Here is a 57,671-nt window from a genome sequence, read left to right as displayed (position 1 = left end):
ACGGAACAACGTGAAAAAATCATTCATGGAACGCTCTTAAAACGCTCTGGCGAACCGGAAGACATCGCAAAAACAGTGCAGTTCCTGATTGACGATGCGCCGTATATCACAGGTCAGATAATCGCCGTGGATGGTGGACGCAGCATTCACTTGTAACTGATCGCAGCCGTTTGGCCTATGATTCACCAAACGCATTTCTGATCCAATTGATGACCGGATTGCGAGCGCCTGTAATCAGTACCACATCGAAACGACAGGCAGGTTCGGTGTCGAGCCGGGAAGACAGGTAATGCCGTGCCGCGCGTAATAGCCTGTTCTTTTTGGTGAATGTTATACTGCCGGCAGCACCGCCAAAAGCCTCGCTGGTTCTCATCCTGACTTCGACGAATACCAGTCGTCCCGCATCTGACATTATCAGGTCGATCTCCCCGAAACGACACCGGTAGTTTCGTTCTCTCAGCACAAGACCCTGACGCATCAGATAGTCTGCCGCCATTTGTTCAGCATCACGGCCTTTCATTTGCAGTGATTACTGCCTTTTTTCCAGCACTCGAACTTTGCCCTGATCAAATTGGGCCGCAACCGGTTCACGAATAAAATGAGCCGGCGGGACAAAACGGATATCGCCGGTAACGCCATCAAATGCGATACTATACGGCGAATGCGCTTGCAACATATGACGCATTAAACGAAATGCATCAATACCCAGCGCAAAGAGACGCTCTTTATCCTTGTCTCTGCTATTATCTGAATCCCGATACGCCATAACGGCAGGATGATCGGGCTGCAACATCCAGGGCATATCCATAAATCGAACACCGTTCAGATCATGCTTGAATAATGGATCCTGATTTGTGATAAAAACCTGCGAAGTTGCAAACACCGGTGTTTGCGGATCGAGATATGGCCTGACGCGGCGTACTTCGTCGGCATCCAGTGTCAGAAAAACAAGGTTCTGTTCACCAGCGGTATATTTTCTCAGTTGTGAAAAAAAACCCTGATGATCATCATAGTCTATCGACTCCGCCGTATGACCGTATTCCGCAAGCCAGCGATCGGCGAACGCCTGTTGCAAACGCTGCGACAGTCCGCTTCTGTCCTTGATAATAATGGCATGGTTTTTTTCTGTAGACAGCGCCATTTCGGCTATATGTGCAGCTTCGGATTCCGATTGCAGGCCAAACAGGAACAAGTTCGCTGGCAGCATCATGTCCTGGTCCGTTGCATTCAGCGCCAGTGTGGGTACCATAACCACATGACTGGATGCCAGCGCGGTAACACCATTGCGGGTAAGCGGGCCGACTATGAATACTGCGCCGGCATCCAGCGCCCGATGATAGGTTATCAAAATATCCAGCGGATCTTCCGTTGTCGAATAAATGCGCACCACCAGTGGCAGCGCCGCTTCGCGTTCAGCCGCGATAGCAAAGCCCTGTTTAACCATCTCCGCAGCCGGGCCGAATGACCGCGATTGCAACGGCAATATCAGCGCAACATGCGGCACAATGGCCTGTTCCGGCATGTGCCTCGGCGCGGCAGCCTCAGGAAAATACCCATCCGGGTGAGTAGCAAAAACATGCTGGCTGCCGTATAGTGTCACGCATGTCAGCCAGACAACCAGACAGAAACGAACGATGATAAAACGTCGCATTGTATTCAATTATGTCAGTCAAAAGTGCATTATATGTGGTAGCAACCCCAATAGGAAACCTAAACGACATCAGTCTGCGCGCAATACAGATACTGGGTCATGTTGATGTTATCGCTGCAGAACATGTTCAAAATTCCATGCACCTGTTGTCACATCATGGAATCACTGTAAAAAACACCCAACTGATTGCACTGCACCAGCACAATGAAAAAAATGCCGCTGACAAAATCATCACTTTTCTGACGGCAGGAAAATCCGTTGCATTGCTCTCTGATGCCGGCACGCCGGCAATCTCGGACCCAGGCGCCCTGCTGGTGCAACGGGTTCTTGAGCATAATTTTACAGTTATTCCGATCCCTGGACCCAATGCGGCCGTCTGTGCGCTGTCTGCCGCGGGTATAGCAAACCCGCACTTTCTGTTTTATGGATTTCTGCCGGCAAAATCCGGCCTGCGCCGACGTGCATTGACCGAACTTGCTGCATTTCCCTATACACTGATTTTTTATGAAGCGCCGCATCGCATCGTAGAATGTCTCGCAGACATGGTTGTCATTTTTGGTCCACAGCGAAAGCTGGTCATCGCTCGTGAATTGACAAAACTGTTTGAAACAATTCATACATGCACACTCGAAGAGGCAACCATATGGATCGACGCTGACAGTCACCACCAAAAAGGAGAATTTGTTCTGCTGGTGCACGGCACGCAAATCGAAAAAAAATCCCGCATCAGTGAGCAAACCCAAAATACGCTCAATGTGCTGCTAAACGAGCTGCCACTGAAACAGGCGGTCAAGCTGACAGCAGAAATTTCAGGAGAAAACAGGAATGCGCTCTATCAGCTCGCATTGTCAATAAAAACTGATCTGCCAACTCAATAAAAAAAGTACACTTTGTATACCATGACCACTTTGATAACATACTGAAACCATATTGCCGAACATGCTCCATACACTGAATATCACCCGACCTGATGATTTTCACCTGCATCTGCGAGACGGAGCGCAAATGCAGGCGGTACTTCCTTTTTCCGCCAGGCAATTCGGACGCGCCATCATTATGCCCAATCTGAAGCCACCGATTGTGACGACCGAGCTGGCATTGGCTTATCGGCAGCGGATTCTGGCAGCACTAACTGATGAGCAAAAAAAGACTTTCGAACCGCTGATGACGCTCTACTTGACCGACAATACCAGTCCCGAAGAAATTACACGCGCAAAAGACAGCGGTTTTATTCACGGCATCAAGCTTTATCCCGCCGGCGCCACAACCCATTCCGACGCAGGCGTTACTGACATTACACGCTGTTATGCCACGCTGGAAGCAATGCAGAAAAACAACATGCCTCTTTTGATTCACGGTGAGGTAACCGATCCGGAAATTGATATTTTTGACAGAGAAAAAGTTTTTATTGACTGCATACTGTCACCGCTAATACACCAATTTCCCGAGCTTCGTATTGTTCTGGAACACATTACAACCCAGGATGCAGTTGCGTTCATATCCGCTGCGCCCGACAATATTGCCGCCACGATAACCGCACACCATCTGCGCTATAATCGCAACGAAATTTTCCGTGGCGGTGTGCGTCCACATTATTACTGCCTGCCGATATTGAAGCGCGAGAACCATCGACAGGCTCTGATCAGAGCGGCAACGGGCGGGTGCAAAAAGTTTTTTCTGGGTACCGACAGTGCTCCACACACACGCTTGCTGAAAGAAAACAATTGCGGATGCGCGGGAATATTTACCGCGCACGCTGCAATCGAACTTTACGCAGCAGTGTTTGATCAGGCTGGCGCACTGGACAAACTGGAAGCGTTTGCGAGTTTCCATGGCGCGGATTTTTATCAATTGCCGCGTAACACATCGTCAATTACGCTCCAAAAAGCCGACTGGCAGGTTCCTGAAACAATACCGTTTGCTTCCGATACACTGATTCCGCTTTGCGCGGGTGAACAGCTCCATTGGAAAATGGCTGCATCGACTAGTGCTCTATCAATATGATATTGCCGGGTTAGAAGAAGTCGATTGTTCCAGCTTTATCGTGCTCTACCAGGTATCCGCGTCTGATAAGATCCTCGTAAAAATGAATCTGGTTTTTGCCATTCTTTTTGGCAAAGTATAGCGCTTTGTCCGCTCTGCCTATTATTGTGGTCGCAAACAGATGATTCTTTTTAATCATTGTAGCGCCAACGCTGACCGTAACCGTTCTGACTCTCGGGAAGCGGTAGTCGGCAGTAACTCTTCGAAAACGGTCGAGCACTGTATGCGCGTTCTGTTCGTTCTCAACACGGCAGATCACAACAAACTCTTCTCCACCGAAACGAAATAGCAGATCCCTGGTGCGAAAATTCTGTTTCATGATATACGATATTAACAGCAGCACTTCGTCGCCGATAATATGTCCGAAACGATCATTGATCTGCTTGAAATCATCAATATCCATAATCGCAAGACAATAACCCAATCCATCAAGCGCCTTCCTTCTGTTTTCGCTGTTCCACTGCTGGCCGCAGCAATGCCCGGCATTAAGCGACAGTTCCTGAATTTTGAGAATACTCTCCTCAAAGGTGTGCCGGTTTAGCAAACCGGTTAACTTGTCTCTCTGGTTCTCATCCAGCAGAATACGAAAATTGTGTGCAATACCGAGCAGATTGGCTAAAACCTGAATTTGTTTTTCATTCAAGGCATGTGAAAGCTCGAAGGATAACAGGCTGTTAACCTGGTTGTCCTCAAATACCGGATAAATGATCGAATATCGTTGGCCCTGTTTATCACTGATATACGGCTCACCGGTGGTTTTTATCCGCTTCAACGCAGTTTCAATATCAGGTGGCAGATTGATTTCACTTGTGTAGTCTTCGTGGGATTGGAATGAGTATGTTTCAGGATCTTTTTCTGGACTGACTGCGGATGAGTAAACCATCAAAGTGCATTTTGAACTCGCCCCCCTCACTTTATACATTGAAATCTCTTTGATTTCCAATAGCTCGGCCATCGTTTTCAACAGACTGAACTCAAACTGCTCGATATTTCGTATCGTCGTTAATGAGGCCAGTTTGTCCAACAGAGAAGGCTCTTTTTCAGCATTCTGAATATTCGGCTCTGAAGAATGTTCAGTCACATAATCACCTGATATTATGAAAAATTAGTTTGTATTCATGCTCAGCACCTCATCAATATCAGTTACATGAAACAGATTGAGACATTTAACTATCGAATAACTGCAAGATACGCATTGTTTATTCAGATAGATCTGCGAAACTTTAAATACAGGGTATCAAAAAATTTCATGTAAAAACTGGGCAATTGATTGATAAGCACGAATCGCTGCCGTTTCGTTATAGACTGTACCGAAACCCGGATTATTCGCCACAGGATTGGTAAATGCATGCATAGTGCCGCCATACACATGCACCTGCCAGTCAACACTGGCATCAGTCATTTCGCGTTCAAAATCCAGCACCTGCTCAGGCGGCACCATTGGGTCGTCATGTCCGTGCAGACACAGGACCTTGGCGGTAATCTTCTCATTCACCTCATTCCCGGGCGCGAAGATTCCATGAATACTGATGACGCCTTTGACATCGGCGCCCGATCGCGCCAGTTCCAGTACGCACATGCCCCCAAAACAATACCCCATGGCCGCCACTCGCGAGCGATCGACCTGCGGCAAATTCTGCACAGCCTGTAAAGCTGCATTGATTCGACGCCGGAGCAATGCCCGATCGCTGGCGAAGGGGCTCATCAACGCACCATTACCTTCAATATCTCCATCCTTGCCATAAACGCCCTTTCCATACATATCCAATGCAAAACCGACATAACCCATCGCAGCTACTTTTTCTGCAGCCTTGCAGGCAAATTCGCGCCGTCCACTCCAGTCATGCGCCACAAGTACGGCCGGTTTCGGTGCATCCGTTTCAGCATTGTCGGCAAGATAACCCTCAAGCAGAGTATCGCCGTCATGATAATCGATCGTTTGTGTTTTCATCGTGTCATTGCCCTCACAATTCATTCATTTTTGCCAATTGTTCATCACGTTTAGCTGCTCTGAAAAACGCTCTTGTGATTCAAGCGCGGCCGACGTTATGAACTAGGGTATTCATTAGTTCTGGACTTGCCAAGCGTAAAAACAATTTTTTTGCATACGGCCGACGCGATACCCAATAGGGATATCCAAAATTAATGCAAGTACAATCTGACTCCAGTACAATTCATATCATGGGAAAATTATACACAAATAAATGCACGACCGATTGACTATGAAAATGGAGTCCGCGATTTTTCCATCATCTAAACCAGCGTTGCAATAAACAGAGATATTCAATTAACAGGAGTCACGCAATGAATTATTTAAAAATCAGGTTTCCTTTAATTCTAGCCTTCATGAGTGTTTTTGGTGTCATCAATATCGCATGGGCCGAGCAGGTGGTCATCAAACGCGACCTTATCTTTATTGCCGATCGCGGTTTGACCGTCAAAGATCTGCATACCGGTGCGCTGAATCATTGCGCGGCACCGCCATTGTTAGATCCCGCCGGCAACGATGTTACCGGATTGCTGGCTACCGCGACCGACGTAGCGATTAAACATGACTATGCGGTTGTCACGATACACCCGCTGGACAGTGAGGGTAATCCGTATGTCGACACTGTCACGGTCGATATATCGCACTGTTTCGAAGTTAAAACTGTCACCGTGGACAAATGCATTTCAACAGTAGATATCCAGCATGGACTGCTTATTATTCCGTGTGTTGAATATAATGGATCATACCTGACCGTTCACATGGATCGCCGTGGTAATTCTGATAACTGGGAAGTCACTTTTTTTGGGAACAATCACGATCTGAAACATTATCGTCGATACGATGATGACCATTACCATCACTATCATGACTACGATGACGATGATGATGACGATGATGACGATGATTAATTTTCTGCCGGTAGTGCGTGCCGCATGACCTTTTGAATATAGTCAATACTGATCGCGCAGTTTGCTGTCAGTCAAGCGTTCGAACTGCGCGATCAATAATTGTCTTGTCTGTTACCGTCGTGCCTGAGATCACGAATCGATATTCCGGAACGCTGGCCCCTCAGTTCATTAATGTTTGCTTATTCGTTTGAAAGATAATAGTTCATCCGCGCCGGACTCATTGACGAGCTGCACCAATTCCAGAAGATTCGCAACGCCTGATTTACGCATGATATTTTTTCGATGAATTTCAACGGTTCTATGGCTGATATCCAATAGTGCGGCTATTTCCTTGTTTGGCAGCCCCTGCACAACCAGAGCCACGACTTCCTTTTCGCGTTCAGTCAGCTTTGATAAAAATGATTTCGCTTTATGGTTATGCTTGCTCGCCCGCATTTGCTTTTCACATTCCGAGAATGCTGAGCGAATACTCGCAACCAGTTTGGTACGGGCAATCGGTTTAGTCAGAAAATCAAGGGCACCGGCCTTCATGGCCTTCACGCTCTGCGGTATCGTGCCAAAACCCGTGAGAAAAATTATCGGCAGTGTGCACTGATGGTTTCGCAGTATCTCCTGAAGACGCAAACCATCCATGCCTGGCATATGGATATCAACAATGATGCAACCCTTGTCATACAGGCTATATTCATCAAGAAAAGCTTCAGCGCTGTCGAAAACCCGTACAGGTATGCCTTCCTGTTCGACCATCAGCATCAGCGAATGACGAACAGCGGCATCGTCATCGATAATGAAAGCAGTATATGTGTCTGTCATGATGCATAAGGCAACGTGAAATGGAACTGCGCTCCCTCCCGAAAATCGGGGTCAATCCAGAGCTGTCCGCCGTTGGCTTCGATCAGGGCGCGACTGATTGACAGTCCCACACCAAACCCTGTGGGTTTGGTGGTAAAAAAAGGATCAAATATATGGCTGATCGTTTTCTCGTCTATACCGGGACCGTTGTCCCTGATTGTCACGATGGCCATATTCTCGCCCGGCAATGTTTTCAGAATAATGGCAATCTCTGAATGATCAATATTCTCAATCCGCATCGCCTGCACTGAATTTTTGATCAAGTTCACCAGCACTTTCTGGACTTGAATCTTGTTCGCCCTGATCAGGGGTAGATCCGGCTCCAAATCCAGTGTCAGATGAAATGACCCGTATCCGTCACTGTGCAACTGTAGCAGCGCATCCTCTATGATTCGATTCAAACTCAGTTCTTCAGTTTGAATTTCACGTTTTTGTAGAAATTCGATCAGCTCATGCAGTTTTCTTCCAGCCTGCAGCGCCTGTTGTATACACCCTTCAAGCGCTTCCTGTGCTTTAACTTTTTCAATCGGCCGATAACTCAACGCCCGATGCGCTACATCACTGTAGGCGGCGACAGCCGTCAACGGTGAGTTGATCTCATGTGCAATCGCAGATGCGGTAATAACGGCAACCTGTTGACTAAACAGCGTTTCTATTTCGCTTCGCTGCTGCTGAAGCGCCTTTTCCAGCAATTTCCGTTCGGTAATATCACGTGCAATACCAACAATGCGCTTTGTCCTACCGTTTTCAAACTGCGCCTGTCCCAATGTCGCGATCCAGCGCTCCCTGTGATCCGGTTGCTGCATAACCCGAAACTCTCCCCGACAGGTATTGCCCGCCGACATGTTTACCACATCATCAAAGATTACCCGGAATCTGACGCGATCATCAGGGTGAATTGCGGCAAAGAATTTCTCCAGCGCCATGATCTCTTCGGTTCCGTTATTCAGTAACTCGCACATGCGTCTATCACAATAAACACGATTATTCGCGCAATCGATATCGAATACGCCCGCATCCGCAGCCTGCTGTATCAATCGAAAGCGTTCCTCACTCGCCTGCAATGTCCGTTCCGCTTCATCACGCCGATTTAGCGTGCTGATGGTCACCAGAATACAGGTTTCTGTCTCGACATTGATTGGGCTCAGGCTTGCGCGCATCGCCATCTCCTGCCCATCATGCTTCAAAAGCATCAGTTCGCGAGTGCTGCCCATCGATCGCTGATAAGGTTCAGCCAGATATAGCTTGCGGTACTTCCGATGGTGTTCCCGGTAACGTTCCGGTACAAGCGCTTCTATCTCCAGGCCGAGCATTTCATCCAGTGTATATTCAAATACACGCTGCGCGGCGCAGTTCGCCATCACGATATGGCCCGCCGCATCCACAAGTACCATGGCCTCGACGGCAGCATCAAATAATTCCCGAAAGCTGATTTTGTCAAGGAAATCATCGTGCGGCGAAACTTTGGGGTCTAATGAATGATTTGCCATAAACAGCCCGTAAAAAAACCAGCTACCTGAGGTGTAAACAAACGACGCACTGCCACGTTGCCAAGCCTGAACCAGTAATCATGTTCCTAGTACTCTATCAATATGATATTGCTAGAGTACTAGTTTAATTGAACGATATAAGGGTTAACCCTTACGTGTCAATACGTATTTTCTTTTATTTCCATTTTGCTAGACTACCTGTCAGGAAAGCAAAAAAATAAAAACAATCCAGCTTGTTTTCTTTTTATCAATTATTAAGATACAGGAGGACTGGATGAAAACATCAGAAACGAAGCCTCAGCAACGTAGCCGGGCGACATCCAAAACAATCGGCGAACGCGTCAAGGCGGCCAAAACCCAACCCACTGAAAACCTGGAACTGCATTCCCAAATTAGAGAGGCAGCTTATTACAGAGCACTCGAACGCGGTCTCGCGCCCGGGCACGAACTGGATGACTGGCTGACAGCCGAGAAGGAGTTTAACCAATGAACATGATATCGGAAAATATAGCAGAACTGTACGATAGTCGCCTGCAGCCGCGTAGTAAAACGACACCGGTGACTTTGATATTAACCGAGAATGGCACGATCGTTGAATCCAATGAGAAAAGTGAAAAATTGCTGGGTCTTACCCTTGGTAAAACAGGGAGCAATCATATCTCAAGCCTGATACCGCTGCTGACCGAAATCGATCTTCTGGAAAAAGGTAACGAGCGCGTCAATCCCTATTTGCGCTTCCTGTCACGCATCGGTCACCATTTTAAAGTAACCGGTGCAGAAGGCAGGGAACTATCATGCCAGCTATATTTCAGTGACATCGAGTATAACAATCAGCATTTGATCATGATCATGATTCATCCCGCATGACATGAGTGTTGAGACTGACTGGTACAACGGACGGAATCCGGTAAAGAGACATAAACACTTTCACTCGATCAGCTCGTACCTAGTCCTCTTTCAATATGATGAAAACGGTTCTGTCTGCTGTTTGAGCTGACAACCGGCTTCAGGCAAAAAACAGTTCCAGCGCATGCCTGAATTGCTGCCGCAGGAGAGTGGTTTTGTCGGAATTAAACGGAACATCTCCATCTTCTTCCCGGCAACCGGCTTCAAGATAGAGCGCACGGTTCATTTCGATCTGGATGCACGGCAGCGGATTGTGACCGTACTGTCGAGTAATATAACCACCTGCGAATGGCTGATCTATCGCAACCTGGTTTTCTTTGAGGCCAAAAGCACGGCGCATCGCTGCTGCCAGCCGGCTCACGGTCGCATGACTGCAGCTGTTGCCGTGCCGACTTCCCAGACACAGCGCCGGGCGTGCGGCACCATGATCAGGACCGATGACGGGACCGACTGCTTCCATCGAATGGCAGTCCAGCATTAGAACCAGATCCTGACGGCTGTGAAGAACGGCCTGTATTTTCCGGTGGTAAGGATAGTAATATTTTTCCAGCAGGGTGCTGACCAGCATCTGATCGTTCCATACCTCATCACGATAAATTTGCACGCCATGACAGCTGAGCCGCTTGATCACGCCATCGGGATTGGCTGGGGGCAAATCAGCTGGGGCGCGATTCAAGTCTACAAAAACACGTGCTATCGGCGTATCGAGCACAACAGCGGCTTCATCTTCAAGACTGTATATTTCACGCGTGAAAATATCGCTGTCAGCCAGCATGGCATGCCTGGAAATCACGACACGCCCAACCAGTTCAGGTGGCGTTTGATCGCCGCCGTGTGGAATGGAAATCAGAACAGGAAATGACATTAAACTGACCCATAAAGATTTGACACACCGGCTGCACTGCCGTCCCTGCGTATCTCAGCGACACCCTGAAATAACGTGCTGGTCTGGCATTTGAGCGCAGCGTGCACTGCGCCAAGATAAAAGGAATATGGTTCGCGCAAATCCATTTTGTAGCCTGCAGACTGCAGGTAATCGAGTACTTCCGGCGGAAAACGGTCGGCTTCGATACTCAGCGTTCCGCCAACAGAACAGTGAAATCTGGGATAGGTCATAGCCTGGCTGATCGGCATGCCGCCGTCGACAATATGAAACAGGAACTGGCTCATGGTTGAAAATATCCGTTCACTGCCCGGACTACCTGCAACCAGCCAAAGTTTATCCTTGTAAAAACAGATAATCGGCGCTACAGAACTCCAGGGTATTGCATTCGGGCGCAGATAATACGGATGCGACGGATCGTTAAATTCAAGCGAGCTCATATAGTTGTTATACAAAAAGCCGAGGCCTGTTGCTGCCGTTTTGGAACCATACACCAGTTCTATCGATTGGGTGATGCCGATTGCATTGCCCTGATTGTCCATCACCGACAGATGCGTAGTATCGTATTGACTGGGATAGATATCCTGCGACGGCAACGAGGCGTCGATCACGTCGCAAATTGATGCAGACAGCCTTCTGGCATAATCACTACTCAACAGTTTCTTGTCATCCGGCAATTGTGGATAAACGTTAGGATCAAACGGCCGCTCTTTGTGATTCAGCAGCGCTTTTCTAAATGCTTCAGCGATAAAGTGAAATGATTTCGGATCGCGTTCCAGCAGTAAATGCGGCGGCAGATACTTAAGAATCTGCAACATCAGCAATAGCGTTCTGCCGGCCGAGGGCGGCGGACAGGTAAATACTTTTATACTGCGATAATTTCTGCGCAGCGGCTTTCGTTCCACCGGCCATGGAATATGAGCCAGGTCCTCTGCCCTGAGAAATCCGCCATGTTGACGCATATCCTGATCTATCTGCTCAGCGACCGATCCTGTATAAAATGCCTTGACACCGTGCCAGGCAATTTTTTCGAGCAATCTGGCCAGATCGGGCTGTTTGAACAGATCGCCAACTTCGTAAGCCCGCTTACCCTCCTTGAGAAAGTACTGCGCACCGGATTGTCCGGGTATTTTCAAAAAACTTTTCAGTTCACGTTTCTGCAAGTCGTGCTGCAACTGGGTGATCCGATAGCCGTCAGAGGCCAGTTGAATAGCTGGTTGCAGTATTGCTGACCAGTCAAGCGAACCGTACCGGAAATGCAAATAACCGAGTACCGCTGGTGTACTGGGCACAGTTGTTGCGCGATGTCCTTTGATCAGCTGATGGTTTCCGACGATCTGATCCAGATGGGCCAGTGAAGGAACACGGCTGGAGCCGTCTAAGGCAATGGTTTTTCCCTGAAAATGCAATATCGCATGTGACTGGCCGCCCAGTCCGCTTGCCTGTGGCTCGCAAACACCAAGCGCAAATGCCGCAGCACAGGCCGCATCAATGGCGTTACCGCCCTTACGCAGCATGTCAACGCCGGCCTGGGTGGCCTGAGGAAAAGCGGTTGACACCATACCATCCGATGCAATGGCGCATTTGTTGTCTTCGGACGGCGCAAAACGTCCCTCGATAATATTCAGATCCATCAGCCGAAATTTTTTCCGATTTTATAAATCAGATAAGCCAGCAAAACGCTACGGTCGATCATGCTGTCGCGGACGATATACTTGTCTCTCGAACCATATCCACCGGTTCGCGGCCCCAGACCGTCCACTGCTGCAACTCCCGGAGCAACATTGGCCAGCAAAGATGTTAAGCCGGCATTTTCCTGAGTGACACGCACCTCGACTACTTGGGCGATTTTCTCGATATGATCGTAAAACCGCAACGTTTTCTCGTTCAGCAAAAATGGTTTTCTGTGCGCTCCTTTGGTAATATTAACACGGATGGCCTGGTGCATTCTGGGATCGAACATGCGCGTTATCTGGCTGTCCAGCTTGATGCTTTGCTCCGGATTCTGAAAATGTAATATAAAAGACAACGCGGCATGATACGCCGGCAAATCGGCATTGCCTCGTGTCTCGAATCCGGTCAGGGTTACATATACACTGGTTTCTGCGGCATTCAGTTTTTTCAGCTGATTGATTTTCTGGGCACAGTATAGAATTGGATCATGCTCATCCGAAAAATACTGACTGGATGCCCTTCCTTGCTTGCGATTGATCTCGATATTGAAGCAGGTGGCGCCAAGACTCGCCGTCACGATCTCACCACCGAGACCGGAACCGCTCAACCCCAGTATATAATTAGATCGGGCAGAAAATTCGTGCATTATTTTGCGCGATGCCACGCCGCCCTTTGAGTCGTCCGTGATAAACAGCAGACCGATCTTTACGCGCTTTAGCGCTCGCGTATAGCGTAATGCTTTCAACGCCCCCAGCAGAACGGCGATCCCCCCTTTTCCTCGAGCCACGCCGGTTCCGTAGATGCGTCCGCGTTCCTCGGAAAAAGGAATATAGTCTTCATAGTCCACTGGATTATCGAGATTTCCAACAATCAGCACGTCATTGTTTTCTTCAGCATGATTGGAGAAATAGAGCATATTGCCGAACTCGGACATCGAAAACACCTGCCTGTCGAACCCGGCGCCAGACAACTGGCTTGAAATCCACCGTCCCAGTGTATTGACGCCCTCGGTATTTTCAATAAAGGAATTGATATCCACCATTTTGGACAGATAATCTTCCATTGTGTCGATATTGCTGCGCAGATAACTTCTGAGCCTGATTCGCAACGGGTCTTTTTTCAGCGTTATCACCGTATGCGCATGATCAGATGTGGTATCTTCAAATTCTCTGCCGAAATATCGCTCAACCGCGACATCCAGCATGCGGTTTATTAATGATTCATACGTATAACCGGCGGATTTAGCCGCGCTGACATAGGTGCCTGTCAAACCAAGACTGGCCATGGAATTCAATTCAAGAATATACAAATTGCCGTCCTGATCCATACGAAAATCAACACGGCAGAAATCGAAAATCCCGAGTACCTTGAATGTTTCTAACGTGAGCCGACGCAGTTCGCCTGCAAGCTTGTCATCAATCTGCGCCGGACAGACCTTGTTTCTGGGTTTTTTCAGCTTGTCCTCCAGACTCTGAATGCCGTAGGGATCGCCTTCAAGATCGATTTCAACAATCGGAAATATTTCCGGGTTCTGATTGCCCAGCACTCCCACAGCAAATTCTCTGCCGGGAATAAACTGCTCAACCAGAACAGGCTGCTTGAACTGGTCAATCAATCCGGTAATCGCAGACCTTAGCGAATTCATGTCGTGGATCACCTGGATACCGAGCGAAACAGCTTCCATTTTGGGTTTCGTGATCACAGGAAATGGCAGATCGCCCTGAATCTGATCCGCATTGTTAAACACCCAGTATGGCGCTGTCGGCAGCCCCGCAGCCTGAATCATCACCTTGGTGGTCACCTTGTCAAGGGCGATACCGTGACCGGCAGGACTTGACCCGACATAGGGTATTCCAAGCATTTCCAGTAGTGAAGGAATATGCGTATAGCGACTCACGCCCTGAATCCCGTACGCCATATTAAAAACCATACCAGGCTGATCACCTTGAACCACGCGCGGCATAAATTCCTGAAGCTGTTCAATGACATGAATATTGCCGTCAATAACGCGTACATTATGCCCCCCCTGCTCCAACGCAGCCGCAACACGTTCTACAGTTGCGGGGTTATAGGTTTCCTGATTCTGCGCGCCAAAAACATTGATCACACCCTCACCCGTACTTTTTTTGCGCTTATTGAAAATAACCGCCACTTTCACTGCACCACCCCCATCATCAAATTATCACCCCTTCGGAAACGAGCAATAATATAGCGAATCACGCCGCCCCAAATACCTGCTTCCGGTTCCACGCAACTTTTCGAGCTTTTACTCAATCAACGCCAGCAATCTAGCAAATTAATCTGTGAGATTAGCATAAATCATAATATTTGAAATCAGCCGCCAAAACTATACGCAGAACTATACTCAGAAAAAATTGCATACTTGAACAATCAGATCAGGTAGCCCGGACCGGAATACCCGGACAAACGGATCATGTGAAGGCAAACTGGCACAAAGCTTGCTGTGCAGAATGGCTGTCGGCAGGTATCTTAAAAAAACCCTAATAATTGCTTGTTATTTACCATATCACCCCCGGTTGACATCTTTCATAATGCATAGCAATCAATTGTGGAGTCAATGAAATGTCTGATATCAAAGCAGAAAAGACCAGCAGTAAAAAAGGGCTGGTTATCATGATACTTGTCTCAGTCATCGCTATCGGCGCGGGCGCGGGTGGCACATGGTTTTTTATGCAAGGGCAACAGGATGACGAGTACGAATCTGCGCGTCCGAAGAAAATACCCACAGCATTCAAGGAACTTGACCTCTTTACGGTCAACTTACAGCCAGAGGGCAGGGACCAGTATCTTCAACTGGGTCTGACTGTGAAAATCCGTGCTACCGATGTAGCACTGGAAATCGACCGTCAAATGCCCGAGATACGTAACCGCATTCTGCTGTTATTGACCAGCAAAACCGCCAAGGATCTCTCAACTTTGATAGGCAAAAAGCAATTAGGTATTGAATTGACAGATGAAATCAAGAAATCCATGGACTCTGAACTATTTCGCGAAGAAATACTGGAAGTTTTATTCACATCGTTTGTTATTCAATAAATCAAAATGGCAGAAGATTTTCTCTCACAGGATGAAGTCGATGCGCTGCTGAGAAGTGCAACGGATGAGCAGGACGATATCAACCAGGAAGATAACGACTCCGGCATCAAAACGTACGATCTTGCAACGCAGGAACGTATTGTCCGCGGGCGCATGCCAACATATGAAATTATTAATGAACGTTTCGCTCGCCTGCTGCGTATCGGGCTTTTCAATTTCATCCGCCGGACGGTCGATATTGCTGTTGGTCCTGTCAGAGTAATCAAGTTTAGTGAATTTATCCGCAATCTGGTCGTGCCGACCAATCTGAACATGGTTCACATTAAACCGCTGCGCGGCACTGCCTTGATGGTTTTTGAACCGGACCTGGTTTTTTTGATTATCGACAATCTGTTTGGTGGCGACGGCCGCTATCACTCGCGAGTCGAGGGACGCGACTTCACTGAAACCGAACAGCGCATAATAAGACGGCTACTCAATGTAGTTTTCGAGGAATATGAAAAATCCTGGAAAGCAGTCTACCCGGTGCATTTTGAATATATCCGCTCTGAGATGAATCCGCAGTTCGCATCAATAGCCACACCCAATGAAGTCGTAGTCTGTGTCTCATTTGACCTCGAAATCAGCGGAAACAGCGGCGAATTTCATGTCTGCATTCCATACTCGATGGTCGAACCGATTCGTGACGTATTGTATAGCACACTGCAAGGTGAACAAATGGATATTGATAAACGTTGGGTAAGATCGCTGTCAAAGCAGATACAAGGGGCCGAAGTCGAACTGATAGCGAACCTGGGTCAGGTCAAAATGACGTTTGACCAGATTCTCTGCATGCAGATTGGTGACGTCATTCCGCTGGATGTCCCGGAGACTGTCGTTGCACAGGTTGACAATGTACCGGTGATGGAATGCCGCTATGGCATCATCAACGGTCAGTATGCACTCAAGGTCAATTCAATGATTTCGCAAAGAGAAGCCGATTAAATTACCGGAGAATCAAATGACAGATACATCAGTACAACAAAACGAACTGGACAGCTGGGCAGAAGCCATGGCTGAGCAGGAGGCAGCAACACAGAATACGGACGCCAACAGCGCCGGGACAGCGTCCAACCATGAACCGACACCTGAATGCGACACAAAACTGGCCAAAAATCAGTCTGCAGAACCTGACCGGCAAACCACTGCTTTTCGTGAACCAAAAAACACCAATAACTCTATTTTCAAGGAATTCAGCAACGACGGCGTATTGAGCAATACGTCTAATGACATTGATCTGATTCTGGATATTCCGGTACAACTGACGGTGGAACTCGGCCGTACCAAAATCGCCATTAAGAATTTACTGCAACTGGCCCAGGGTTCGGTTGTTGAACTTGACGGACTCGCAGGAGAACCGATGGATGTACTGGTTAATGGCTGCCTGATCGCCCAAGGTGAAGTTGTGGTTGTAAACGACAAATTCGGTATCCGGCTCACCGATATCATCACACCGAGCGAAAGAATTCGCAAACTCAATCGTTAACCGGTTTTTCTGTCATGTTAAAGCACTTCTGCCTGTTTCTAGTACTTACCTGCCCGCTGGCGGCATTTGCCGAGGCGGAAACTAAAGTTCCGTCACATCCCGAATCGCTTATTGCTGCTGAAAGCATAACGAAGATGATTACCGGTCTGCTATTGGTATTGGCAGTCATTGTTGTTGCGGCATGGCTGCTCAAGCGCTTTGGCAATGTCCGGACTTCGGCAACAGGACACATAAAGGTTGTCGCTGCAGCGAGTATTGGCCAGCGCGAACGCGTGGTGATTGTAGAAATCGGGGATACCCGGCTGGTACTCGGTGTGGCACCCGGCCATATCAACACACTGCACCGCATGCCGGCACCACCACAGGCAACCGGACAGACAGCCGGGAAATCAGGCGAGCAATTTTCAAAAGTTTTGGACAACCGTATCAGCCAGACAGATATTCAAACCAGGGACTGTGGCTGATTTTCAGTTTAATCACTCAGGCAAATAAATCCAGATGCGACCTAATCTGCACAATACCCTCAAGCTAGCCTGCCTGCTCTCGGGATGCATAGCCATGCCGGCAATGGCACAGCAAGCGGGTTTTCCCGCATTCACCAGCACACCTGCAGCCGATGGCGGGGCCACCTATACCCTCAGTTTGCAAGCATTGGTACTGCTCACCTCACTGACGTTTATTCCAGCGGTAGTACTGATGATGTCCAGTTTTACACGTATTATTATTGTCCTGTCATTGTTGCGCATGGCACTGGGCACACAGTCTTCACCGCCCAACCAGGTATTGATAGGCATTGCCTTGTTCCTGACTTTCTTCATTATGTCGCCTGTCATCGATCGTGTTTACAACGAAGCGTATCTGCCTTTCTCGGAGGACAGAATCGACATCATGGAAGCCGCCGATATTGCCAGCGGCCCGCTGCGTACGTTTATGCTGCACCAGACCCGAGAAAGTGATCTGGCACTGTTTGTGCAGATTACCGGACACGATGACATCGAGTCTCCAGACCAAGTGCCATTCAAGATACTAGTACCGGCCTATATCACTAGCGAGCTAAAAACCGCATTCCAGATCGGCTTCATTATTTTTATTCCATTTCTCATCATTGATATGGTGGTCGCCAGCGTGTTGATGTCAATGGGTATGATGATGCTGTCGCCGATGATTATCTCTCTGCCATTCAAGCTGATGCTGTTTGTTCTGGTGGACGGCTGGCATTTACTGATTGGATCGCTGACACAGAGTTTTTTTACCTGACAGAAAAGAATAAAGGAAAAGCCATGACTCCAGAAAATGTAATGACCATCGGCCGGCAGGCACTCGAAATTACTTTTATGATTTCCGCACCATTGCTGCTGACTGCTCTGGTTACGGGCCTGATTGTCAGCATTTTTCAGGCCGCCACACAAATTAATGAGATGACATTGTCTTTCATACCAAAACTGCTAGTCATGTTTCTGGTCATGGCAATTGCCGGTCCCTGGATGCTGAGCATCATGACCGATTATATGCACCGCTTATTCACCGGTATTCCCTGGCTCGCAGTCAGTTAATCGATTGCAGTCCCCCTGGAAGCACATAAAAGCTGAAACATGATCAGCATCACCAGCGCTGAATTGAGTGCAGTCATGGCGGCATTCATATGGCCGCTGTTCCGCATTCTGGCATTGATTGCCAGTGCACCAATCCTTGGCAATCCCAGTGTGCCTGTCAGAGTAAAAGTAGGCCTGGCCGCACTGATCACTATACTGGTCGCGCCAACGATCGAACAACCTGTCCCTACAGTAGACCCTTTCTCGGGTACAGGGTTGTTAATTCTGGTCCAGCAAATAATTATTGGCACAGCAATAGGGCTTGTCATGCGAATCGTTTTCGTTGCCGTTGAAATGGCCGGAGAAATAATCGGTTTGCAAATGGGGCTTGCTTTTGCCATATTTTTTGATCCGCAGAGTTCAGGACAAGTCGCCCTGATCGGTCGATTTCTGGGAATTATAGCAAGCCTGGCATTTCTGGCGATTGATGGCCACTTGCTCATGATTGCCCTCATCGCACAAAGTTTTAATGCGCTGCCGATTGGCACAGACGGTATCACTACGTTGTCACTCAGTCTGTTGGCGGAATGGGGCGGCGAGATTTTCAAGTCAGGCCTTCAGCTTGCCCTGCCGGTATTGACAGCCTTGCTGATTACCAATCTTGCGCTTGGTATCCTGACGCGTGCAGCGCCTCAACTGAATATTTTCGCCGTTGGTTTTCCGATTACACTGGCAATCGGCTTCCTGATGCTCGCATTAAGCATTATTTTTTATGCACCGATACTGGAAAATCTGATTCATAACGGTTTCGAATTTATGTCGAATCTGGTCAATCTGCCCAACATCCCCTTGCCATGAATTCAGTCATGGTGATCATACGAAAAGCCGATCCGCAGATTCATGTTTACCCACTCACTACCCCTCAAACAAGAAATAACCCTTATTTGGTCTTTTATCCGAATAGTCAAAACAAATATAAATGATACACTGCTCCTATTTAATAGTTTGCTTAAAGAACAGGTTAGAATAATCCGGTTGTTTGTAATCAGCTTCCATCCCCTATTGCCTGGACCGATTACTTGACAAGGGTTGCGCTGTATTATCTGGTACCCCGAGACATGACATTCAAATTTCGATTAATTGAATCCTTGCGAAAAAAATCACCTGTGGATGATTCTTCAGGCACGATAGAAACAGACGTTGCAGACGACGATATATATTTTCTTGATCCTCCAGCATATTCACCTCGGCAATCCGGCACGCCAGAATCGTATCACTCTGCGTCAAATGACGATATGACACTCGCCGATATAGAGCAGCAAATCAGACATGAACATCGCGAACGACTGAAAACAGAAGATCAGGCTATTAAAGAAGCGCAAAAAAGACTGGAAGTAGAGACAAAGGCCAGAGTTGCCGCTGAAGCCAGGGCGAGGGCCGAGGCCAAAGCCCGGATTGCCGCCGAAGAACGGCTAAAGGCCGAAATGCTGGCCACCGAAGAAGCCAGGAAGCGCGCGCAAGCGGAAACATCGGCACTGAATGAAGCCAGAGCAAACAGGCAAAAGGAAATCCAGGCGCAACAGCTTGCAGAAGAAAAAACCAAAGCCGAGAAAGAACTGGCCGTAATCCTGCATACTAGGCTCAAAACGGAGTCTGCCATAGTAGAAGAAGCCCGGGAACGTGTCAGTCAGGAAGCAGCCGCGCTCGACAAATCGGATGCGCAATTAAACGCAGAAAAAAAAGCGGCAGAAACCGCTAAGGACAGCGCAGAAAAGGCTGAAACAGCCCGCCAGACCGCACTGGCCGTGACTGAGGCCGAGAACCGCGCCAAGGAAATCGCAGCGGCGAAAATCTGCGAAAATGAAAAACAGCTGGCTTTGGCTCAGGCAAACGCCGATGCCGAGCAACAAGAACTTGAGGAAATCCAGCAGCGAACGCGCCTGGAAGCAGAAATCCAGCAGCAAATCTCAAAACGTCTGGAAGCTGAAACAAGCGCCCGCCAGGCAGCACAAGCAAGGCTGCAGGCTGAATCTGAAGCAACACAGGCCGCAGAAGAAAAAGCAAAAGAGGAAACGCTGGCTGCCGAAGCGGCACAGCAACGTGCGCAAAAAGATGCACAAGCAGCACAGGCAGCGCGTGAGAGAAAAGAAGCTGAAGCAGCCGCTGCAAAAATTTCGGAATCGATACTGCAAAAAGAATCAGCTGCTGCGGAAGCCATACAAGCGCGCATAGCTATAGAAGCTCAATCGCTGGAAGAAAAACACAAGCGCTTGCAAGCCGAGCTTGAGGCAAAAGCCGCATCCGAAATCAAACTGAATGCAGAGCGCGAAGCACGCGCTGCCGAAGAACGCAAAGAAACCGAGGAGACAGAAGCGGCACAGGCGGCACAGGCACGACAAGAGGCATGCCAGCAGGCCGCAGCAGCAGCGCAGGCGCGTAAACAGACAGATATCGAGGCCAGAGATGCATCCGAAAAAAAAGCCGAGGCTGAACGTCATGCAAAAGAAATTGCGGCAGCCAGAGTCCAAGCTGACCTTCTGGCTGCCGAGGATGCCAACGCCAAAGCTGAGACTGACCAGCGCTTGCTCGCAGATGCGCAACTGCGCGCCCGGGTTATGGCTGATGCCAAGCGCGCCGCTGCCGAGCGGCTGGAAACCGAACAGAGAATCACCGAACTTGCTGTTATTCGGGCTCAGGCAAAAATAGACGCTGCCAACAAAGCCAAAGCGCGGCTCGATGCCGAAAACAAAGCCGCTGAAGCAGCAGCAGCCAAAGCCAGAGCCGAATCTGCCACACTGGCAATTATCAGCAAACGCGCTGAACTGGAGGAAAAGGCTTGTGAAGAGGCCATACGGCGCGAAGCTGTCGAGCGCATGGCCAGTGAAGCGATAATCGCACGGACAGAAGAAGACAAAAAAGCAACTGCCGCAGCAACGGCAAGAATACGCGCCGCATTGGCCGCAACTGCACAGCACCAGGAAAAACCACTCGTCCCTTTGCTGTCACCTGATGCCGCCATTCAAACCATCCACCAGGCACTCGACAACACCAAACCCGGCCCTGCATCTGTTCAAACCGAAAAAGATCTGGCAACACCTGCTATTGCTGCAACAACACGCACCCCCCGAAAATCCTGACACACTGGTACAATTGCCTGATCGCCTATCAGGCCCGGTACAACTGGTGCCAGACAACAACACGAAATCCAGAAAGTTTTTCTTCTCAGGCTTCTGAAACAGGAGTTCAACCATGATTATTATTACATATACCCGCTGCCAGGCTGCTTACACCATGACGCGGCTCGTTCTGCTCGCCATAACCGTCATGACCACCATGACCGCTGTCAGCCTGCAAGCAGCATTTGCCTCCGCGACGAAAGTCACAACCCGTGAAGACCAGACGAACATAACGCTTTCACTGTACCAGCACGATCTCGCACTGGTTAAGGACACCCGACAGATCATACTGCAAAACGGCATCAATAATCTGGCCTGGGAGGAGATTTCTGCCAGAATCAAACCGCAAACGGCCTGGATAAGCAATTTAAAACAACCCGGTCAGTTGCATACTGTCGCGCAATACTTTGATCTGAATCCGCTGAGTCCACAGCAATTACTGGAAAGCCATACCGGCAAACAGGTCACTGTCATCCAAACAAACCAGGCTACCGGGGAGGAAAGCAGGGAGTCGGCCACGGTACTGACCACCAATGGCGGTGTTATTCTCAAATTTCCCGATCGTATAGAGACAGGTATACCAGGTCGCCTGGTGTTCTCAGAAATTCCCGGTAATCTACGCGACAAACCGGCAATGACAGTCATATTGAACAGCCGTGCAACACCACAAAAAAAACCACAGCCATTACGTTTAACTTACCTGAGCCATGGACTTTCGTGGCAGGCGGACTATATTTTGGAAATTGATCAACAGGACCTGAATGCCAGCCTGACCGGCATGGCAACGCTCACCAACCAGAGCGGCATTGATTATCACCAGGCAAAAATTGATTTAATCGCCGGCGATATCAATCTGACACGACCCGCCAGCCGTTCTGTAGCAAAACAATTCAGCCGTGAACTTGAAGCCGTGAGCGCAACGACAGCCAACATCGACAGCGTCCCGCACTTTGAGCTGCACCGCTATCCCCTGCCCGTCAAAACCACACTACGCAACAATCAAAGTCAGCAAATTACTTTTTTGTCCGCACGCGGTATCCCGTTTGAGAAACAGTTTATTTTGACGGGACAGAATCATTATTATTCTGGATATTATCGTCATCCCGAACAAAAACAGGCCGTCGATGTTTTTATCAATTTTCGTAACAGTGATGGCGAACTGGGCACACCGTTGCCGGCCGGCGTCATACGCACCTACAAACAGGACAAGGAATACAATGCACATTTTGTCGGTGAAGACACCATAAACCACACACCCGGCGAAACCATGGTGCGTTTACAGTTGGGACAGGCATTCGATATCACTGCTGACAAAAAGCAGACGGATTTCAAAAAAATTCCGACACCTGATCCCAATACGCGGCAATTCGAAACTGCACACCAGATTACTCTCAGCAATGCAAAAAAAGAGGCAGTCACCGTAATTGTCCGGGAGCCCGTTCCAGGTGACTGGCGGATGTTGTCCGAATCGCATCCGCATCAAAAAATCGCTGCCGACATGGCAGAATGGCGTATTAACTTGCCTGCTGACAGTACCACAGCATTGACATTTCGTGTTCTGACAACATCATGGTAGTCAGTTTCAATCCCTTTCTAAGCGTGTGCCGATCTGCTTATTCTTCCAGCGCCATTTCGAGTTCCAGCCAGCTTTCTTCCAGATCGGCGATTTTCTGTTCAAGCGCATCGTGCGCCACACTGAGTTGGTCAATTTCGGTTCGCGTACGCTGCGAATAAATAGCCGGATCGGCCAGTTGCCGACGCGTCTCGGCCAGCGCCTTCTGGGCGGTATCAATCGCTGCCTCCAGTTTTGACTGCCTGGCAAGCAATGATTTTTTATTGGGTCTTGCAGGCGATTTTTGCCTTGTTTTGTCTGCTGCAGGGCGTGATTGCACCATCTCATCGCGTCTGGCGCCAACCCATTGTTTGTAATCGTCCAGATCACCGTCAAACAACCGTACCCGGCCGTCCGCAACCAGCCACAATTCATCCGCGATCGCACGCACCAGACTACGGTCATGGGATACCAGCACAACAGCACCTGAGTATGCTTCCAAAGCCAGCGTCAACGCATCGCGCATATCCAGATCAAGATGATTGGTCGGTTCGTCGAGCAGTAGCATGTGCGGTTTTTTCCAGGCCAGCAGCGCAAGCGCCAGGCGACTTTTCTCACCGCCTGAAAATGTACCTACCACTCGGTCTTCAGTATTTCCACCCATACCGAAGCGGCCCAGAAAAGTACGCAACTCAAGTTCGGTATGCGCGGGGGCAAGACGTGCGAGATGCTGCAGCGGCGTAGCACCGGCATCCAGCAGGTCAAGCTGATGTTGCGCGAAATAACCGATGCGGAGATTCGGCGCCCATTCCACAGTGCCTGAGCCAGGTGATATATCTTTTGTCAGCAGCTTGATCAGTGTTGATTTTCCGGCGCCATTTGGTCCCAGCAATGCAATACGCGCGCCCGCTTGAAGTATCAGCCGCACATTCTCGAACAGGGGCTTGTTTTCGGTATAGCCAAAGCTCATCTGATTGGCGCGTAACAATACATCGGGGCTGCGTTCAGGTGCGTCGATCTGCAGTTCAAAATGACCGTTCTCCATATGCACGGGGGCGATACGGGTTAACCGTTCCAGCGCCTTGATGCGGCTTTGCGCTTGCTTTGCCTTGGTTGCCTTGGCGCGAAAACGGCGCACGAAGTCCTCCATGTGTGCGATCTGCTTCTGTTGCTGCTGATATGCCTGCGCCTGTTGTTGCAGACGTTCGGCGCGGGCACGTTCAAAATCATCGTAATTGCCCGTATAACTGTCAATTCGCCGGTGATGAATATGTGCGATACGGTTGACACAGGTATTGAGAAACTCACGGTCATGCGAAACTACAATCAGACTTCCGGAATAGCGCAGCAAATATTGCTCGAGCCAGAGTATTGCTTCCAGATCCAGATGGTTGGTCGGTTCATCGAGCAGCAGCAGGTCGGCGCGGTGCATCAGCGCGCGCGCCAGGTTCAGACGCATGCGCCAGCCGCCCGAAAACCGGTTTACCGGCTGCCTTAAAACGTCGCTTGTAAAACCGAGACCATCCAATAGCTGCGCCGCGCGTGCCTGGGCACCATAACCGTCAATTGCCTCAAACTGCTGCTGGGCCTCGAACCACGCGCTATCATGCCGCGCCTTCCCCAGAATGTCTTCAAGCTGGCGCAATTCGGCGTCGCCATCGAGTACAAATTCCAGCGCTGGCTGTTCTGAATCGATAATTTCCTGTTCGACAAACGCGATGGTTTTGCCTGCCTGCAAATTAATCTCACCGGCATCCGGTTTGATGGCACCGCGAATCAGGCGAAACAGCGTAGACTTGCCGCTGCCATTGCAGCCCACCAGCCCAACGCGTTGTCCCGCGAAGATTTGCAGATAACAATCCTGCAGCAATGGTATACCGCCCTGCAGAAATGTCAGCGATTGTATTGTGAGCATGGAATCAAACAGTCATAAATGACATAGTTTAACCGTTTACACTTATCAATAAAAACTGAATGCCGGACAATTTTCAGTGAAAGCGAACACAGATTAAAAAATATTTTTTCTGTCACATAACTTTCACACAAACGTAAACTTAAAACGATAAACAACAGTCGTTTATCACGTTTATTTCACCAATCGGTTGAAAATTTTTACACTTGCCGACAACCGAACAGACGATATTTTTTAAAAAAAATTGCTTGACAATTTAAAATCATCCACATTTTTTCTGCCGGTTCTTGAATATAACGCAAACCCGCATAAATACTAGACGAAAAAATATGTTATTGATTTAAAATACAAAATAATCGTATAAAAATTAATCGAATTAAAAAAAAACGTTATGTAAAGGGACGTTAAATGCAAAATGTACATGCTGTCCACAGAGTTATCCACAGCTTTTGTGGACAAACAAAACGACTATTAAAATCCAGGAATGGTTATTCATTTTATTTAAGAGAATTGAACGCTACAATCATCGTCGAAGCTGTTTTTTTTTGGCTATATCACCTTTAATTGTTGGTGTTTTGTAAAACACCAAATTTTACTTGAAATTGCTTATAAATAATGCACAGGAAGCATGAATGGTTTTTTCTTTTAATTTCAGTAGAATGCTTAATTACCAACAAATAACGATGATAGAGATTTTTTGCAACATCCAGTGTTACCTCAATGGTTAAGTCGCAGCAAAAACGCTGTCCAACAGCACGACTAGCGATATGCTGAGAGCAGTTCAGGCACACAATAAGCAAGTCAGGTTCTGTGTGTGCATCCAGACTCCCAAGAATCACATACCAACACAGCCAGGCACATGGAAAACACATGAATTATGCTATAGTTTCAGCAAGCAAGGCGTTACTCTCATCTAACGGAGACTCACCATGACTGAAAATATGAATCTGCGCGAGGCGATCGTCGATCAGGCGGTTACTATTGCGGAACGTTCGTGCTGGGAGGCTGTAAGGTTGTTTGACGTGGCTGCCGAACTGAAAATTACGCTTGACGATATCCGTCCGTATTTCCGCGAAAAGGAAGATATCATCGATGCCTGGTTCGACCGCGCCGATGGTGTCATGCTCAAAGTTGCCGAACAGGATGGTTTTCTGACGCTATCGCCGCGCGAACGCCTGCATCGTCTGATCATGGCATGGCTCGACGCGCTGCATGCGCATCGTACGGTAACGCGTCAGATGATCGGTTCCAAGCTCGAACCAGGGCATATCCACATTCAGATTCCGGCAATCATGCGGATCAGCCGTACGGTGCAGTGGATGCGCGAAGCGGCGCAGCGTGACGCTACCTTTTTACGCCGTGCGCTTGAGGAAACCGCACTCACCACGCTGTATCTCGCGACCTTTACCCACTGGATGTTCGACGAATCTGACAACACGCAGCGCACACGTACTTTTCTGGCGCAGCAGCTGCAAATGGCGGAAATTCTTGACCAGGTGGTATATGGCCGCCCGCAGACTGACAACAGCCGCGGGAAAAACCCCGCATCAGCTCACAAAATCAAACAGATCACGTACACCGCCACAACCGGCGCCGACACCAGCCAGTCAGCGGCAGCACCACCCAGCGGAAAAGCGACGGCCGGAACGAACACGCAACCCGAATAAATCATGGATCCACTTACACATGCGCTGAGCGGCGCGTTGCTGGCCCGTGCCGCCGCGTCTGGCCAACAGCAGCGACAAGCGACCGGACCAACCAAAACCAGGCCGCTACCGGTTCGTCTGCAGGTCGCAGCCGGTTTTACTGCGGCACTATTTCCTGATGTCGATTTCGCGCTGCGTATGTTCGATACCCTGACCTACCTGAATTGGCATCAGGGTCCAACACATTCACTGGTACTGCTGCCGGTCTGGGCATGGTTACTCGCACAGCTGCTGGCGTGGCTGACCGGCCTGACCGGGTCAGATCGTTATGGCTGGCGGAAGTTTTACCTGCCCGTGTGCCTCGGGCTGGCCATTCACATTGTCGGCGATCTGATCACATCATATGGCCTGATGCTGTTCGCGCCACTTTCAACCGAACGCTATGCGCTGCCACTGGCGTTTGTAATCGACCCATGGTTTACTCTGATCATACTCATTGGTCTGGTGATTTCGTGGCGTTTTCCATACCAGCAAACAGCCGCAATTGCAGCCCTGTTCGTTCTGTCCGGATATTTGACGTTTATGTTCATGCTGCGTACGCAGGCGCTTGCGATCGCAGAAAATCACGCCGCCTCCCTGCCGCACACACGTATCAGTGCACTGCCGCAGCCGTTGTCGCCTTATCACTGGACCATCATCATTGAAGAAAGCAATCGGTATCATGTCGCGCTGATTGATCTCGATCCGGGCAACATTTCCCCGAACGAACCTGAAAACGGTTGGCTTTTGACGAAAATTGCAGCCGCGTACAGGCCGGTATCGAACATTTACTGGCGAAAACTTGAACGATTTGGCAGCGAAACGGAGCAAACCGAAGCGATCCAGACCGCCTGGCAGCATGCTGCATTTGAACCGTTTCGCCGGTTTGCCCGTTATCCGCTGCTACAACGCATCGATAATTCTGACGAAATACTGTGCTACTGGTTTTATGACATACGTTTCAAATTCCCTGAGCTACCGCCCTCGTTTCAGTTCGGATTATGCCGCGCTGGTGATAGTTCGGACTGGCAGATGGTTCGGAACCGGGGATTGTTTTACATTGACTGAAATCAATATGTATCGGCTGCCGGCTATTCCTCAAACTCGGGCACAGCCGATCCGGATGCAAGCAGCCGACCGTACTGAATGAAAATTTCCTCCAGAAACAGGCGTTCATTGACAGGATGACGCGATAACGACTGACGTGCATTCAAAAACTGCAGAAACGACAGACAGGCCCTCAGATTAATTCGCTGGCACTGTGACTGAATCCGCGCCTCCAGAAAAGGATGATAGCGCACACGTTCGGCAGCATGGAAAGCAGCCAGATCGTAGCACCACTTTTGCAGCCAATCGATGGTCACAGTCAGTTCCTGTTTCTGCATCGCTTCGGCCAATGTCAACGGATCAAAACGTCCGTGCGTACTGACGGCGTCAATAAACTGCCGATGCTGCTCCATCGTATCCAATAACGGCAATGCAGCAAACGGCGAAAAACCGGACAGCGCCAGCAACCTGTGCGCATCCTGCTGTTTATTCAGCCGCTGCGGTTCCGTGCTTTTTTGGGCATCAGCCTGCTGCGGCCAGCGTTGCAATAACCATTGAACCGCCGTTTCAGTATCCGGCGCGGGCATCGCAACTTGTAGACAGCGGCTGCGAACGGTCGGCAACAGACGCTGTGACTGATGCGTGACCAGAATAAAAAGCGTATTTTCGGGCGGCTCTTCCAGTTTTTTTAATAACGCATTTGCCGCCGGCGTATTCATCGTTTCCGCCGGATAGATCAGCACGATCTTGTAACCAGCCTGATGGCCAGTGAGATAGACAAAATCGTCAAGATCACGGATCTGATCGATACTGATCTGCTGACCGACTCGCGGCTTCGTTTTTCGTTCGCCTGCGGTCTGCAGGCGCGTTTCAGCCGAATGGCCCTCAACACCGGCCCTGTTGTTCTGCACCATCGCCAGCGACATGGCATCAGGTGTGATCAGCTTATAATTGGGATGCGTATGCTGCTCAAACCAGTTGCAACTGGCGCATTGTCCGCAGGCGATGCGCTGTGGGTCCGCGCGAGCACATAACAGCGATTTGGCCAGCAGGTTCGCAAACCGGTATTTACCGATACCGCGCCTGCCTTTAAGCAGCCATGCGTGACTGCGCAACGCGCCGTCATGCGTCAGTGTTTTCCAGATGTCCTGTTGCCAGACCGGCAGTAAATTCATGGCAGCCGACCTGCAAAGAACACTTCAATGATACCGGCCACTTCAGCCTTGACGTCGTTGACGGGCTGACGCGCGTCCAGAACGCGGATGCGCTCAGGGAACTGACGTGCGCGCACGTGATAGGCATTGCGCACGCGCTGAAAAAAATCATGTTGTTCCCGCTCAAACCGGTCCGGTGTTTTCACTGTGCTGACGCGCTGTTGCCCGATTTCGACCGGTACGTCGAAAAAAAACGTCAAGTCGGGTTGCAGGTCACCCTGAACCCATTGTTCAAGCAACGCCAGCTTGTTCCAGTCAAGTCTCCTGCCGCCACCCTGATAGGCAAAACTGGCATCTGTAAAACGATCGGATATCACCCAGCTGCCGGTTCGCAGCGCCGGTTCAATGACCTTGTCGATATGCTCGCGCCGGGCCGCAAACATGAGCAAGGCTTCTGTTTCCGGATGCATAATACTGGATTGATCGAGTAGCAGCGCGCGCAGCCGTTCGCCCAGCGCCGTGCCGCCAGGTTCACGGGTTACGACCACAGTTTGTCTTTTCTGCTGCAGCAATGCAGTCAGATATTCAAGCTGGGTCGATTTACCCGCGCCATCCATGCCCTCAAGAGTGATAAATTTGCCTGGTTTCATAACCGGTATTGTAGAGCATCGGCTGCGCAATCAGGTATCATTCGCCATGTATGTTCAATCCAGGCGTGAACCATTTGAGCAAATTCATGAAAATAGACACTGACGGATGCCTTCAACAAGCTGATCGCTGCCGTTTCATTGCCTCACCCAATTACGACGAACGCCCCGACGATGCCGATATTACCCTGCTGGTCATCCACGGCATCAGCCTGCCGCCCGGAGAATTCGGCGGCGAAGGCGTCATTGAACTCTTTACCAACCGGATCGATCCGGAAATGCACCCATACTATGTATCCATCGCAGGTCTGAAAGTTTCCTGCCATTTTTTCATCCGCCGCAATGGTGAAATGATCCAGTTCGTCCGCTGCCGCCACCGCGCCTGGCATGCAGGACTTTCAAGCTGGCGGGGAAGATCATGCTGCAACGATTTTTCCATCGGCATCGAGCTTGAAGGCAGCGACACCACGCCGTTCACCGAAACGCAATACAGCACACTGACCGCTTTGACCCGGTGTCTGCAACAGCACTATCCGATCACGGACATCGCCGGACACGCAGATATCGCACCCGGGCGGAAAACGGACCCGGGGCCTTATTTTGACTGGATACGCTACCAGGCATCATTGGAAAAACCACAATGGAACCAGACTTAATACAGCATTGGAACCAATTTTTTTTAGGCCGCGAAAAAGAGCTGCAATGGCTATAAACTTACCCGCAATACAAGCATGCAATCGAAGGAAGAGAGTGTCCCATTGAATCCGTCAACGACGCTTCGTTAAACGCGCAATTATCAGCATTTCAGGAACGATACGCGGCTTTCAAAGAAAATAGGTAACCTGCAAACTTCCTCGATCAATCTGGATAAATTCTGTCTACAATGCAGCTCAAAAGCATATAACAATGTTTCACCGCGTGCCTCATGATAATCCGGCAACCAGTTTCTTATTGCCGTAAAGCTTATAACCGGGCAGAATAAACAGGATCAGTGACATGCACTGTTATCGGCAGTGCATTGTTTCAGTCCTGTCATTAATGGCTTAGCGTGTTTACAATAACAAAGGAGTTTTTTCATGGCGAATTCGAGTAATGCGCTCTGGATCGGCGGTATTGTGATCGTCGCCGCTTTAACCGTGGTTGAGCTGATGTCGACCCGGGAAAATGGCGATACCTCTGAAACTGCCGGCAGCGCAACGCCAGCCGGCACGCCGGCACCCATTTCAGTGCAGCAGGACGCCGGTCAAATCGCAGCGGGCACCATCGACACACCTGACTCAACCGGCGTATCTGACGCAAAAGACACAACGAGCGTTCCAGGCACCGATGCACCCGGCACGGAATTTGGCACCGACTCCGAATTCGCATCCAACCTGATAATAGACCTGGACAATCCGCAGGCGAATGTCGAGGCCATCACAAAAAATCTGCTGCACACACCTGAAACAGACACAACTGAACCGGACACCAGCATGGCGGGCAGCGATACGCCTGTCGACACGCCGACTGACGCAGCAGTCGATTTTGATACGGACGGCGATGGAACGAGGGCAGCGGATTCAGATTCTGACTCAGTCACACCCGCAGCGTCCGCTCTATCCGGTTCAAACGATAACGAAACCCAACCAGAGCAGACAGCATCTCCTGCTTCCGCCGGCACAGCTGATGCACTGGCAACGACTCAATCCACCGAATTTGCACAACCCGGAACCGGCTCCGCACACACGACGATCACGCAGCATTTGGCCGCTGCCGAAGCTGCGCTCAAGGACTTGCGCATGACCACTCCACCGGGTAACAACGCTTACGAGCACTACCAGGCGGTACTGGCTGTCGAGCCCGGTAACGCCGAAGCGCGCGCCGGCATCCAGAAAATGGTCGACATGTATATTTACTTTGCGGAAAAAGCGATTACCGACGGCGAGGAAAATACTGCCCGGGTCTATCTGCAACGCGCCGAGAAACTCTCGCCGGGATCACCCCGGTTGAAAAATCTGCGTAACGAACTGTATTGACAGGCACCCATAGACAACACAGCTGGGGACGTTCACCTGCGACAATCTGTCCCCATGACGCTTTGTTCAATGGACCGGCAAGTTACTGGCCGGACAGTTTTTTCCTGAGTATGGCGTTTACCTGTGCCGGGTTCGCTTTTCCCTGGGTCGCTTTCATCACCTGACCGACCAATGCGTTAAAGGCTTTTTCCTTGCCACTGCGGAAATCGGCCACCAGGTGGGCGTTTGCCGCAAGCACATCATCAACCTGCTGCTCGATTGCGCTGTCGTCCGAGATCTGCTTCAGCCCTTTCGCCTCGATAATGGCATCAACCTGCTGATCCATTTCGCCCTGCCACAGACTGTCAAAAACAGTTTTTGCAGCTTTGCCGGACACCGTGCCGTCTTCGACACGTGACAGCAGCGCCGCCAGCGTTTCCGGCGCAACCGGGCACGACGCCACATCCATGTCCGCCTTGTTCAGACGCGCGCTGATTTCACCCATGATCCAGTTGGCACACAACTTTGCCTGCGCGGGAAGCCGCTGTACTGTTGCTTCAAAATAATCGGACAGTTCCCGCGAACCGGTCAGTACCGAGGCATCATACGCCGACAAGCCAAATTCGGTCACATAGCGCTCACGTCTCGCCTGCGGCAGTTCCGGCAACGCCTCCCGTAGCTGGTCAATCCAGTCGGGCGAGATTTCCACCGGCAGCAAATCCGGATCGGGAAAGTAGCGATAATCGTTGGCGTCCTCTTTACTGCGCATGGTACGCGTTTCGCCTTTATTGGCGTCATAAAGTCGCGTCTCCTGCCGCACACTGCCACCATCCTCGAGAATATCGATCTGGCGTTCCGCCTCAAATTCGATCGCTTTCTCCAGAAAGCGAAACGAATTCAGGTTTTTGATTTCGCAGCGCGTGCCGTATGTGTCACTGCCACGCGGGCGCACCGACACATTGGCATCACAACGGAACGAACCCTCCTGCATATTACCGTCGCAAATGCCGATCCAGCGCACCAGCGAATGCAGCGATTTCGCGTAGGCCACGGCTTCCGCGCTGCTGCGCATGTCCGGTTCTGAAACGATTTCGAGCAACGGCGTACCCGCCCGGTTTAGATCGATACCGCTCATGCCGTGAAAATCTTCGTGCAGTGATTTGCCGGCATCTTCTTCGAGATGCGCGCGTGTCAACCGGATGTTTTTTTCTGCTTCTTCCGTTTGAATGAGGATATTACCGCCTTCAACTATTGGCCGTTCATACTGGCTGATTTGGTAGCCTTTGGGTAAATCGGGATAAAAATAATTTTTTCGTGCGAATATCGACGGCGAATTAATGGTTGCGCCGATTGCCAGACCGAATTTGACCGCGCGCTCAACCGCGCCTCGATTCAATACCGGCAATACGCCAGGCAGCGCCAGATCGACAATACTGGCCTGTGTGTTGGGCATCGCGCCATAAGCAGTCGATGCACCCGAAAAAATCTTGGATTGCGTAGACAGTTGCGCATGAATCTCAAGACCGATGACAATTTCCCACTGCATGTTTGATATTCCAGTTCGATGAGATTGATAAAGATAAGATGATATCGAGATTATAAATCAGGCATCTTTAGATGCCAGTCCGTCGCCCGCTGATACTGGTGTGCCACGTTAAGCATCCGGCTCTCGGTGAAATAATTACCGATAATATGCAGGCCAACCGGTCTGTTCTTTTCCCCGAACCCGACCGGAATCGACATGCCCGGCAGTCCCGCCAGGCTTGCTGCACTGGTATAAATATCGGACAGGTACATCTGCACCGGATCGCTGCTTTTTTCACCGATATCAAAAGCCACCGATGGCGCTGTCGGGCCCATGATGACATCGCACTGAGCGAATGCGTGCTTGAAGTCCTGCGCAATAAGGCGGCGTACCTTCTGCGCCTGAATGTAATAGGCGTCATAGTAACCGTGCGAGAGCACATACGTGCCAATCAGGATGCGGCGCTTGACTTCTGCACCAAAGCCATCCGCACGGGTTTTGCGGTACATGTCTGCCAGATCCTGATAGGATTCGGCGCGATAACCATAACGTACGCCATCAAAACGCGACAGATTGCTGGAAGCCTCGGCAGGTGCAAGCACATAATATACCGGTATCGATAATGGCGAATTCGGCAGCGACACCTCCAGTGTCTCCGCGCCAAGCTTGCGGTACTCGTCAAGAGCGCTTTCGATCGCCCGCGCCACATCGCCATGCATGCCTTCGGCGAAATATTCTTTGGGCAGGCCGATACGCAAACCGGACAAGGGATTTTCCAGGTCGCGCGTATAATCTTCCGCATCGCGCTGCAGGCTGGTTGAATCGCGCGCATCAAAACCGGTCATGACATTAAGCATCAATGCCAGATCCTCAGCGGACCTGGCCATCGGACCACCCTGGTCCAGGCTCGACGCAAATGCGATCATCCCGTAGCGCGAAACCGTACCGTATGTCGGTTTGATTCCGGAAATACCGCAGAATGCCGCCGGCTGCCGAATCGAACCGCCGGTGTCTGTGCCCGTTGCTGCCGGCGCCATACGCGCGGCAACCGCGCAGGCCGAACCGCCCGAACTGCCGCCCGGCACTGCGCTGATGTCCCAGGGGTTTCTCACCGGGCCGTAATAAGAGTTTTCATTACTCGAGCCCATGGCAAATTCGTCCATATTGGTCTTGCCGATATTCACAGCACCGGCCGCATTAAACCGTTCAATAACGCCGGCATCATAAGGCGAAACAAAATTCGACAGCATTCTGGAACCGCATGTTGTTAACCAGCCTTGAGTACAGAAAATATCTTTCTGCGCCACTGGAATCCCCGTCAATGGGCCTGCATCGCCGACCGCAATTTTCTGGTCTGCAGCATGTGCCTGCTGCAGCGATTTATCAGCGTCGACGGTTATAAATGCATTGTATTCCGGATTGAGCCGTTGAATTCGTTCAAGATATTCCGTGGTCAATTCCACGCTGGATACTTGTTTATCTGCAAGCCGCCTGGAAAGTTGCTTAAGACTGTCATTTAACATGTTATTATTGATGGTAATTTCAAAACGCTTGAGTGGGTTTAAGACTATTGAGTGATATCAGGTCATCCTAACTGGATTGTCAATTGTTTGTTTTTTGTAATCGTGTGCCGGGGTGTATTAAAGCATTGTCGAGCGATCATCCGCGTTAAATCCGATATTGCCGGATTATAATTCAACAAACCATGTAAGTCCGCCAGCACGATGTTACGCTCCTATCATATCGAAGCTACCATCAAAGCAGTCATAACCGGAAAGTTGTATAAATCTTTAAATTTATGAATGTCACATACACGCTCTGCCAGGTAACAGAGATGGCCGCTGCTCGAGGACAAAAGGCGAATTCACTCAATCACTTTGGGTACCAGATACAGACCTTCCTCGACCTGTGGCGCGATCGACTGATACAATGCACGCTGATCGGAATCACTTACCCGGTCTTCGCGCAGACGCTGCACGACATCCTGCGCGTGGGACATCGGTGTCACACCGGATGTATCGACCGCCTGCATCGTTTCAATCAATTTAAAAATGTCAGACAACTGGATCAGTGCGGCTTCCGCTTCATCTTCGCTGATCTTAATGTAGGCAAGGTCAGCAACTTGTTTTACATCGTCTATCGATAAAGTCATATAACGTGAGAATCTTATATTTAAGGGAGTAATAGGGTATCATGACGCCGTTTGTTTGGCGTACCAATTTTTACTCATTTTCTACGATCTACTAATGATGATATGTCCTTTACCTTTCACTAAAAACGGATATTGCCACCATGTTTAATTTTCTCAGCAACAATTTATTAGGCAGCTATTTTTCAACCGATATGGCAATCGATCTGGGCACGGCCAATACACTGATTTATGTTCGCGGTCAGGGTGTTGTGCTTGACGAGCCATCCGTGGTGGCGATTCGCGAGGAAAGTGGCACAAACGGAAAGAAAATGATTCAACAGGTTGGCCTGGCGGCAAAACAGATGCTTGGTCGCACACCCGGCAATATCACGGCAATTCGGCCTATGAAAGACGGCGTTATCGCCGACTTCACAGTCACCGAACAGATGCTCAAAATGTTTATCCGGAAAGTGAACCCTCCACGGCTTTTTTCCGCCAACCCGCGCATCGTCATTTGTGTACCCTATGGGTCAACACAGGTAGAGCGGCGCGCAATTCGAGAGGCCGCATATGGTGCAGGAGCGCGCAAGGTAGAATTAATCGAAGAACCCATGGCAGCAGCTCTGGGTGCCGATTTGCCTGTGGAATCACCGACGGGGTCCATGGTAGTTGACATTGGCGGAGGCACCACAGAAGTCGGCATTATTTCGCTGGGCGGTATTGTGTATTCAAATTCGGTGCGTGTTGGCGGTGACAAGTTCGATGAAGCGATCATCAATTATATACGCCGCAACTACGGCATGCTAATCGGCGAGGTAACAGCCGAATTTATCAAAAAGGAAATTGGCTCGGCATTTCCGGGATCAGAAGTACGTGAAATCGAGGTCAAAGGGCGTAACCTGGCCGAAGGCATTCCACGCAGCTTCACCATTTCAAGCAATGAAATTCTGGAAGCATTGAACGAGCCGCTCAACAGCATTGCAAGTGCTGTAAAAACGGCGTTGGAACACACGCCACCCGAGCTAGGAGCCGATATCGCCGAAAAAGGCATGGTAATGACCGGAGGCGGTGCCCTGCTTCGCGATATTGACCGACTGCTGATGGAAGAAACCGGCCTGTCTGTTATTGTTGCAGACGACCCGCTATCATGTGTAGCCCGCGGCGCCGGCATTGCACTGGAAAACATGGATCAATCAATCGGCATCTTTGCCAGCGATTGACAGACGACCCCAATTATATTGAAAACCCATTAGCTGAACAGGCAGCGCACATATGTTGAACGTTTGCAGCTGTCCAGTTAGCATTTGAATTTATTATAAATTTTGCACGACTGAATAAATGGATTCAACGCCTCAGTTTTTCAGGCATGGACCCGGCCCGCTTGCGCGTTTACTTTTATTTGTACTGTTATCCTGTCTGCTCATGGTCGAGGACCTGCGCTTCAAAGTCATACCGGAATTGCGTCAGGCGGTCGCGATGATCATTTATCCTATACAGCAAGTGGCGCTTCTACCTTCCGAAGTGCATGACACGGTTATGGATTTTATTAACAGTTTTCATATCATTGAAGAGAATGCTTATCTCAGGGAACACTACCTGCGCAATAGTGAAAAACTGTTACGCTTAAAAGCACTGGAAGCCGAAAATACGCATTTGCGCAAACTGCTTGGCGCCGTTAATACTATCCATGCAAAAACAACAGCCAAGGCCGTAATGGCGGAGATTCTCTATACTCCTCGCGATCCATTCAGCCACAAAATCACTGTTAATAAAGGCCGTGAACATGGAATTCAACCGGGTCAAATTGTTATCGATTACAAGGGCATCATCGGGCAGATCACGCGTGTATACCCTCTAGTATCCGAAGTCACGCTGATTACAGACAAAGATCACTCAGTACCGATACAGATCGTTCGTAACAATATTCGGACTGTCATTTCGGGAACCGGGAAAAACAATGAAATCGAGCTACGCTATCTGTCGGTAAATACCGATATCCGCGAAGGTGACTTGCTCGCAACTTCGGGTATCGGCGGCGTTTATCCACGAGGATTGCCTGTTGCTGTTGTTACCGGAATCAAACGGCATCCATCGGATAATTTTGCGCAGATTACCGGTACGCCGGTCGCAGGCGTCGATCGTAACCGACAGGTACTGATTTTATCATTGTCTCCAGCTTTACCGACTTCGCCAGAAAATCTTGCTGAGGAATCCAGCGTTGAGTCTGAAAATAATTGATGAATCCAAAATTAATCCTAAAAAGTATATCAGTAAGGATATGCTTGCTCCTGCAAAATCATGGTATGTGATTGCCAGCCTTGTTGCAGCATTGATCCTGAATTTTGTGCCACTGCAGTCATTTGCGCTGGCCATGCGCCCTGATTTTGCCGCATTGGTTATTCTATACTGGGCTATCAATCAACCACAACGACTGGGCATGAGCCTTGCGTTTTGTGCCGGTTTGATGATGGATGTCCATCACACCTCGGTTTTGGGGCATCACGCACTGGTCTATTGTGTTATCGTATACATTGCTTCAATTTTTCGCCGTCGTATCAATGTGTTCAGCCTTGTTCAGCAGATCCCCCAGATTTGTGTGATCCTTCTAATTATGCAAAGCATACTTATCGTTATCGAATTGCTCGGTGGAGCCAATCTGCCAGGCTGGCATTATTATCTGAAATCGTTGAGCGGTGCGATTGTCTGGCCTATCGTGGCATTTCTATTGAGTTATCCGTTGAAGCACAGGTCTAACCCCGATGCATTATGAGATCCATTGTTGAACTTCGAAATCATCCGCTTGAACTGTACAAATTCCGTAAACGCCTGACCATATGCGCCGGCTTCGTTCTGCTGCTGTTTCTGACACTTTTTGCCCGTTTTTTTTATTTGCAAGTCACACAGGGGGAACACTACCACACACTGGCTGAAGCGAACCGTATCTCCATTGCACCGCTGGTACCAAACCGGGGTTTAATCCTTGACCGCAATGGTAAAATTCTGGCGCAGAACTATTCAACCTATACGCTCGAGTTAACTCCCAATAAAATTCCGGACCTCGATGCTACTCTGAAAGAACTGGCCAACTATGTCGAAATCACTCCCAGCGATCTGGAACAGTTCAGAAAACTGTTGCGTGAAAATAAACGCTTTAAGAGTTTGCCTATTAGGAGCCGGCTGACCGATGAAGAAGTCGCCCGTTTCGCAGCTAATCGCTATCGATTCCCCGGTGTGGAAATTCAAGCCCGCATTCTGCGCTACTATCCTTACGGTGAACTGGCTGCGCATGTTGTCGGTTATATCAGTCGCATCAGCGATAAAGACCTCGAACAGCTTGAAACATCCGGTGAACTTGATAATTACAGGGGTTCGCATTTTATTGGCCGCATTGGCATCGAACAGAGCTATGAGCAAGAACTGCATGGCATCACCGGTTTCGATGAAGTGGAAACCGACGCGGCTGGCAGATCAATCCGTGTCTTATCGCGTACTCCACCAATTTCAGGAAACAACCTGGTTCTCTCGCTGGATATCGATTTACAGCAAGTTGCTAATGACGCCTTCGGCGATCGGCGCGGCGCTCTGGTTGCAATTGACCCGACTAACGGCGAGGTACTGGCATTCGTCAGCAAACCTGGATTCGATGCCAATTTGTTTGTTGGCGGCATTGATCATAAGAACTGGAAACAGCTAAACGAATCAATTGACAGACCACTAAATAACAGAGCGTTACGAGGTGTTTATCCCCCCGGTTCCACATTCAAGCCGTTTATGGCGCTTGCTGCACTTGAACTTGGATTGCGTTCGCCCTGGTATGCCATCAGTGATATCGGCTATTTCAGTCTGCCCGGCACGGAGCGCCGTTATCGCGACTGGAAAGTCGGCGGACACGGCAGGGTCGATCTGCATAAATCGCTGGTCGTTTCCTGTGATACTTACTATTACGGTCTCGCACATGATATGGGTATAGACCGTATACACAATTATATAAAACAGTTCGGGCTCGGTGAAAAAACCGGTATAGACATCAACGGCGAGGTCGATGGCCTGCTACCCTCACGAGAATGGAAAATGCGCAGACATAATCAACGGTGGTACGCTGGTGATACAATCTCAGTCGGCATTGGTCAGGGTTATGTACTGGCCACACCACTACAACTGGCTTTTTCGACCGGAATCATAGCCAACCGGGGTAAAGCCTTCCAGCCACATTTTGTCAAACAGGTCACAAACAGCCAGACCGGGGTTACGCGCGAGCTGCCTAAAAACCTACTGTATACTGTCGATCACGATCCAAAGAATATGGAACTGGTTCATCGAGCGTTAGTTGATGTCACCAAACCCGGCGGCACTGCCGCCAAAGCGGCTGCCGGCGCACGTTACACATTTGCGGGCAAAACCGGTACTTCCCAGGTAATCGGCATCAAGCAGAACGAGCGTTATAAGGAAGAACTCGTCGCAGAACGCCACCGTGATCATGCCATGTTCGTCGCTTATGCGCCCGCCGACAACCCGAAAATTGCCTTGTCAGTGCTCGTCGAAAATGGCGGCAGCGGCGGTTCAACCGCAGCACCGGTTGCGCGTCAGGTTTTGGATTATTTTCTGCTTGGTATACTACCGGAATCAAAAACAGCAGATCCTGTTGCTGCTTCGGAGCACACGCACCCTCACTAATCTTATCCTATGTCCAGTTTATCCGATTCAAAACTAAAAATGCCGCTGGTTGGCATCAGAAAGCTCTGGCATTATTTCACACGCTATATTGACAGTTTTCTGCTAACAGGAATATTGCTCCTGATGGTCATTGGTCTGGTCACGCTTTACAGCGCTACTGGCGGCGATATCAACAGAGTCATCAAGCAGGCTGTTCACATGTTTATCGCACTGAGCATCATGTGGCTGGTCGCCAATATTCCACTGCAGCAAATCATGCGGCTTGCGCTTCCCTTGTACGTGCTCGGATTCGTTCTGCTGATCGGGGTCGCACTCTTTGGAGAAATCAACAATGGCGCGCGCCGATGGCTAAATATCGGTATATCACGGATCCAACCCTCTGAAATCATGAAAATTGCAGTACCGTTAATGATGGCATGGTATTTCGATAAATACGAAATAACATTACGCCTGAGAGAATATCTGGGCGCCGCGATCATTCTGCTGCTGCCGGTACTACTAATATTGCGCCAGCCTGATCTGGGCACAGCGTTATTGATTGCAGCCAGCGGTTTTTATGTACTGTTTCTGGCCGGGTTGTCATGGCGTATCATAGGTGGCCTGATTGTTGCTGCAGTCGGCAGCGTGCCTGTACTCTGGTCATTCATGCACGATTATCAGCGCCAGCGTGTACTAACATTGATTGACCCTTCCCAAGATGCCCTGGGTGCCGGTTATCATACCATCCAGTCGTCAATTGCCATCGGCTCCGGAGGTATTGTCGGCAAAGGCTGGCAAAATGGTACCCAAACCCAACTGGACTTTTTGCCGGAACAAAGTACTGATTTTATTTTTGCTGTATTTTCAGAAGAATTTGGCTTAATTGGCAATTCTCTATTATTATTACTGTATTTAATAGTCATAGGGCGTTGCATGGTAATCACTGCAAATGCATCGACACAGTTTACACGGCTGATTGCCGGTTCAATCACATTGACATTCTGTACGTATATATTTGTCAATATGGGCATGGTCAGCGGTATTCTACCTGTTGTCGGTGTTCCACTGCCCCTTATCAGTTACGGCGGCACATCCCTGGTAACCATGTTACTCGGTTTCGGTATTTTAATGAGTATTCAAACACATCCTAAACTCGTAAAAACATGATGAGCAAAATACACTTTCAAAAAATTTTCACACAATTTATACGCTTACGCTTTCCCTCCTTTTCAACACTATTTGTAAAAATAATCGTACCAGCAGTTTTATTATCTATTTCTGGCTGCGCAAGTACGTCCCAATATAATGCATATAACGGCGGCGACATATCGGACACAAGTCCAGTTCAGCAGCACATCGCCAAGCAGAGCGAAGGCGGTGGCTATTACCTTGATGACGGGCCGGGAGAAAACCCACCCGACGATCTGCATCTCATACCGAATGCCATACCCAAACTGGAACCACTGCGTGAAGCGAATATGCGACCGTACGAAGTCATGGGACAAACATTCGAGCCGATGACGACCCTCGAGGAATATAACGCCCAAGGCACGGCCTCATGGTATGGGCGGCGATATCACGGCAATCAGACCGCATCAGGTGAAGTTTACGACATGTATGCAATGACTGCAGCGCACCCGACATTACCACTGCCAAGTTATGCGCGTGTCACCAACGTTGAGAACGGAAAGACTGTGATTGTAAGGATCAACGATCGCGGCCCGTTTTTATCCGACCGTTTGATAGATCTCTCATACACAGCAGCCTACAAACTCGATATCATTGAAAACGGAAGTGGCGAAGTAATTGTTGAATCCATACTGCCCAAAGAAATCAAACGACTTGCTTCAACTGATACCCGGACAAGTCGTTCAAATGAAAAACCAAGGAGCGAAACCGGCGCTTATCTGCAGCTCGGCGCATTCGGCAATGCAGACAATGCGCAAACCTACCTGTCCCATATCCAAACCCGTATTCCCTGGCTTCGCAAGGTAACCGGCATTACCAAGCAAAACGGTTTGTTCAAAGTTCATGCTGGGCCATATGCCAGTCATGTGCTGGCACGACAAGCCGCGAATACCATCACTCAGCGACTGGCCATCAGGCCACTGATTGTTGTTGACTGACATTATCAACAACATATTTAACTTCAGCCACATGGTTTATCTACCACAAAAAAAAATCCCTACTTTCCAGTAGGGATCAAAGGGCCTCGTCATAAAACCATTAACTAAACTCAAATGACGTCAACTAATCGGTATCATCAACACGCTACCAATATTGCTTTACCTGTACATTGATTCAAAAGATTAGGCATCACGTGGGATACACTATAATACGATTTGAATCCGTACAAAGGCAGAAACAAGTACAGAAATTACCTTTTTTTCTGTTGAAGTGTAGTGATTTTTGTCACATGCTTTCGTTAAAATAGACCGGAGCCATTATTATTACGATCATGGCGATCTGACAATTCCAACAACAAGCTGATTGACAGCTGTGGTTGCGCATAGCCATAACCATTGTCTGTCGTCACATAACCAGCAAGCTTTTTATCCATGAGCACTAACCAATCACCTGAACTTGCAATTCCACAAAATAATGCCCCGGTGACTGAGCCGATAGAAACGGTTCTGATTGACCAACGCAGCATCACGATGCTGGGTACCGCACATGTATCAAAAGCCAGTGCCGACAAGGTTCAGGAGCTGATCGCAACGGGAAACTATGATGCAGTTGCAGTCGAATTATGTCCGAGTCGTCATAAAGCCATCGTTAATCCGGACGCCATGGCAAAAATGGACCTTTTTCAGGTAATCAAAAATGGCCAGGCCAGTATGGTAGCTGCCAGTCTGGCGTTAGGTGCATTTCAGCAACGCATGGCAGAGCAATTCGGAATCGAACCCGGCGCTGAAATGCGCGTTGCAATCAAGGATGCACAAGCCGCTCATCTTCCTGTGATATTGATCGACCGGGAAATTGGCGTCACTTTGAAGCGCATTTATCATAATGTGCCCTGGTGGAAACGCATGGGTTTGTTAGGCGGCTTGATCCATAGTGTCATCAGTAAAGAAAAAGTCAGTGCTGAAGAAATTGAAAAACTAAAAGAAGGAGACGTGCTGGAAAGCACTTTTTCTCAGTTTGCAGAAGATGAGAAAGATTTGTTCAAGCCGCTGATCAGTGAACGTGACGAATATATGGCCGCGCGTCTTATTAAAGAAAGTCGGGAAAACAACTATCAGCATATTCTTGCAATTGTCGGCGCAGGTCATATGAGTGGCATACAACAAATCATTTCGCACCAACAGATCAACGATCCAGAAGAGGCAATTAGCAGACTGGATACGCAACCGGTGTCGTCAAGCTGGCTGAAATACCTGCCCTGGGCGATTGTCCTGCTCATTCTAACCGGTTTTGCTATTGGGTTTATGCGCAGTCCGGATATAGGTACTGCCATGATACTGGACTGGATACTTATCAATGGCGGTTTATCCGCTCTAGGGGCAGCGATAGCATTTGCGCACCCGTTAACTATTATTACTGCGTTTTTGGCCGCGCCCCTGACATCTCTCAATCCTACAATCGGTGCAGGTATGGTAGTAGCTGCCGCTGAAACCTATCTGCGCAGACCCAAAGTGGAAGATTTCAATCGCCTGCGCAGCGACACCACCAGTCTGAAGGGCTGGTGGAACAATCAGGTCACTCGCATACTGTTGATATTTATTTTATCGACCATGGGTTCCGCCATTGGCACGTATGTCGCAGGCTTTCGCATATTTGAGCGGTTAACCGGCTAGATTCCATGAAAACCATGTTTGGTTTTTTTGAACGACTGATCAACCCTTTTCCACCAGAATCCCCAACCGAACCACCAAAGGGTGTATATCAATTCTGCCGCCATTATGTCCGTGGCATCGAACCATACCTGATATTGCTGGCCATTCTGACCACTTGCCTCGCGATTAGCGAAGCCATGCTGTACGGCATTCTGGGGCAAATGGTTGACTGGCTGGCGCAACAGAACACACAACATTTTTTTGATACTGAATGGCCGATATTACTGGCCATGACCATTTTTATTCTGGTCTTTATACCGATCATTGTTTTGTTGCATTCCATGATTATTCAACAGGCGCTCATGGGAAATTTTCCGATGCGCGTTCGCTGGCTTGCACACCGTTATCTGCTAAACCAGAGCTACGCTTTTTTCCAGCATGAATTCAGCGGACGCATTGCTACCAAAGTCATGCAAACGGCACTTGCGGTTCGAGAAACAGTGCTGAAACTGCTTGATGTACTGCTTTTTGTAGCCGTATATATCATTACAACATTGATTCTGATCGCAGATGCCGATCTGCGCTTGTGCATACCGCTAGCGATATGGCTGATTGCTTACATCAGCATTTTGTGTCATTTTGTTCCGCAACTTAAACGCATCTCCACCCTGCAGGCAGATGCGCGTTCCTTAATGACAGGACGCATCGTTGACAGTTACACAAATATTCTTACGCTAAAACTGTTTTCCCACAGTGAACGTGAATCAGCCTATGCCAGAGCAGGCATGCAGGAATTCATGGACACGGTTCATCCACAAATGCGACTGGCTACCTGGCTGAACATATGCGTCTGGACGATCAATATGCTGCTTGTATTTGCAACATGTGCTCTGGGTCTGTATCTCTGGATAAATCACGCCATCGGACCGGGCGCAATTGCTATTGTAATGAGCCTGGCTATCCGTTTGACGGGAATGTCACACTGGATCATGTGGGAAGTCAACAATTTGTTCGAGAACATCGGTACTGTGCAGGACGGCATCAATACCCTTTCCAACCCGCAAATTGTCAGGGATAAACCCGATGCTGACACTTTGCACGTCACTCGGGGAACAATTCAATTTAGCAATGTCGGTTTTTCCTACTACCCGAATCCAGATTCTGTCTTGACTGAAACTGGCATGTCATCCCAATCCATCAGTACACCCAGAATCTTTCATAATTTGAATATAAAAATCGATCACGGCGAAAAGGTCGGTGTCGTCGGCCGGTCCGGTTCAGGCAAATCCACGTTTGTCAGCCTGCTGCTACGTTTTTACGATCTTCAACAAGGCACCATAACCATTGACGGGCAGGATATTCACACTGTCACTCAGGATAGCCTACGAGACAATATCGCCATGGTGACACAGGACACTTCCTTGTTACATCGATCCGTTCGTGACAATATACTTTTCGGAAAACCGGACGCTTCTGAAACACAAATGATTGCTGCAGCCAGGAAAGCGCAGGCACATGAATTTATAATGCGTTTGCAGGATATCAAGGGACGCCGCGGATACGATGCGCATGTGGGCGAACGTGGCGTAACATTATCTGGCGGACAACGGCAACGTATCGCGATAGCGCGCGTTTTGCTGAAGGACGCACCGATTCTTGTATTGGACGAAGCCACCTCGGCACTGGATTCGGAGGTGGAAGCAAGTATCCAGCAAAGCCTTTACCAACTGATGCAGGGAAAAACCGTTATTGCCATTGCACATCGCCTGTCTACCATCGCAGCAATGGACCGGCTGATTGTTCTTGACAATGGGCGCATTGTTGAACAGGGCACACATGCCATGCTGATTGCCAACAATCAATTATATGCACAGCTATGGAATCACCAGTCCGGCGGTTTTCTTGGATTTGAATAAAATGCCAGTAATCTGCTGCTTCAGCCAGGACTGCTGAAGTGCTCCGGCAATTAACTTATAAGCAAACCAACCAACAAAAAATTAAATCGGTTTTTTGATACATGTCGACAACGCCACTGAAACCAGCCGAGCTTCGTAAAACTATTGATCCAGTTACGCTTGGATTTAAAGATACTTCCACGTTATTGCAGTATCCAATGTCATGGATAGGGCAGGAACGTGCAAAGACCGCTGCAGATTTTGGGCTGGCCATGCATCTCCCTGATTATCACCTGTTTGTACTTGGCGAAGTTGGCAGCGGCAGATCATCCCTATTGCATCAAGCGATGATTGAAGCGGCAGAGAAAAGTCCCACTCCTCCGGATTTATGTTACCTCTATAACTTTACAACACCTGAGAAACCCATCGCTTTGCGTACACCTGCAGGGCAAGGACGTCTGTTGCACACCTCACTGGAAAAATTGGCTGAAACGCTTTTTGATGAAATAACCCATTGTCTGAATGGACAGGATTTTAAAATCAAGTATGAGCAACTGTTAAAAAAATTCAAGAAAAAGGAAACTGAACTCTATGCGCAACTGGATGCTTATGCAGAAGCCAGGCACTTCTCCATACGTCGCGAAACCGAGCAGATCGTATTTACGTTGCGCGACAATCAGGGAAAAATTTTAACCGAAGATGCGCTTTTTAAACTTCCCAAAACACGGCGAGCCAAAATAGACCAGGCTGAACAGGAACTGCACGCGGAGATTATCCGGTATTTTGAAGCGATCAAACGCGTTGAAAATGATAAAAAGAATGCGCTTGACGGCCTTAAACGCGACAGCATTCAACCCCTTCTCAATCAACGTTTCAGCATCTTGCGAAGCAGCCTGCATGCTGAACTTAAAAAAAACGCGCGATTGCAGCTTTTTTTTGACCAGATCATCCAGGATATTCTGGAGAATTTGGATTCGTTTGAATCAACCGGTTCCAATGCTGAAAGAAGACGGGCCGACACGCTCGGCGAAACATTATCCCGATACCGGATCAATCTGGTTGTCGACAATTCAGAGCTTAAGGGCGCGCCAGTCATAGTTGAAGACAATCCGCACATCCATGCACTCTTTGGCAGTATTGACTATCAAGTCGAGGAAGGCAGAATCAAGACCGATTTCATGCGTATCCGTGCAGGCAATCTGCACAAAGCGCATGGTGGATTCATTATGCTGCATTTGAACGATCTGCTTTCAGATGGGGCGGTGTGGACCAGGTTGCGACGTTTATTACGCAGCAACCGGTTACAAATAGAAGAACCCGCATCCGCATTCGCAGCGAGCATTCCCACTACGATTGAGCCGGAAGCTGTGGATGTCAATATTAAAATTATTTTAATTGGTGCACGCGAGGATTACTATTGTCTGCAACATGAAGACCCTGAGTTCATTCGCCGCTTTCGTGTCAAAGTCGATTTTACCGACAGTTTTAATTCAAATCAGGACACATATCTTGCTTCATCCGTTTTCATTGCACATATTTGCCATACCAGAAAACTGCCTCATTTCTCAGCTGCCGCAGTGACCCGACTACTGGAAGAATCGCATCGAGAAGTTGACGATCAGGCACGTCAAAGCGCTATTTTTTCGCATATGGAAATGCTTGTTCTGGAGAGTTCGGTACAGTGTCAGTCGCGCAACGGAAAACTGGTGGAAATTGCTGATGTATCAACAGCTTTGCAAACACGCACCATACGTCATAACGCACCAGATCAATGGCTGCAGGAATCGATCACCGATGGTGACATACTGATTTCTTTGAATGGTGAAAAAACAGGTCAGTTAAACGCGATTACCCTGATCGAAATGGGCGACCATTGTTTTGGTGTGCCGGTTCGGGTTACTGCACGCACCTTTGCAGGCGATAACGGATTGCTGAACATCGCACACGAAGTTGACATGTCAGGACCGATTCATGACAAAGGTGTATTAATATTGCAAAACTACGTATCCGCCCTGTTTGCACATATTGCGCCGCTTGCACTGAGTGCTTCCATTGTTTTTGAGCAGGATTACACAGGTATTGAAGGTGATTCAGCATCGTGCGCAGAATTTTATGCGTTGCTTTCTTCCTTATCCCGGCTACCGGTCAAACAGAGTATTGCGATAACCGGCGCTTTAAACCAGTATGGCGAGGTGCTTCCTGTGGGTGGTATCAATGACAAAATTGAGGGCTTTTTTAGTATCTGTGAGAAAACCGGCCTGAACGGCGAACAAGGTGTATTGATTCCGTACCGCAACAAAAGACATCTGATGCTCAACCATGATGTAATCAAAGCAGTTGAACAAGGCCTTTTTCATATTTACACCATGCAGCATGTGACTGAGGGGCTTGAATTACTAACTGGCGTTCCTTCCGGAATAACGGACAAAAGAAAAGTAAAAAAATACCCTGCCAAATCAGTACTTGGTCATGCCGAAAAAACGCTCATCGATTTCCGTTTTGCCTGCCAGGCGTTTCATAGCAAACCGGATGCATCCTGATTTGCTCACTGTTGATCGTTCAACCCTACCAGAACCTGTGCTTTCAGCGATTTTATCAATCGCATTTCATTAGTTGTGATCCCCTCATGTGCAATCACTGAACGGTCTCCATAAATCAAACCGGCCGGCTTGTCTTGCTGAACAACCAGTGGTAATAAAATAAAACTTCTGGTGTCAGGTAAAAATTTTGTATGCCAATCCGGCAACGCACTACGAATTTTAGGTTCTGTTGCATCGGTGATGGATAAATCAACGTTCCGTTTCAGTGCCATACTGAACAAATCACCACCCTTACTATCCGGAAACATAAAATTATCCCGAATATTTTCATGGTTAAACCCAAGCGAATATCGTGCACGGTACGAATTGGTATTGCAATCTTTCAAACAGATAGTGACAAATTTAAATCCCAGACTGTGATAGTATTTTTCCAACACCAGCATCATTAATGAATCAATATTGAATCTACGGGACGCGAGTATTTCTGCGACTTCCAGTACGCCCGACAACAACCTGTCTTCCGAATTTAATGGCTTACCGCTTCTATGACAGTCATCTGACTGTTGCTGCTGCTGGCTGTCCGTTCCGGCTTCAAAAAAATGACACCCTGTAACTTCATCGTCCGATTCTGTCCTTTCTTCATGGCAGCATGTCTGTGTTTCCGGATTATCAGCCAGCGTACTTGAAATCTGGCTGCAAATATCCTGGATCTGTTCTGCGGATTCATCGACTAACACCCTCAACCGGGAAGCATCCAGTTGCAGCGCTTTGCCAAAACGGTTTAACAAATCCTCGGTTGACGGAATCATATTCGGTTCGTTGTCTGACCCAGCCATCTGTGCTGCATAGTCACTGAATTCGGTTACCTGTTGCATCCATTCTTTGCGGTTTTTCGGTTTTTGGAGCACTTTCCCCGGCATCAGCTTCATCGCCTGAATAATCGAATCCGGAATATGCCATTCGCGCAACGCAAACTCTGTCAACCAGTGAAAAGTACAACCGAGTTTTTGCAACGAGGCCTGCGACTCGGAATACACTTTCTCTCTGGCAAGCAACATTGTTTCATCATACAAACGGTCATCATAAGCAGCCACAATAAGCCGGCCAATGTTTTTAAACAGCGCAGCAATCGCCACTTCGTCTGCGTTTGGATATGCGCTGCGTTTGGCCAAATTACGCCCGATCAGGCTGGCCGACAACGCAAGCATCAGTTCCTTGCGCACGGCTCTGGCATGCTTTCGCGGCATGCGGTCGACCATAATCATTGCCAATGCGCAGGTTTTAATCGTATTCAACCCCAGCAACTGTATCGCAGTTGTAATACTGGTAACCGCCATCGACGTCGAACGATAAGTAATCGAATTGGACAATCGAAGGATTTTCAGTGTCAACGACGGATCGGACAAAATAAAATTGCTTAACTGCTCCAGTGACTGTCCTTCGGAAGACGTCAATTGAACAACTTGGGATATTGAAGTGCCAAGCGTTGGCAAATCGGGATCGTTCTTAATCAAGTCAATCAGCTTGTCCTTGATTTTTATCACTTCATTTCCATTTGAGATATTCATCAGGGTCTTCGATTTCTTCTATTACCGAATTAAATTAATCCTATTTGGCGATTTATACTGAGCCAGTACACCTTGTGGTCACCGGGCAAACCAATTACCATTGAGTGCAGAAGACTGCTAATACCGTTCTGATAATTCGATCTGCTAGGCATTATCTTTCCATTACCTTGACACTGTGATGTAATGCTCAAGTTAATATGTATTTACGGCAGAATACGTAATAATTGAGTAAAAAAGCGACCAAAGGCCAGAAATTTCTTCCAGAGATTATTTTCTGGGCATACTGCTGCTCAAAAAAACACCCAAAAGATACACCTGTTTCATACTTCCGATTCTGAACCCTAACCCTAACCCCATCACAAAATGTCATATAATAATGCGCCATAGCGTTACCACATCATCGTGTCATCGCGTTAAATTGTGTTGTAGCGAAGCCCCCTGAATAAATATTTCATTGTATGCCTTACCCGATTACACGACCGTCTCAAGGAAAGATCCTGCGTTATAGCAGTTACGCTGGCTCCAGTGATTCAATGATTCTGGCGCAACTCGCGCAGCAGGCAAAGCCTTTTGCCGTCATCACGGCCAACGCCCGTGAAGCACAACGTCTGCTGGAAGAAATGCCATTCTTTGATCCCGAGTTACGCATTCATTTACTGCCCGATTGGGAAACACTTCCCTACGATACATTTTCACCGCACCATGATCTTGTTTCAGAGCGGCTCGCAGCGCTCTATCAGATCATGAACAAATCCTGTGATGTCCTGATCGTGCCGTTAACGACGGCGCTATACCGCATTTTGCCGCGCGAATACCTCGCCGCTCACACCTTTTTCCTCAAGAAAAACGAAGTGCTGGATGTCGCAGCCTTGCGCAATCAATTGACTGAAGCCGGCTATTCCCATGTATCACAGGTATTTTCTCCGGGCGAATATAGCGTGCGGGGCGGGCTGATCGACCTGTTCCCGATGGGCAGCGCAATACCTTATCGTATCGATCTGCTGGATAATGAAATCGACAGCATCCGCACTTTTGACGTAGACACGCAGCGCAGTATCTACCCGGTCAATGAAATACGCCTGCTGCCCGCGCGTGAATTCCCGCTGGATGATAATGGCCGTACATGCTTTCGCGGTAAATTCCGGGAAAAATTTGAAGGCGATCCAACCAAAAGACAGATTTACAAGGACGTCAGTAAAGGCATTGCGCCGGCCGGGATCGAATACTACCTGCCGTTATTTTTCGATCAAACCGCGACACTGTTCGATTACCTGTCTGAAGAAACAGTCATCTGCCTGCATCAGGATATACGGCCGGTACTTGATGAATTCTGGCGCGACACACAGTCCCGTTATCAGTTGCTGCGGGCAGATATCGACCGGCCGTTACTGCCACCCGATGAGTTGTTTTTACCGGCCGACACCTTTTTCGGCAGATTGAAACCTCATGCCCGCATCGAGATACTAACCGACGCACAGGAAAAAAAAGCAGAATCGGTTGCAACCGTTCCACTGCCGCCAATAGCTGTCAATCGCTATGCGGACAACCCGCTCGAACAACTGGCGGCATTTGCGGACACATTCACAGCCACCGGCGGACGTATCCTGGTCGTTGCCGAAAGTAAAGGTCGACGCGAACTGATTGCAGACTATTTCAACCAGCATGGTCTCTACCCGCATACCTGTGAGAATTATGCACAGTTTCTGGCAAGCACACAGTCTTTTATGCTCGGTATTGCGCCGCTATTCAACGGGTTTATAGACAGCCAGGACAAGCTCGCTTTCATAACAGAGAGTGAACTATACGCCGCATCGCATGTGCCCGGACGCCGCGAGAGAGAATCACGCAAAACCACTTCGACAGACAATATTCTCCGCGACCTGTCCGAAATCAAGCCAGGTGATCCTGTCGTGCACGAACAGCATGGTATCGGCCGTTATCTGGGGCTTGTCAGTATGGATCTCGGCGATGGTGAGGAGGGCGAACTCAGCGAGTTTCTCACGCTGGAATATGAAGGCGGTGACAAGTTATACGTGCCCGTTTCGCAGCTTTATCTGATCGGACGTTACAGCGGCGCTTCCCCTGAAGCAGCGCCGCTGCACAAACTGGGCAGCAATCAATGGGACAAGGCCAAGCGCAAGGCCATGCAGCAGGTGCGTGATACCGCTGCCGAACTGCTTAATCTGTACGCGCAGCGCGCAGCACGGCGGGGACATGCATTTGATTTTAACCAGCATGATTATGAAGCTTTTGCGGAAGGCTTCGGTTTTGAAGAGACAGTGGATCAGGCGTCCGCCATCAACGCGGTCATCGAGGATTTGAAGTCAGACAAACCGATGGACCGACTGATTTGTGGCGACGTGGGTTTTGGCAAAACCGAAGTCGCCCTGCGCGCCGCATTTATCACCGTGGCCGACGGTAAGCAGGTTGCCGTCCTGGTGCCGACAACACTGCTGGCAGAGCAGCATTTTCAGAACTTTTCCGATCGTTTCGGACTGATCGCTGAACACTGGCCGGTAAAAATCGCCGAACTGTCGCGCTTTCGCACCGGCAAAGAACAAACCAGAACCATGCAGGAACTGGCCCAGGGCCAGCTCGATATCGTCATCGGCACGCACAAGCTGATACAGAAAAGCGTCAAATTCAAAAACCTGGGTCTGGTGATTATCGATGAAGAACACCGCTTTGGCGTCCGCCAGAAAGAGCAGCTCAAAAAACTGCGTGCTGAAGTCGATGTGCTGACGCTGACCGCCACGCCGATTCCGCGTACATTGGCCATGTCGCTGGAAGGCCTGCGCGATTTTTCCATTATTGCAACTGCACCGCAACGACGGCTGGCCATCAAAACATTTGTCAGCAATTTTTCCATGGCGCTTATTCGCGAAGCGTGCCTGCGCGAACTCAAGCGCGGCGGCCAGATATATTTTTTACACAATGAAGTCAACACGATTCGGCATATGTATGACAGGCTGGCCGACCTGCTGCCCGAAGCGCGCATTCAGATTGCGCATGGCCAGATGCGCGAACGCGAGCTGGAACACGTGATGCGCGATTTTTACCAACAGCGTTTCAACATTCTGCTGTGCACCACCATTATCGAAACAGGCATTGACGTGCCCAGCGCCAATACCATTATCATCAACAACGCCAACAAATTCGGCCTGGCGCAGCTGCACCAGCTGCGTGGCCGGGTCGGACGCTCCCATCATCAGGCATACGCCTATCTGCTTACGGCCGACATGCAGACGCTCAACGCACAGGCCAAAAAACGCCTCGAGGCGATTCAGGCCATGGAAGAGCTGGGTTCGGGTTTTTATCTGGCCATGCACGATCTCGAGATCCGCGGGGCCGGCGCCGTACTGAGCGAGTCCCAAAGCGGCGAAATGCAGGAAATCGGGTTCAGCCTGTACAGTGCAATGCTCGATACCGCCATACAGTCGCTTAAAAAAGGCCAGGAACCCGACATGCAGTATCCGCTCGGCGTTGCAACCGAAATCAACCTGCATGTACCCGCTCTGCTTCCCGAAAATTACTGCCAAGATATTCACGAACGTCTCGTCCTGTACAAACGCATGGCTAACTGCACTGATGACGAACAACTCGACGATATTCAAAGTGAATTAATCGACCGTTTTGGACTACTACCCGATTCAACCAGAGCCCTGCTCGACTGTCACCGACTACGTATAGCCGCAAAACCGCTCGGCATTATCCGCATTGACGCCAGTGCTGAAAGCATACAAATACAGTTCTCGCCCGAACCGCCCGTTGATCCCGCCAGAATTATTCAACTGATCCAGAGCGGCCGCGAATATTCACTCGCCGGCCCGGACCGGCTTAAAGTCCAGGCGCAGATCGCCGACGTTAAAAAACGGGTTTTACGCATTCAAAGCCTGATGCAATCATTATCAGTATGAAAAACAAACTACGCGCACTGATCGATCAGCCCGGCATCCACCCTGCGCCGGCCGTTTACGACTGTATTGGCGCCATGACCGCCGAGCAGGCGGGGTTCAACTATATCTTCACCAGCGGATTCGGTATCGCCGCGTCTCTGCTGGGAAAACCGGACCTGGGTTATCTGACTGCCGGCGAAATGATCGATTCGGCAAGACGTATCGCGCACAGCGTGTCGATTCCATTGATCGCCGACATGGACACCGGCTATGGCAATCCGCTGAACGTCATTCGCACTGTCGAAGAAATCGTGCAGACCGATGTCGCCGGCATCATACTCGAAGACCAGGTATGGCCCAAGAAATGTGGCCATTTCGAAGGCAAACAGCTCATACCTACCGACGAACAGGTGGAGAAAATAAAAGCCGCTGCATACGCCCGCCGCGACTCCGGTCTTGTGATTGTCGGGCGAACTGACGCCCGTGCGATAGAAGGACTCGACGGCGCGATCAAACGCGGCGAACGTTACCTGGCCGCGGGGGCGGATGTGCTGTTTATCGAAGCGCCACAATCCGAGGATGAACTAGCCGCCATCGCCCGGCATTTCCAGGGCGTTCCGTTATTCGCCAATATCATCGAGGGCGGTAAAACCCCCAATGTGCCGCTTGATGAACTGCAAGCCATGGGCTACAAACTCGTGGCCTATGCACTGTCCGGCCTGTTCTCGGCCACGCAGGCATTTATCGATTGTTTTAACGCGCTCAGAAAAGACGGCGGCACACAACATATCAATCAGGAATTGGCTTTTGAAACCTTCAAGACCTTGATTCGAATGAACCATCATATAGCGCTGGAGAAGCGGTTCAAAGTAAAAGAATAGCAAAGTCAGTGCGCACTTTAATGCGAAGTGCCTCACCTGTTAAACATTACACAGTGTCAATCAGCACGTAAGATTTACCACAATCGGCAAATATTTTTACCAAGCTAAAAATCACTTATCCTTAAAGAACAATGAAGTACAAATTGAGATTGGCAAATCTCGACGCTGTTACCTGGTAAATTTTGCACGCTGATTAACAATCTGGAACACTGCCCGCTTTACGCGGGTTTTTTAATGCCTGATATTTGCTGAATTTGCTTACAAATCCCGTTACATTTTTTAGCGTGCTGAAAAAGTCACTTAGATGAAATTAGGATAACTGCTTGATTTTATTGGTGGCCAAGGGCGGAATCGAACCACCGACACAAGGATTTTCAGTCCTCTGCTCTACCAACTGAGCTACTTGGCCTGTTTAATGCTGCAAAACTATTGATTGGCGCGCCCGGCAGGATTCGAACCCACGACCCCTTGGTTCGTAGCCAAGTACTCTATCCAACTGAGCTACGGGCGCTTAATACAATCTGTGTTCCTTTGCAGCGCAGGATTATAACAGATTGAAGCTGGTTGCGGGCTGCAAACTTCTATTTTTATTTACTCTTCACTTTGGATGCCGCTTGCCATGTACCGGGACAGATTTCAGTCCGGCAGATTGTTTTACTGAAATCCTCTCGTTCGCGGCGGCGATAATGGGTGATTTGATTCCGCTTGTCAAGGGTAAACAACAACACGTCAAGATTTATCGTCTTGTCAGCTCGGTGTAGTGGCTGCACAATTTATCCTTCCTCCAATGCGGGATCCCCCTTTAAAAGCAGACCGGCGTTACCTCAAATTTTCGGCGTCATGCATATAACATCTGCAGTTTGTGCACGGTGGCGCAGCGCATGGTCGATCAACACCAGGGCAAGCATTGCCTCAACGATTGGCGTTGCGCGAATACCGACGCAAGGATCATGCCGACCATGTGTTTCCACAATCACCGATTCGCCGTTTTTATCGATGGAACGCCTGCCCAGACGTATGCTGGAGGTGGGTTTGATGGCAACATTAACAGTTATCGGCTGACCAGTCGATATTCCACCCAGTATGCCGCCCGCATTATTGCTGAGAAATCCTTCCGGCGTCATCTCATCCGAATGCTCTGTTCCTTGTTGCGTCACACTCGCAAAGCCTGCGCCTATCTCAACACCTTTGACAGCGTTAATTGTCATCATGGCATATGCAATTTCAGCGTCGAGACGATCATAAACCGGTTCACCCCAGCCGACCGGCACATTGTCAGCCACGGCACTGATTTTCGCACCGACAGAGTCACCAGACTTGCGCAATTGATCCATAAACTGCTCAAGCTGCTCCGTGCGACTACTGTCTGCCACAAAAAAAGGGTTTTGATCAACATCCTCCCAACAATTAAATGGAATCGCTATCGGCCCAAGCTGCGACATATACCCCCGGATCACAATACCGAATTTTTGGTTCAACCATTTCTTGGCAATTGCACCGGCCGCCACACGTACCGCCGTCTCGCGCGCTGACGCGCGCCCACCACCACGATAATCGCGTATACCGTATTTCTGCCAATAGGTATAGTCTGCATGTCCGGGGCGAAACACATCCTTGATTTTACTGTAATCCTTGCTGCGCTGATCCTCGTTGCGAATCAACAGACCAATCGGCGTACCTGTTGTTTTACCTTCAAACACACCGGACAGAATTTCAACCGTATCTGATTCACGCCGCTGTGTCACATGTCTGGAAGTACCTGGCTTGCGCCTGTCCAGCTCGTGCTGGATGTCCTCAACACTGATTTCCAGCCCGGGCGGACAGCCGTCGACCACACAACCGATTGCAGGGCCATGCGATTCGCCAAAAGATGTAATGCTGAAAAGCTTGCCAAATGTATTTCCGGACATGCGTAAATTTTCCTCTAAATTTTATTATCATCAAATCAGAACTATCAATCTGCAATCCCAGTGTTTTAACAAACTGCTGCTGGGCAGCATTTGAGAAAAATCAAGTACATTATGCTTTAATCATGTTATATAACGGGTAAAATGCAGCGAATCGGCCAATTGGCTATTTCACTATTATAAACACAAAAAAGAAAAACAACGGCATTGAGTCCGGACATAGCCGTCTTTGAATTTACAGGATTAATGCCTCTAGACTTTTTCAGTTCAATATGCGCAGCAACACAGGAGATTGAATGAGCACATCACAAGTTAAAGATTATCTGACCCAGCTTCAAACCGATATCGTCTCGACAATTGAACAGGTGGATGGTAAAACATTCCATCGTGATCAATGGGACCGACCCGGGGGCGGTGGTGGAATAAGCACCGTGATCGAGGAAGGTAACGTTCTCGAGCGCGGCGGCGTCAATTTTTCTCATGTTTACGGCAGCGGTTTGCCCGCATCGGCCACGGCGGCACGCCCGGAATTATCCGGCAGATCATTTGAAGCGATGGGTGTTTCACTTGTTCTTCATCCACGCAACCCATATGCACCCACAGTACACATGAACGTGCGCTACTTTGAAGCGCGCAAAGAGAATGCGGATCCGGTCTGGTGGTTCGGCGGCGGCATGGATCTGACGCCGTATTATGGTTTTGAAGAGGATGCTATTCACTTTCATCAAGTCTGCAGGGATGCATTACAACCATTTGGCAGTGAATGTTATCCTCGCCTGAAAAAATGGTGTGATGAATATTTCTTTTTAAAACACCGTAACGAGCCGCGCGGGATCGGCGGGTTATTTTTTGATGACTGGAATCAGCCGGACTTTGCGACCTGCTTTAAAATGACACAAAACGTCGGCAACAATTTTCTAAGTGCGTATCGACCGATACTGGAAAAACGCAAGGACACACCATATGGCGAAAGAGAACGCGATTTCCAGGCTTACCGGCGCGGCCGTTATGTTGAATTCAATCTGGTCTGGGACCGCGGTACTTTATTTGGGCTGCAGACTGGTGGACGTACTGAATCCATTTTGATGTCACTGCCGCCGGTTGTCAAATGGCGCTATGACTGGAAACCCGAAGCCGGCAGTGAGGAAAGCAGGCTCTACACTGATTTTTTGATTGGCAAAGACTGGGTTTAGCCGATCCGCGGTACCGATTTACTCCTTT

50 protein-coding genes and 2 tRNA genes (1 of these 52 only partly in view) are annotated in these 57,671 nt (G+C 49.1%); 31 read left to right on the top strand and 21 right to left on the bottom strand.

Annotated features, from left to right (window positions below):
* Positions 1-156 carry the end of a pteridine reductase gene (locus tag BMY62_RS00745; protein WP_090655141.1) on the top strand. The gene continues 585 nt to the left of window position 1, outside the view, so 156 of the gene's 741 nt are visible here — the last part of the coding sequence; the start codon falls outside the window, past its left edge; it ends in the stop codon at positions 154-156.
* 19 nt (positions 157-175) lie between these two features.
* Here the strand turns inward: BMY62_RS00745 and BMY62_RS00740 are convergent, their stop codons facing one another.
* Positions 176-520 (bottom strand): YraN family protein, encoded by a 345-nt coding sequence (locus BMY62_RS00740; RefSeq protein ID WP_090655138.1) that lies wholly within the window; start codon positions 518-520, stop codon positions 176-178.
* Between the two features lie 9 nt (positions 521-529).
* Positions 530-1,651 carry a penicillin-binding protein activator gene (locus BMY62_RS00735; RefSeq protein ID WP_256207369.1) on the bottom strand — a complete coding sequence of 374 codons (1,122 nt, stop codon included), beginning with the start codon at positions 1,649-1,651 and terminating at the stop codon, positions 530-532.
* A gap of 11 nt (positions 1,652-1,662) precedes the next feature.
* Between BMY62_RS00735 and rsmI the strand changes: the two genes are divergently transcribed.
* Together rsmI and pyrC are read left to right on the top strand one after the other, a co-directional pair.
* On the top strand, positions 1,663-2,529 hold the full coding sequence (gene rsmI / locus BMY62_RS00730) for a 16S rRNA (cytidine(1402)-2'-O)-methyltransferase (RefSeq protein WP_090655135.1): 867 nt from the start codon (positions 1,663-1,665) through the stop codon (positions 2,527-2,529).
* 61 nt (positions 2,530-2,590) lie between these two features.
* Positions 2,591-3,655 carry a dihydroorotase gene (gene pyrC, locus BMY62_RS00725; RefSeq protein WP_090655132.1) on the top strand — a complete coding sequence of 355 codons (1,065 nt, stop codon included), beginning with the start codon at positions 2,591-2,593 and terminating at the stop codon, positions 3,653-3,655.
* A gap of 10 nt (positions 3,656-3,665) precedes the next feature.
* On the opposite strand, the gene BMY62_RS00720 is transcribed toward pyrC, so the two are convergent.
* Complete coding sequence (locus BMY62_RS00720) at positions 3,666-4,775, bottom strand: GGDEF domain-containing protein (protein ID WP_090655130.1); 1,110 nt, start codon at positions 4,773-4,775, stop codon at positions 3,666-3,668.
* Positions 4,776-4,931: 156 nt separating this feature from the next.
* Complete coding sequence (locus BMY62_RS00715; RefSeq protein WP_090655127.1) at positions 4,932-5,645, bottom strand: dienelactone hydrolase family protein; 714 nt, start codon at positions 5,643-5,645, stop codon at positions 4,932-4,934.
* A 353-nt stretch (positions 5,646-5,998) separates the two neighbouring features.
* Between BMY62_RS00715 and BMY62_RS00710 the strand changes: the two genes are divergently transcribed.
* Complete coding sequence (locus BMY62_RS00710) at positions 5,999-6,592, top strand: hypothetical protein (RefSeq protein WP_090655124.1); 594 nt, start codon at positions 5,999-6,001, stop codon at positions 6,590-6,592.
* A 168-nt stretch (positions 6,593-6,760) separates the two neighbouring features.
* On the opposite strand, the gene BMY62_RS00705 is transcribed toward BMY62_RS00710, so the two are convergent.
* Together BMY62_RS00705 and BMY62_RS00700 are read right to left on the bottom strand one after the other, a co-directional pair.
* Positions 6,761-7,405, bottom strand: coding sequence for a response regulator transcription factor (locus BMY62_RS00705; protein WP_090655122.1), 645 nt, complete (start codon positions 7,403-7,405; stop codon positions 6,761-6,763).
* Positions 7,402-8,934 (bottom strand): PAS domain-containing sensor histidine kinase, encoded by a 1,533-nt coding sequence (locus tag BMY62_RS00700; RefSeq protein WP_090655119.1) that lies wholly within the window; start codon positions 8,932-8,934, stop codon positions 7,402-7,404. The genes BMY62_RS00705 and BMY62_RS00700 overlap by 4 nt, the downstream gene beginning before the upstream one ends.
* Positions 8,935-9,208: 274 nt before the next feature.
* On the opposite strand from BMY62_RS00700, the gene BMY62_RS00695 reads away from it, so the two are divergent.
* Together BMY62_RS00695 and BMY62_RS00690 are read left to right on the top strand one after the other, a co-directional pair.
* Positions 9,209-9,424, top strand: a complete 216-nt coding sequence (locus tag BMY62_RS00695) for a DUF2934 domain-containing protein (protein WP_090655117.1) — start codon at positions 9,209-9,211, stop codon at positions 9,422-9,424.
* Positions 9,421-9,801 (top strand): hypothetical protein, encoded by a 381-nt coding sequence (locus BMY62_RS00690; protein WP_090655114.1) that lies wholly within the window; start codon positions 9,421-9,423, stop codon positions 9,799-9,801. The genes BMY62_RS00695 and BMY62_RS00690 overlap by 4 nt, the downstream gene beginning before the upstream one ends.
* Positions 9,802-9,940: 139 nt before the next feature.
* On the opposite strand, the gene BMY62_RS00685 is transcribed toward BMY62_RS00690, so the two are convergent.
* The 3 genes from BMY62_RS00685 to BMY62_RS00675 are packed head-to-tail and all read right to left on the bottom strand — an operon-like array spanning position 9,941 to position 14,555.
* Positions 9,941-10,705, bottom strand: a complete 765-nt coding sequence (locus BMY62_RS00685) for an N-formylglutamate amidohydrolase (protein ID WP_090655111.1) — start codon at positions 10,703-10,705, stop codon at positions 9,941-9,943.
* Positions 10,705-12,357, bottom strand: a complete 1,653-nt coding sequence (locus BMY62_RS00680; protein WP_090655108.1) for a gamma-glutamyltransferase family protein — start codon at positions 12,355-12,357, stop codon at positions 10,705-10,707. The genes BMY62_RS00685 and BMY62_RS00680 overlap by 1 nt, the downstream gene beginning before the upstream one ends.
* Entirely contained in the window at positions 12,357-14,555 is a 2,199-nt protein-coding gene (locus tag BMY62_RS00675; RefSeq protein ID WP_143058731.1) for a M20/M25/M40 family metallo-hydrolase, read from the bottom strand. The genes BMY62_RS00680 and BMY62_RS00675 overlap by 1 nt, the downstream gene beginning before the upstream one ends.
* A gap of 425 nt (positions 14,556-14,980) precedes the next feature.
* Here BMY62_RS00675 and fliL point away from each other — a divergent pair, with 425 nt between their 5' ends.
* The 9 genes from fliL (at position 14,981) to BMY62_RS00630 (ending at position 23,263) form a co-directional block, all read left to right on the top strand.
* Positions 14,981-15,454: a flagellar basal body-associated protein FliL gene (gene fliL, locus BMY62_RS00670; RefSeq protein WP_090655103.1), complete on the top strand. Its 474-nt coding sequence runs from the start codon at positions 14,981-14,983 to the stop codon at positions 15,452-15,454.
* 6 nt (positions 15,455-15,460) lie between these two features.
* Positions 15,461-16,438 (top strand): flagellar motor switch protein FliM, encoded by a 978-nt coding sequence (fliM, locus tag BMY62_RS00665; RefSeq protein WP_090655100.1) that lies wholly within the window; start codon positions 15,461-15,463, stop codon positions 16,436-16,438.
* Positions 16,439-16,454: 16 nt separating this feature from the next.
* Positions 16,455-16,979 (top strand): flagellar motor switch protein FliN, encoded by a 525-nt coding sequence (gene fliN / locus BMY62_RS00660; RefSeq protein WP_256207368.1) that lies wholly within the window; start codon positions 16,455-16,457, stop codon positions 16,977-16,979.
* A 14-nt stretch (positions 16,980-16,993) separates the two neighbouring features.
* Complete coding sequence (gene fliO / locus BMY62_RS00655; protein WP_090655097.1) at positions 16,994-17,443, top strand: flagellar biosynthetic protein FliO; 450 nt, start codon at positions 16,994-16,996, stop codon at positions 17,441-17,443.
* 34 nt (positions 17,444-17,477) lie between these two features.
* The gene (gene fliP, locus BMY62_RS00650; RefSeq protein WP_090655094.1) at positions 17,478-18,236 is read left to right on the top strand and encodes a flagellar type III secretion system pore protein FliP; all 759 of its coding nucleotides are present in this window, start codon (positions 17,478-17,480) and stop codon (positions 18,234-18,236) included.
* Positions 18,237-18,259: 23 nt separating this feature from the next.
* Positions 18,260-18,532 carry a flagellar biosynthesis protein FliQ gene (gene fliQ / locus BMY62_RS00645; RefSeq protein ID WP_090655091.1) on the top strand — a complete coding sequence of 91 codons (273 nt, stop codon included), beginning with the start codon at positions 18,260-18,262 and terminating at the stop codon, positions 18,530-18,532.
* Between the two features lie 39 nt (positions 18,533-18,571).
* Complete coding sequence (gene fliR, locus BMY62_RS00640) at positions 18,572-19,369, top strand: flagellar biosynthetic protein FliR (protein ID WP_090655088.1); 798 nt, start codon at positions 18,572-18,574, stop codon at positions 19,367-19,369.
* A 260-nt stretch (positions 19,370-19,629) separates the two neighbouring features.
* Positions 19,630-21,648 carry a coiled-coil domain-containing protein gene (locus BMY62_RS00635; protein WP_090655085.1) on the top strand — a complete coding sequence of 673 codons (2,019 nt, stop codon included), beginning with the start codon at positions 19,630-19,632 and terminating at the stop codon, positions 21,646-21,648.
* Positions 21,649-21,760: 112 nt separating this feature from the next.
* Entirely contained in the window at positions 21,761-23,263 is a 1,503-nt protein-coding gene (locus BMY62_RS00630) for a DUF4139 domain-containing protein (RefSeq protein WP_090655082.1), read from the top strand.
* Positions 23,264-23,300: 37 nt separating this feature from the next.
* Here BMY62_RS00630 and BMY62_RS00625 read toward each other — a convergent pair whose 3' ends face one another.
* Positions 23,301-25,154: an ABC-F family ATP-binding cassette domain-containing protein gene (locus tag BMY62_RS00625; RefSeq protein WP_090655079.1), complete on the bottom strand. Its 1,854-nt coding sequence runs from the start codon at positions 25,152-25,154 to the stop codon at positions 23,301-23,303.
* A 926-nt stretch (positions 25,155-26,080) separates the two neighbouring features.
* Here BMY62_RS00625 and BMY62_RS00620 point away from each other — a divergent pair.
* Both BMY62_RS00620 and BMY62_RS00615 read left to right on the top strand, forming a co-directional pair.
* Positions 26,081-26,818 (top strand): TetR/AcrR family transcriptional regulator, encoded by a 738-nt coding sequence (locus BMY62_RS00620; protein ID WP_177170248.1) that lies wholly within the window; start codon positions 26,081-26,083, stop codon positions 26,816-26,818.
* A gap of 3 nt (positions 26,819-26,821) precedes the next feature.
* A complete protein-coding gene (locus tag BMY62_RS00615; RefSeq protein ID WP_090655075.1) occupies positions 26,822-27,904 on the top strand; it encodes a metal-dependent hydrolase in 1,083 nt (360 codons plus the stop codon).
* Between the two features lie 23 nt (positions 27,905-27,927).
* Here BMY62_RS00615 and holB read toward each other — a convergent pair whose 3' ends face one another.
* Positions 27,928-29,058, bottom strand: coding sequence for a DNA polymerase III subunit delta' (holB, locus tag BMY62_RS00610; RefSeq protein WP_090655072.1), 1,131 nt, complete (start codon positions 29,056-29,058; stop codon positions 27,928-27,930).
* Positions 29,055-29,687 carry a dTMP kinase gene (tmk, locus tag BMY62_RS00605; protein WP_090655069.1) on the bottom strand — a complete coding sequence of 211 codons (633 nt, stop codon included), beginning with the start codon at positions 29,685-29,687 and terminating at the stop codon, positions 29,055-29,057. The genes holB and tmk overlap by 4 nt, the downstream gene beginning before the upstream one ends.
* Before the next feature lie 86 nt (positions 29,688-29,773).
* Here tmk and ampD point away from each other — a divergent pair, with 86 nt between their 5' ends.
* On the top strand, positions 29,774-30,340 hold the full coding sequence (gene ampD / locus BMY62_RS00600) for a 1,6-anhydro-N-acetylmuramyl-L-alanine amidase AmpD (RefSeq protein ID WP_090655313.1): 567 nt from the start codon (positions 29,774-29,776) through the stop codon (positions 30,338-30,340).
* 420 nt (positions 30,341-30,760) lie between these two features.
* Entirely contained in the window at positions 30,761-31,699 is a 939-nt protein-coding gene (locus tag BMY62_RS00595) for a hypothetical protein (protein WP_090655064.1), read from the top strand.
* Positions 31,700-31,781: 82 nt separating this feature from the next.
* On the opposite strand, the gene gatB is transcribed toward BMY62_RS00595, so the two are convergent.
* The 3 genes from gatB to gatC all read right to left on the bottom strand — a co-directional run bounded on the left by gatB (position 31,782) and on the right by gatC (position 35,355).
* Entirely contained in the window at positions 31,782-33,224 is a 1,443-nt protein-coding gene (gene gatB / locus BMY62_RS00590) for an Asp-tRNA(Asn)/Glu-tRNA(Gln) amidotransferase subunit GatB (protein WP_090655061.1), read from the bottom strand.
* A gap of 50 nt (positions 33,225-33,274) precedes the next feature.
* Positions 33,275-34,726 carry an Asp-tRNA(Asn)/Glu-tRNA(Gln) amidotransferase subunit GatA gene (gene gatA, locus BMY62_RS00585; protein ID WP_090655058.1) on the bottom strand — a complete coding sequence of 484 codons (1,452 nt, stop codon included), beginning with the start codon at positions 34,724-34,726 and terminating at the stop codon, positions 33,275-33,277.
* 341 nt (positions 34,727-35,067) lie between these two features.
* Positions 35,068-35,355, bottom strand: coding sequence for an Asp-tRNA(Asn)/Glu-tRNA(Gln) amidotransferase subunit GatC (gatC, locus tag BMY62_RS00580; protein WP_090655055.1), 288 nt, complete (start codon positions 35,353-35,355; stop codon positions 35,068-35,070).
* A 140-nt stretch (positions 35,356-35,495) separates the two neighbouring features.
* On the opposite strand from gatC, the gene BMY62_RS00575 reads away from it, so the two are divergent.
* From BMY62_RS00575 to BMY62_RS16630, 6 genes are all read left to right on the top strand, one after another.
* Positions 35,496-36,554: a rod shape-determining protein gene (locus tag BMY62_RS00575; RefSeq protein ID WP_090633764.1), complete on the top strand. Its 1,059-nt coding sequence runs from the start codon at positions 35,496-35,498 to the stop codon at positions 36,552-36,554.
* 118 nt (positions 36,555-36,672) lie between these two features.
* Entirely contained in the window at positions 36,673-37,572 is a 900-nt protein-coding gene (mreC, locus tag BMY62_RS00570) for a rod shape-determining protein MreC (protein WP_090655052.1), read from the top strand.
* Entirely contained in the window at positions 37,553-38,104 is a 552-nt protein-coding gene (gene mreD / locus BMY62_RS00565) for a rod shape-determining protein MreD (RefSeq protein WP_256207367.1), read from the top strand. The genes mreC and mreD overlap by 20 nt, the downstream gene beginning before the upstream one ends.
* Positions 38,101-40,008, top strand: coding sequence for a penicillin-binding protein 2 (mrdA, locus tag BMY62_RS00560; RefSeq protein ID WP_090655050.1), 1,908 nt, complete (start codon positions 38,101-38,103; stop codon positions 40,006-40,008). The genes mreD and mrdA overlap by 4 nt, the downstream gene beginning before the upstream one ends.
* Positions 40,009-40,017: 9 nt before the next feature.
* Positions 40,018-41,154 (top strand): rod shape-determining protein RodA, encoded by a 1,137-nt coding sequence (rodA, locus tag BMY62_RS00555; protein ID WP_371264059.1) that lies wholly within the window; start codon positions 40,018-40,020, stop codon positions 41,152-41,154.
* The gene (locus tag BMY62_RS16630) at positions 41,151-42,113 is read left to right on the top strand and encodes a septal ring lytic transglycosylase RlpA family protein (protein ID WP_305728777.1); all 963 of its coding nucleotides are present in this window, start codon (positions 41,151-41,153) and stop codon (positions 42,111-42,113) included. The genes rodA and BMY62_RS16630 overlap by 4 nt, the downstream gene beginning before the upstream one ends.
* A gap of 299 nt (positions 42,114-42,412) precedes the next feature.
* On the opposite strand, the gene BMY62_RS16435 is transcribed toward BMY62_RS16630, so the two are convergent.
* A complete protein-coding gene (locus BMY62_RS16435) occupies positions 42,413-42,547 on the bottom strand; it encodes a hypothetical protein (protein ID WP_256207366.1) in 135 nt (44 codons plus the stop codon).
* Between BMY62_RS16435 and BMY62_RS00545 the strand changes: the two genes are divergently transcribed.
* The 3 genes from BMY62_RS00545 to BMY62_RS00535 all read left to right on the top strand — a co-directional run bounded on the left by BMY62_RS00545 (position 42,546) and on the right by BMY62_RS00535 (position 48,198).
* Positions 42,546-43,784: a TraB/GumN family protein gene (locus BMY62_RS00545; protein ID WP_090655045.1), complete on the top strand. Its 1,239-nt coding sequence runs from the start codon at positions 42,546-42,548 to the stop codon at positions 43,782-43,784. The two genes, BMY62_RS16435 and BMY62_RS00545, sit on opposite strands and share 2 nt — an antisense overlap.
* 14 nt (positions 43,785-43,798) lie before the next feature.
* Positions 43,799-45,679: an ABC transporter ATP-binding protein gene (locus BMY62_RS00540; RefSeq protein ID WP_090655303.1), complete on the top strand. Its 1,881-nt coding sequence runs from the start codon at positions 43,799-43,801 to the stop codon at positions 45,677-45,679.
* A 101-nt stretch (positions 45,680-45,780) separates the two neighbouring features.
* Positions 45,781-48,198 carry a Lon protease family protein gene (locus BMY62_RS00535; protein WP_090655042.1) on the top strand — a complete coding sequence of 806 codons (2,418 nt, stop codon included), beginning with the start codon at positions 45,781-45,783 and terminating at the stop codon, positions 48,196-48,198.
* A 5-nt stretch (positions 48,199-48,203) separates the two neighbouring features.
* Here the strand turns inward: BMY62_RS00535 and BMY62_RS00530 are convergent, their stop codons facing one another.
* Positions 48,204-49,766 (bottom strand): HDOD domain-containing protein, encoded by a 1,563-nt coding sequence (locus BMY62_RS00530; RefSeq protein ID WP_090655039.1) that lies wholly within the window; start codon positions 49,764-49,766, stop codon positions 48,204-48,206.
* 458 nt (positions 49,767-50,224) lie between these two features.
* Between BMY62_RS00530 and mfd the strand changes: the two genes are divergently transcribed.
* Together mfd and BMY62_RS00520 are read left to right on the top strand one after the other, a co-directional pair.
* Positions 50,225-53,683 carry a transcription-repair coupling factor gene (mfd, locus tag BMY62_RS00525; RefSeq protein ID WP_090655036.1) on the top strand — a complete coding sequence of 1,153 codons (3,459 nt, stop codon included), beginning with the start codon at positions 50,225-50,227 and terminating at the stop codon, positions 53,681-53,683.
* On the top strand, positions 53,680-54,543 hold the full coding sequence (locus BMY62_RS00520; protein ID WP_090655032.1) for an isocitrate lyase/PEP mutase family protein: 864 nt from the start codon (positions 53,680-53,682) through the stop codon (positions 54,541-54,543). Before mfd ends, BMY62_RS00520 begins: the two co-directional genes overlap by 4 nt.
* 333 nt (positions 54,544-54,876) lie before the next feature.
* On the opposite strand, the gene BMY62_RS00515 is transcribed toward BMY62_RS00520, so the two are convergent.
* From BMY62_RS00515 to aroC, 4 genes are all read right to left on the bottom strand, one after another.
* Positions 54,877-54,952: transfer RNA gene (locus tag BMY62_RS00515), tRNA-Phe, on the bottom strand.
* Positions 54,953-54,977: 25 nt separating this feature from the next.
* Positions 54,978-55,054: transfer RNA gene (locus BMY62_RS00510), tRNA-Arg, on the bottom strand.
* A gap of 76 nt (positions 55,055-55,130) precedes the next feature.
* Positions 55,131-55,313, bottom strand: coding sequence for a hypothetical protein (locus BMY62_RS15895; RefSeq protein ID WP_143058729.1), 183 nt, complete (start codon positions 55,311-55,313; stop codon positions 55,131-55,133).
* Positions 55,314-55,367: 54 nt separating this feature from the next.
* The gene (gene aroC / locus BMY62_RS00505; RefSeq protein WP_090655029.1) at positions 55,368-56,453 is read right to left on the bottom strand and encodes a chorismate synthase; all 1,086 of its coding nucleotides are present in this window, start codon (positions 56,451-56,453) and stop codon (positions 55,368-55,370) included.
* A 293-nt stretch (positions 56,454-56,746) separates the two neighbouring features.
* On the opposite strand from aroC, the gene hemF reads away from it, so the two are divergent.
* On the top strand, positions 56,747-57,643 hold the full coding sequence (gene hemF, locus BMY62_RS00500; RefSeq protein ID WP_090655026.1) for an oxygen-dependent coproporphyrinogen oxidase: 897 nt from the start codon (positions 56,747-56,749) through the stop codon (positions 57,641-57,643).
* The last annotated feature ends 28 nt before the right edge of the window (positions 57,644-57,671 follow it).

The organism is Nitrosomonas marina, from assembly GCF_900111605.1.
Lineage (GTDB): Bacteria > Pseudomonadota > Gammaproteobacteria > Burkholderiales > Nitrosomonadaceae > Nitrosomonas > Nitrosomonas marina_A.
This window is presented reverse-complemented; position numbering and strand designations above follow the sequence as displayed.

Excerpts from the sequence above, each read along its gene's own strand:
- BMY62_RS00740 (WP_090655138.1), bottom strand. The coding sequence starts at position 520 with ATGAAAGGCCGTGATGCTGAACAAATGGCGGCAGACTATCTGATGCGT.
- BMY62_RS00735 (WP_256207369.1), bottom strand. The coding sequence starts at position 1,651 with ATGCGACGTTTTATCATCGTTCGTTTCTGTCTGGTTGTCTGGCTGACA.
- rsmI (WP_090655135.1), top strand. The coding sequence starts at position 1,663 with ATGTCAGTCAAAAGTGCATTATATGTGGTAGCAACCCCAATAGGAAAC.
- pyrC (WP_090655132.1), top strand. The coding sequence starts at position 2,591 with ATGCTCCATACACTGAATATCACCCGACCTGATGATTTTCACCTGCAT.
- BMY62_RS00715 (WP_090655127.1), bottom strand. The coding sequence starts at position 5,645 with ATGAAAACACAAACGATCGATTATCATGACGGCGATACTCTGCTTGAG.
- BMY62_RS00710 (WP_090655124.1), top strand. The coding sequence starts at position 5,999 with ATGAATTATTTAAAAATCAGGTTTCCTTTAATTCTAGCCTTCATGAGT.
- BMY62_RS00705 (WP_090655122.1), bottom strand. The coding sequence starts at position 7,405 with ATGACAGACACATATACTGCTTTCATTATCGATGACGATGCCGCTGTT.
- BMY62_RS00700 (WP_090655119.1), bottom strand. The coding sequence starts at position 8,934 with ATGGCAAATCATTCATTAGACCCCAAAGTTTCGCCGCACGATGATTTC.
- BMY62_RS00695 (WP_090655117.1), top strand. The coding sequence starts at position 9,209 with ATGAAAACATCAGAAACGAAGCCTCAGCAACGTAGCCGGGCGACATCC.
- BMY62_RS00690 (WP_090655114.1), top strand. The coding sequence starts at position 9,421 with ATGAACATGATATCGGAAAATATAGCAGAACTGTACGATAGTCGCCTG.
- BMY62_RS00685 (WP_090655111.1), bottom strand. The coding sequence starts at position 10,705 with ATGTCATTTCCTGTTCTGATTTCCATTCCACACGGCGGCGATCAAACG.
- BMY62_RS00680 (WP_090655108.1), bottom strand. The coding sequence starts at position 12,357 with ATGGATCTGAATATTATCGAGGGACGTTTTGCGCCGTCCGAAGACAAC.
- fliL (WP_090655103.1), top strand. The coding sequence starts at position 14,981 with ATGTCTGATATCAAAGCAGAAAAGACCAGCAGTAAAAAAGGGCTGGTT.
- fliM (WP_090655100.1), top strand. The coding sequence starts at position 15,461 with ATGGCAGAAGATTTTCTCTCACAGGATGAAGTCGATGCGCTGCTGAGA.
- fliN (WP_256207368.1), top strand. The coding sequence starts at position 16,455 with ATGACAGATACATCAGTACAACAAAACGAACTGGACAGCTGGGCAGAA.
- fliO (WP_090655097.1), top strand. The coding sequence starts at position 16,994 with ATGTTAAAGCACTTCTGCCTGTTTCTAGTACTTACCTGCCCGCTGGCG.
- fliP (WP_090655094.1), top strand. The coding sequence starts at position 17,478 with ATGCGACCTAATCTGCACAATACCCTCAAGCTAGCCTGCCTGCTCTCG.
- fliQ (WP_090655091.1), top strand. The coding sequence starts at position 18,260 with ATGACTCCAGAAAATGTAATGACCATCGGCCGGCAGGCACTCGAAATT.
- fliR (WP_090655088.1), top strand. The coding sequence starts at position 18,572 with ATGATCAGCATCACCAGCGCTGAATTGAGTGCAGTCATGGCGGCATTC.
- BMY62_RS00635 (WP_090655085.1), top strand. The coding sequence starts at position 19,630 with ATGACATTCAAATTTCGATTAATTGAATCCTTGCGAAAAAAATCACCT.
- BMY62_RS00630 (WP_090655082.1), top strand. The coding sequence starts at position 21,761 with ATGATTATTATTACATATACCCGCTGCCAGGCTGCTTACACCATGACG.
- BMY62_RS00625 (WP_090655079.1), bottom strand. The coding sequence starts at position 25,154 with ATGCTCACAATACAATCGCTGACATTTCTGCAGGGCGGTATACCATTG.
- BMY62_RS00620 (WP_177170248.1), top strand. The coding sequence starts at position 26,081 with ATGACTGAAAATATGAATCTGCGCGAGGCGATCGTCGATCAGGCGGTT.
- BMY62_RS00615 (WP_090655075.1), top strand. The coding sequence starts at position 26,822 with ATGGATCCACTTACACATGCGCTGAGCGGCGCGTTGCTGGCCCGTGCC.
- holB (WP_090655072.1), bottom strand. The coding sequence starts at position 29,058 with ATGAATTTACTGCCGGTCTGGCAACAGGACATCTGGAAAACACTGACG.
- tmk (WP_090655069.1), bottom strand. The coding sequence starts at position 29,687 with ATGAAACCAGGCAAATTTATCACTCTTGAGGGCATGGATGGCGCGGGT.
- ampD (WP_090655313.1), top strand. The coding sequence starts at position 29,774 with ATGAAAATAGACACTGACGGATGCCTTCAACAAGCTGATCGCTGCCGT.
- BMY62_RS00595 (WP_090655064.1), top strand. The coding sequence starts at position 30,761 with ATGGCGAATTCGAGTAATGCGCTCTGGATCGGCGGTATTGTGATCGTC.
- gatB (WP_090655061.1), bottom strand. The coding sequence starts at position 33,224 with ATGCAGTGGGAAATTGTCATCGGTCTTGAGATTCATGCGCAACTGTCT.
- gatA (WP_090655058.1), bottom strand. The coding sequence starts at position 34,726 with ATGTTAAATGACAGTCTTAAGCAACTTTCCAGGCGGCTTGCAGATAAA.
- gatC (WP_090655055.1), bottom strand. The coding sequence starts at position 35,355 with ATGACTTTATCGATAGACGATGTAAAACAAGTTGCTGACCTTGCCTAC.
- BMY62_RS00575 (WP_090633764.1), top strand. The coding sequence starts at position 35,496 with ATGTTTAATTTTCTCAGCAACAATTTATTAGGCAGCTATTTTTCAACC.
- mreC (WP_090655052.1), top strand. The coding sequence starts at position 36,673 with ATGGATTCAACGCCTCAGTTTTTCAGGCATGGACCCGGCCCGCTTGCG.
- mrdA (WP_090655050.1), top strand. The coding sequence starts at position 38,101 with ATGAGATCCATTGTTGAACTTCGAAATCATCCGCTTGAACTGTACAAA.
- rodA (WP_371264059.1), top strand. The coding sequence starts at position 40,018 with ATGTCCAGTTTATCCGATTCAAAACTAAAAATGCCGCTGGTTGGCATC.
- BMY62_RS16630 (WP_305728777.1), top strand. The coding sequence starts at position 41,151 with ATGATGAGCAAAATACACTTTCAAAAAATTTTCACACAATTTATACGC.
- BMY62_RS00545 (WP_090655045.1), top strand. The coding sequence starts at position 42,546 with ATGAGCACTAACCAATCACCTGAACTTGCAATTCCACAAAATAATGCC.
- BMY62_RS16435 (WP_256207366.1), bottom strand. The coding sequence starts at position 42,547 with ATGGATAAAAAGCTTGCTGGTTATGTGACGACAGACAATGGTTATGGC.
- BMY62_RS00540 (WP_090655303.1), top strand. The coding sequence starts at position 43,799 with ATGTTTGGTTTTTTTGAACGACTGATCAACCCTTTTCCACCAGAATCC.
- BMY62_RS00535 (WP_090655042.1), top strand. The coding sequence starts at position 45,781 with ATGTCGACAACGCCACTGAAACCAGCCGAGCTTCGTAAAACTATTGAT.
- BMY62_RS00530 (WP_090655039.1), bottom strand. The coding sequence starts at position 49,766 with ATGAATATCTCAAATGGAAATGAAGTGATAAAAATCAAGGACAAGCTG.
- mfd (WP_090655036.1), top strand. The coding sequence starts at position 50,225 with ATGCCTTACCCGATTACACGACCGTCTCAAGGAAAGATCCTGCGTTAT.
- BMY62_RS00520 (WP_090655032.1), top strand. The coding sequence starts at position 53,680 with ATGAAAAACAAACTACGCGCACTGATCGATCAGCCCGGCATCCACCCT.
- aroC (WP_090655029.1), bottom strand. The coding sequence starts at position 56,453 with ATGTCCGGAAATACATTTGGCAAGCTTTTCAGCATTACATCTTTTGGC.
- hemF (WP_090655026.1), top strand. The coding sequence starts at position 56,747 with ATGAGCACATCACAAGTTAAAGATTATCTGACCCAGCTTCAAACCGAT.